The sequence below is a fragment of the Paracoccus seriniphilus genome (genome assembly GCF_028553745.1).
In the GTDB taxonomy this organism is placed as follows: domain Bacteria; phylum Pseudomonadota; class Alphaproteobacteria; order Rhodobacterales; family Rhodobacteraceae; genus Paracoccus; species Paracoccus seriniphilus.
The window spans coordinates 242,936-287,500 of sequence record NZ_CP067129.1 but is presented as its reverse complement, the minus strand read 5'-3'; the positions used below and the strand labels follow the sequence as shown (position 1 = coordinate 287,500).

General features: G+C 61.8%; 35 protein-coding genes and 1 tRNA gene (2 of these 36 only partly in view). 17 read left to right on the top strand and 19 right to left on the bottom strand.

Annotated features, from left to right (window positions below):
* Positions 1–310: the 5' portion of a PaaI family thioesterase gene (locus JHW44_RS01345; RefSeq protein WP_089344909.1), read on the bottom strand. It extends 110 nt beyond the left edge of the window; 310 of the gene's 420 nt are visible here — the first part of the coding sequence; it begins with the start codon at positions 308–310; the stop codon falls past the left edge of the window.
* A gap of 79 nt (positions 311–389) precedes the next feature.
* Positions 390–854 carry an Lrp/AsnC family transcriptional regulator gene (locus JHW44_RS01340; RefSeq protein WP_089344892.1) on the bottom strand — a complete coding sequence of 155 codons (465 nt, stop codon included), beginning with the start codon at positions 852–854 and terminating at the stop codon, positions 390–392.
* A gap of 119 nt (positions 855–973) precedes the next feature.
* On the opposite strand from JHW44_RS01340, the gene putA reads away from it, so the two are divergent.
* Entirely contained in the window at positions 974–4,381 is a 3,408-nt protein-coding gene (putA, locus tag JHW44_RS01335) for a bifunctional proline dehydrogenase/L-glutamate gamma-semialdehyde dehydrogenase PutA (RefSeq protein ID WP_089344891.1), read from the top strand.
* Positions 4,382–4,428: 47 nt separating this feature from the next.
* On the opposite strand, the gene JHW44_RS01330 is transcribed toward putA, so the two are convergent.
* Together JHW44_RS01330 and JHW44_RS01325 are read right to left on the bottom strand one after the other, a co-directional pair.
* Positions 4,429–5,382 (bottom strand): 1-phosphofructokinase family hexose kinase, encoded by a 954-nt coding sequence (locus tag JHW44_RS01330; protein WP_245847217.1) that lies wholly within the window; start codon positions 5,380–5,382, stop codon positions 4,429–4,431.
* Complete coding sequence (locus JHW44_RS01325; RefSeq protein WP_089344889.1) at positions 5,379–5,786, bottom strand: metallopeptidase family protein; 408 nt, start codon at positions 5,784–5,786, stop codon at positions 5,379–5,381. Before JHW44_RS01325 ends, JHW44_RS01330 begins: the two co-directional genes overlap by 4 nt.
* A gap of 80 nt (positions 5,787–5,866) precedes the next feature.
* Here JHW44_RS01325 and gltX point away from each other — a divergent pair, with 80 nt between their 5' ends.
* On the top strand, positions 5,867–7,189 hold the full coding sequence (gene gltX, locus JHW44_RS01320; RefSeq protein ID WP_089344888.1) for a glutamate--tRNA ligase: 1,323 nt from the start codon (positions 5,867–5,869) through the stop codon (positions 7,187–7,189).
* A 47-nt stretch (positions 7,190–7,236) separates the two neighbouring features.
* On the opposite strand, the gene selD is transcribed toward gltX, so the two are convergent.
* Positions 7,237–9,399, bottom strand: coding sequence for a selenide, water dikinase SelD (gene selD, locus JHW44_RS01315; RefSeq protein ID WP_089344887.1), 2,163 nt, complete (start codon positions 9,397–9,399; stop codon positions 7,237–7,239).
* Between the two features lie 103 nt (positions 9,400–9,502).
* Between selD and JHW44_RS01310 the strand changes: the two genes are divergently transcribed.
* The 3 genes from JHW44_RS01310 (at position 9,503) to JHW44_RS01300 (ending at position 14,120) form a co-directional block, all read left to right on the top strand.
* A tRNA-Met gene (locus JHW44_RS01310) sits at positions 9,503–9,579 on the top strand.
* Positions 9,580–9,853: 274 nt separating this feature from the next.
* On the top strand, positions 9,854–11,041 hold the full coding sequence (locus JHW44_RS01305) for an efflux RND transporter periplasmic adaptor subunit (RefSeq protein WP_179217742.1): 1,188 nt from the start codon (positions 9,854–9,856) through the stop codon (positions 11,039–11,041).
* Positions 11,031–14,120: an efflux RND transporter permease subunit gene (locus JHW44_RS01300; RefSeq protein ID WP_089344885.1), complete on the top strand. Its 3,090-nt coding sequence runs from the start codon at positions 11,031–11,033 to the stop codon at positions 14,118–14,120. Before JHW44_RS01305 ends, JHW44_RS01300 begins: the two co-directional genes overlap by 11 nt.
* 45 nt (positions 14,121–14,165) lie before the next feature.
* Here JHW44_RS01300 and JHW44_RS01295 read toward each other — a convergent pair whose 3' ends face one another.
* Both JHW44_RS01295 and JHW44_RS01290 read right to left on the bottom strand, forming a co-directional pair.
* Positions 14,166–15,188 carry an HlyD family secretion protein gene (locus JHW44_RS01295; protein ID WP_089344884.1) on the bottom strand — a complete coding sequence of 341 codons (1,023 nt, stop codon included), beginning with the start codon at positions 15,186–15,188 and terminating at the stop codon, positions 14,166–14,168.
* The gene (locus tag JHW44_RS01290; RefSeq protein WP_089344883.1) at positions 15,188–16,723 is read right to left on the bottom strand and encodes an MFS transporter; all 1,536 of its coding nucleotides are present in this window, start codon (positions 16,721–16,723) and stop codon (positions 15,188–15,190) included. Before JHW44_RS01290 ends, JHW44_RS01295 begins: the two co-directional genes overlap by 1 nt.
* 121 nt (positions 16,724–16,844) lie before the next feature.
* On the opposite strand from JHW44_RS01290, the gene JHW44_RS01285 reads away from it, so the two are divergent.
* Positions 16,845–17,456: a TetR/AcrR family transcriptional regulator gene (locus JHW44_RS01285; protein WP_089344882.1), complete on the top strand. Its 612-nt coding sequence runs from the start codon at positions 16,845–16,847 to the stop codon at positions 17,454–17,456.
* 17 nt (positions 17,457–17,473) lie between these two features.
* Here JHW44_RS01285 and JHW44_RS01280 read toward each other — a convergent pair whose 3' ends face one another.
* The 4 genes from JHW44_RS01280 to JHW44_RS01265 form a co-directional block, all read right to left on the bottom strand.
* Positions 17,474–18,358: a LysR family transcriptional regulator gene (locus tag JHW44_RS01280; RefSeq protein WP_089344881.1), complete on the bottom strand. Its 885-nt coding sequence runs from the start codon at positions 18,356–18,358 to the stop codon at positions 17,474–17,476.
* Between the two features lie 74 nt (positions 18,359–18,432).
* Positions 18,433–19,509, bottom strand: a complete 1,077-nt coding sequence (locus JHW44_RS01275; protein WP_089344880.1) for a capsular polysaccharide export protein, LipB/KpsS family — start codon at positions 19,507–19,509, stop codon at positions 18,433–18,435.
* Between the two features lie 21 nt (positions 19,510–19,530).
* Positions 19,531–23,274, bottom strand: a complete 3,744-nt coding sequence (locus JHW44_RS01270) for a glycosyltransferase (protein ID WP_089344879.1) — start codon at positions 23,272–23,274, stop codon at positions 19,531–19,533.
* Between the two features lie 303 nt (positions 23,275–23,577).
* Complete coding sequence (locus JHW44_RS01265) at positions 23,578–24,252, bottom strand: sulfotransferase family 2 domain-containing protein (protein WP_089344878.1); 675 nt, start codon at positions 24,250–24,252, stop codon at positions 23,578–23,580.
* Between the two features lie 271 nt (positions 24,253–24,523).
* On the opposite strand from JHW44_RS01265, the gene JHW44_RS01260 reads away from it, so the two are divergent.
* The 3 genes from JHW44_RS01260 to JHW44_RS01250 all read left to right on the top strand — a co-directional run bounded on the left by JHW44_RS01260 (position 24,524) and on the right by JHW44_RS01250 (position 26,541).
* Positions 24,524–25,114: a TetR/AcrR family transcriptional regulator gene (locus JHW44_RS01260; protein WP_089344877.1), complete on the top strand. Its 591-nt coding sequence runs from the start codon at positions 24,524–24,526 to the stop codon at positions 25,112–25,114.
* Position 25,115: 1 nt separating this feature from the next.
* On the top strand, positions 25,116–26,063 hold the full coding sequence (locus JHW44_RS01255; RefSeq protein ID WP_089344876.1) for a DMT family transporter: 948 nt from the start codon (positions 25,116–25,118) through the stop codon (positions 26,061–26,063).
* A gap of 139 nt (positions 26,064–26,202) precedes the next feature.
* Complete coding sequence (locus JHW44_RS01250) at positions 26,203–26,541, top strand: RidA family protein (RefSeq protein ID WP_089344875.1); 339 nt, start codon at positions 26,203–26,205, stop codon at positions 26,539–26,541.
* 55 nt (positions 26,542–26,596) lie between these two features.
* On the opposite strand, the gene JHW44_RS01245 is transcribed toward JHW44_RS01250, so the two are convergent.
* Complete coding sequence (locus tag JHW44_RS01245; protein WP_143811463.1) at positions 26,597–27,064, bottom strand: pyridoxamine 5'-phosphate oxidase family protein; 468 nt, start codon at positions 27,062–27,064, stop codon at positions 26,597–26,599.
* A 288-nt stretch (positions 27,065–27,352) separates the two neighbouring features.
* Between JHW44_RS01245 and JHW44_RS01240 the strand changes: the two genes are divergently transcribed.
* The 5 genes from JHW44_RS01240 (at position 27,353) to hspQ (ending at position 31,941) form a co-directional block, all read left to right on the top strand.
* Positions 27,353–28,498 (top strand): phosphoserine transaminase, encoded by a 1,146-nt coding sequence (locus tag JHW44_RS01240; RefSeq protein WP_089344873.1) that lies wholly within the window; start codon positions 27,353–27,355, stop codon positions 28,496–28,498.
* A gap of 118 nt (positions 28,499–28,616) precedes the next feature.
* The gene (serA, locus tag JHW44_RS01235) at positions 28,617–30,206 is read left to right on the top strand and encodes a phosphoglycerate dehydrogenase (RefSeq protein WP_089344872.1); all 1,590 of its coding nucleotides are present in this window, start codon (positions 28,617–28,619) and stop codon (positions 30,204–30,206) included.
* Positions 30,207–30,282: 76 nt separating this feature from the next.
* Positions 30,283–31,011 carry a metallophosphoesterase gene (locus tag JHW44_RS01230; protein ID WP_089344908.1) on the top strand — a complete coding sequence of 243 codons (729 nt, stop codon included), beginning with the start codon at positions 30,283–30,285 and terminating at the stop codon, positions 31,009–31,011.
* Between the two features lies 1 nt (position 31,012).
* Complete coding sequence (locus JHW44_RS01225; protein ID WP_089344871.1) at positions 31,013–31,480, top strand: CreA family protein; 468 nt, start codon at positions 31,013–31,015, stop codon at positions 31,478–31,480.
* Between the two features lie 128 nt (positions 31,481–31,608).
* Complete coding sequence (hspQ, locus tag JHW44_RS01220) at positions 31,609–31,941, top strand: heat shock protein HspQ (RefSeq protein ID WP_089344907.1); 333 nt, start codon at positions 31,609–31,611, stop codon at positions 31,939–31,941.
* Positions 31,942–31,962: 21 nt separating this feature from the next.
* Here the strand turns inward: hspQ and JHW44_RS01215 are convergent, their stop codons facing one another.
* The 4 genes from JHW44_RS01215 to cysD form a co-directional block, all read right to left on the bottom strand.
* Positions 31,963–32,475 carry an ATP-binding protein gene (locus tag JHW44_RS01215; RefSeq protein WP_089344870.1) on the bottom strand — a complete coding sequence of 171 codons (513 nt, stop codon included), beginning with the start codon at positions 32,473–32,475 and terminating at the stop codon, positions 31,963–31,965.
* Positions 32,472–32,804: an STAS domain-containing protein gene (locus JHW44_RS01210; RefSeq protein WP_089344869.1), complete on the bottom strand. Its 333-nt coding sequence runs from the start codon at positions 32,802–32,804 to the stop codon at positions 32,472–32,474. The genes JHW44_RS01215 and JHW44_RS01210 overlap by 4 nt, the downstream gene beginning before the upstream one ends.
* A 167-nt stretch (positions 32,805–32,971) precedes the next feature.
* The gene (gene cysN, locus JHW44_RS01205; protein ID WP_089344868.1) at positions 32,972–34,900 is read right to left on the bottom strand and encodes a sulfate adenylyltransferase subunit CysN; all 1,929 of its coding nucleotides are present in this window, start codon (positions 34,898–34,900) and stop codon (positions 32,972–32,974) included.
* Positions 34,900–35,835 carry a sulfate adenylyltransferase subunit CysD gene (cysD, locus tag JHW44_RS01200; RefSeq protein ID WP_218822580.1) on the bottom strand — a complete coding sequence of 312 codons (936 nt, stop codon included), beginning with the start codon at positions 35,833–35,835 and terminating at the stop codon, positions 34,900–34,902. Before cysD ends, cysN begins: the two co-directional genes overlap by 1 nt.
* A 313-nt stretch (positions 35,836–36,148) precedes the next feature.
* Between cysD and JHW44_RS01195 the strand changes: the two genes are divergently transcribed.
* The gene (locus JHW44_RS01195; RefSeq protein WP_089344865.1) at positions 36,149–38,425 is read left to right on the top strand and encodes an NADP-dependent malic enzyme; all 2,277 of its coding nucleotides are present in this window, start codon (positions 36,149–36,151) and stop codon (positions 38,423–38,425) included.
* A 29-nt stretch (positions 38,426–38,454) separates the two neighbouring features.
* On the opposite strand, the gene ctlX is transcribed toward JHW44_RS01195, so the two are convergent.
* Together ctlX and JHW44_RS01185 are read right to left on the bottom strand one after the other, a co-directional pair.
* Positions 38,455–39,375 (bottom strand): citrulline utilization hydrolase CtlX, encoded by a 921-nt coding sequence (gene ctlX, locus JHW44_RS01190; protein WP_089344864.1) that lies wholly within the window; start codon positions 39,373–39,375, stop codon positions 38,455–38,457.
* Positions 39,372–40,439: an ornithine cyclodeaminase gene (locus tag JHW44_RS01185; protein WP_089344863.1), complete on the bottom strand. Its 1,068-nt coding sequence runs from the start codon at positions 40,437–40,439 to the stop codon at positions 39,372–39,374. Before JHW44_RS01185 ends, ctlX begins: the two co-directional genes overlap by 4 nt.
* A 132-nt stretch (positions 40,440–40,571) precedes the next feature.
* On the opposite strand from JHW44_RS01185, the gene JHW44_RS01180 reads away from it, so the two are divergent.
* Complete coding sequence (locus JHW44_RS01180) at positions 40,572–41,015, top strand: Lrp/AsnC family transcriptional regulator (protein WP_089344862.1); 444 nt, start codon at positions 40,572–40,574, stop codon at positions 41,013–41,015.
* A 30-nt stretch (positions 41,016–41,045) separates the two neighbouring features.
* Here JHW44_RS01180 and JHW44_RS01175 read toward each other — a convergent pair whose 3' ends face one another.
* Positions 41,046–42,431, bottom strand: coding sequence for an FAD-binding oxidoreductase (locus JHW44_RS01175; RefSeq protein WP_089344861.1), 1,386 nt, complete (start codon positions 42,429–42,431; stop codon positions 41,046–41,048).
* Between the two features lie 251 nt (positions 42,432–42,682).
* On the opposite strand from JHW44_RS01175, the gene JHW44_RS01170 reads away from it, so the two are divergent.
* On the top strand, positions 42,683–44,565 hold the 5' portion of the coding sequence (locus tag JHW44_RS01170) for a cache domain-containing protein (protein WP_089344860.1). It continues 460 nt past the right edge of the window; only the first 1,883 of its 2,343 coding nucleotides appear in the window; its start codon is at positions 42,683–42,685; the stop codon falls past the right edge of the window.

Here is a 44,565-nt window from a genome sequence, read left to right as displayed (position 1 = left end):
CCCGGCATTGAGCGATCAGATCACGCCCCGCAGCAGGTTTGCGCATGAAGTCGATCGAGGCATTCGTGGTGACGGCCAGTGCGACGGGGCCGATGCGTGACAGGATCGCGCAATAGATCGCCAGGTCGGCCAGCGCGAACATTGCCGGACCGCTGACCGTGCCGCCCGGGCGCAGATGGGTCTGTTCGACCTTCAGCCGCGCGGTCAATGTGGTTTCATCCACGGTCTCGACCAGATACTGCCCCGCTACCTGCGGAAAATCCGACTCCAGAAATGCGTTCAGCGCATCCGCATCCATCTTCAATGTCATCATTCTCCCCCGTGCCCGTACGACAACCGTCCCCGACAACCGCGCCCGGACGCAAGCGGAAAGCGTGACCGGGTGCCCGTCAGATCGAGGTCCAGCCCTGCTCGACCACGGCTTCCATGGAGACATAGCTGGAGGTGCCGCTGACATATGGCAGGGTCGAGATCTTTTCGGCCATGATATTCCTGAAATCGGCCATGTCACGCGACCGCACCTTGACCAGATAGTCGAAGCCGCCAGCGATCATATAGCATTCCTCGACCTCGGGGATGGCGCGAATGGCGGCATTGAACTGTTCCAGCGCCTTTTGCCGCGTATCCGTCAGCCGCACCTCCATATAGGTGACATGGGTCAGCCCCAGTTTCAGCGGGGACAGCATCGCCCGATATCCCGTGATCAGCCCCATCTCTTCCATCTGCCGGATCCGCAAGGCGACCGGCGTCTTGGACAGCCCGACCCTCTTGGCAAGTTCGGTCACGGGAATGCGCGCATTGGCAACCAGTTCGGCCAGAATCTTGCGATTCGTCGCATCAAGAATGTCTTCCATTTCCAAGTTTCCCGATTTCGACCCCAAATTTAGCCGACTTGCCTATGCTAGATATGTCAGTTGGACACATTACCTTCGTATTATCCGTTATCAAAGGGTATTCCCGCAGGAGGTGCCCCATGACCCATTCAGATTTCTCTGCCTTCACGACCGATTCCAAGTTCCGCGATGAAGCCCGGCTTGTTCAGGACCTGATCTCTCAGGCGAATCTGGATGATGCCGCCCGCGCCCAGATCACCGCCCGCGCGGCCGATCTTGTCCGGCGCATCCGCAATGAGGCCAAGCCCAGCCTGATGGAACATTTCCTGTCGGAATACGGGTTGTCCACGCGGGAAGGCGTTGCCCTGATGTGCCTGGCCGAGGCCATGCTGCGCGTACCGGACAAGATGACCATCGACGCGCTGATCGAAGACAAGATTGCGCCCTCTGACTGGGGCAAGCACATGGGCGAGGCCTCGTCCTCGCTGGTGAACGCATCGACATGGGCGCTGATGCTGACCGGCAAGGTTCTGGAAGACGACCAACCCGGAATCGCAGGCACGCTGCGCGGCGCGATCCGCCGCCTGGGCGAGCCGGTGATCCGCACTGCGGTCGGACGCGCCATGAAGGAAATGGGACGGCAGTTCGTTCTGGGCCAGACCATCGAGGCCGCATTGGACCGCGCCCGCACGCTGGAGAAACAGGGCTACACCTACAGCTATGACATGCTGGGCGAAGCCGCGATGACCGCCGAGGACGCCGCCCGCTACGCGCGCGAATATGCCAGCGCCATCGACGCCATTGCCAAGGCCTGTGACAAGCCCTCGGTTCAGAAGAACCCCGGCATTTCGATCAAGCTGTCCGCCTTGCATCCCCGGTACGAGGTCGCCCAGGAAGAGCGCGTCCTGACGGAACTGGTGCCCATCGTTCTGGAACTTGCCCGCAAGGCAAAGGCCGCCGGAATGGGCATGAATGTCGATGCCGAGGAACAGGATCGCCTGGTCCTTTCGCTGAAGGTGATCGAGGAGGTGCTTTCGGATCCCTCGCTGGCCGGATGGGACGGATTCGGCGTGGTCGTTCAAGCCTATGGCAAACGCGCCGGCGCCGTGATCGACTGGCTGCATGACACCGCCGAGCGATTGGACCGCAAGATCATGGTCCGGCTGGTCAAGGGCGCCTATTGGGATACCGAGATGAAACATGCGCAGGTCGAGGGCCTGCCCGGTTTCCCGCTGTTCACCAACAAGGCGGCCACCGATGTCAGCTATATCGCCAATGCCAAGAAGCTGATCGGCTATGCCGACCGCATCTACCCGCAATTCGCGACCCATAACGCCCAGACCGTCGCCGCCGTTCTTGAAATGGTCGGTGACATCGATTTCGAATTCCAGCGCCTGCACGGCATGGGCGAGCGCCTGCATGACATCGTCATTCGCGAAACCAAGGGCGCATGCCGTATCTATGCGCCGGTCGGTGCGCATCGCGACCTGCTGGCCTATCTGGTCCGCCGCCTGCTGGAAAACGGCGCGAACTCCTCGTTCGTGCATCAGATCGTGGATGAAAGCGTCAGCCCGGAAGAGGTGGCCTCGGACCCCTTCGTCGATGTCGCAACGGCCTCGGCGCCTGCAGGCCTTGTGCCGCCCCATGCGTTGTTTGGTGCCGAGCGTCGCAATTCCACCGGTTTCGACCTGAATGATGCCATGACCCTGTCGCGCATTGATGCGGCGCGCGACACGCAAATCCCTGATGCGGCCCCGATCACTGTCTCGCAACCTTCGGGCACACCCGCCCCGGTCCTGAACCCCGCGACGGGAGAAACCATCGCGCAGATCCTTGAGGCCGATTCCGCCACCGTTGCCCAGGCCATCGCCGATGCCCGCCCCTGGGAGGCCAGCGCCGCCGAGCGCGCAGCCGTATTGCGCCGCGCAGCGGATCTCTACGAACAGAATTTCGGCGTCATCTTTGCCACCCTGGCACGTGAAGCCGGCAAGACGATGACCGACGCCGTGGGCGAGCTGCGCGAAGCCGTGGATTTCCTGCACTACTATGCCAATCAGGGCGAGGCCCGCGACGGCGAGGCACGCGGCATCATTACCGCCATCAGCCCCTGGAACTTCCCGCTGGCCATCTTTACCGGCCAGATCACGGCGGCGCTGGCGGCCGGCAATGCCGTGCTGGCCAAACCGGCCGAGCAGACACCGCTGATTGCCGCCATTGGCGTGCGGCTGTTGCATGAGGCCGGCGTGCCGGTCTCTGCCCTGCAATATCTGCCCGGCGACGGTGCCACGGTGGGCGCTGCGCTGACCTCGGATGCGCGCATCAATGGCGTGGTCTTCACCGGATCGACCGATACGGCCCGCGTCATCGCCCGCGCCATGGCGAAACATATGGCGCCAGGCACCCCGCTGATCGCGGAAACCGGCGGCCTGAACGCCATGATCGTCGATTCCACCGCCCTGCCGGAACAGGCCGTGCGCGACATCGTCGCCTCGTCCTTCCGCTCGGCCGGGCAGCGTTGCTCGGCGCTGCGCTGCCTGTATGTTCAGGAAGACATCGCCCCCAATCTGATCAAGATGATCAAGGGTGCGATGGACGAACTGAGCGTCGGCGATCCATGGCTGCTGTCCACCGATGTCGGCCCGTTGATCGACGCCGAAGCCCAGGACGGCATTGCCGGATATCTCGACGCCAACCGCAGCAAGATCCTGCACCAGACGCCCGCCCCCAAACAGGCGCATTTCCTGTCACCGACCCTGCTGCAGGTTTCCGGCATCGACGATCTGGAACGCGAAATCTTCGGGCCAGTTCTGCATGTTGCGACCTTCCGCAACCGCGATCTGCAAAAGGTCATCAGTGACATCAATGCCCGTGGCTTCGGCCTGACCTTCGGCCTGCACACCCGTATCGACTCGCGCGTGCAGGAGATCACCGATGCGATCCACTGCGGCAACCTCTACGTGAACCGCAACCAGATCGGTGCCGTCGTCGGCAGCCAGCCCTTTGGCGGCGAAGGCCTGTCGGGAACCGGCCCGAAAGCGGGTGGCCCGTTGTATGTCGATCGTTTCTTCCGGCCAAAGGCAGGCGAAGCCACCGGAACCGCATGGGAAAGGACGGCCGATGCCGCGAAACTGCGCCGCGACATTCCTGCTCCGACCGAGACCCTGCTGGACGAACAGATCATGCCCGGACCGACCGGAGAGCTGAACCGCCTGGTCATGGTCACCCGGCCGCCGATCCTCTGCCTTGGTCCGGGTGCCGCCACGGCCCGAGCGCAGGTTCGCGCGGTCGAAGCCCTTGGCGGACAGGCCGTTGCCGTCCCGGGTGCGCTCAGCGCGGAAGAACTGGGCCGGATCGAGGGAATCTCTGCCGCCATCTGGTGGGGCAATCAGGAACAGGCGCACAGCTATGCCGCAGCCCTTGCCGCACAAAGCGGGCCGATCCTGCCGCTGATCACCTCCATGCCCGATCAGGCGCATATTGCCCATGAACGGCATCTCTGCGTCGACACCACGGCAGCGGGCGGCAATGCCGCTCTGCTGGCAGGGTAATCATGACCGCCCTCTTCCGACGTCCGCGCGGAAGAGGGCTTCGCTTCCTAGAGTCGCGTCACCACGCGCTGCGCGTAGAGCCGTTCCACGTCATGGGCATGGCACAGCTCGGTCGCCGGTGTCATCACCGCAGCCGAGGCGGCCGCCGCGCCAAGGGCCAGCGCCTCTTGCACCGGCCAGTCCCGCGCCATGGCCAGAACAAACCCCGCCACGAAACTGTCGCCGGCACCGACCGCGCTGACCACGGGAACGCTGGCGGCCTCGGCATGCCAGGCGCTGTCAGCCTGGGCAATGACCGAACCATCCGCACCACGGGCAACGATCACCGCCTTGGCCGCCCCTTCGCGGACCAGATCGGCGGCGAACTGGGCGCTGTCCCTGCGATCAGGCAGAGGGCGCCCGGCCAGACCCTCGGCTTCGTGACTGTCCATGCGCAGCACATCCACCGGCGTCGATGACCCGGCCAGCGCACGCAACGCGTCGCCCGAAGTATCCACCAGCAATTTCGCCCGCCCGTCCTTCAGCCGCACGGTCAGCATCTGTTCAAAGCCCGGCGCAACCCCCGGCGGGTTCGAACCGGAGACGACGACCCAGCCTCCTGCCCGCGCGGCTTCGGCAATGGCGGACATCATTTCCGAAACATGAGTCATGTGCCATTCCGGTCCGGGCAGCACAAAGCGGTATTGCCCGCCGGTCGAGCGATCCTTGACGGCCAGCGATTGCCGCGTTTCTCCCGGCGCGGTCAGGCGCCGCACGGTCAGCCCGTCAGCCCGCAGCATGTCGTGGATGCGCGCGCCGGTCGCCCCGCCCAGAGCCACCATGGCCGTGGATTCCCCACCCATGACCTTGATCGCGCGGCTGACATTGATGCCACCGCCGCCGGGATCGACGACCGGTTTGTCGCAGCGCAGCTTCAGATCGGGTTTGACCTCATCGGCCCCGGTGGACAGATCCAGCGCCGGATTCAGCGTAACGGTCAGGATCGGTGCATGCATGCTCATTCCCACCACCTGTCAATACGGGCGATATCCTCATCACTCCAACCGAAATGATGCGCCAGTTCATGCGTGACGACATGACCGATCAATTCGCCAAGCGGAACATCCCCGCGCGAGGCCCATTCATCCAGCAGCGGCCGTCGGAACAGCCAGACGATATCCGGCCCCGAGGGCTGATCGGTCACAGATTTCTGCGTCACCGGAATGCCGTCATACAGGCCGGTCAGTTCGAACGGATCGTCGATCTGCAGTTCATCCAGAATGTCTTCGGGCGCAAATTCCGCGACACGAATCGCGACATCCTGTGCATGGCCCGCAAATTCCGCCGGCAGGGTCGCCAGGGCGGCGCGCGCCATGGCCTCGAGTCCTGCCGCATCCGGGGCTTTCATCCCGTCCCAGTCAGTCATTCACGCCTCCTGCGTTACATCCCTGATATGGACAAAAAACGCCTTCTGTGAAAGAGCAGCCAGCAACAGGAGACGTTTCCATGACCATCACCCGCTTTGCACCATCACCCACCGGGCATATCCATGTCGGCAATCTTCGCACCGCGCTGTTCAATTACCTGATCGCGCGCAAGGCCGGCGGCACCTTCATCCTGCGACTGGACGATACCGACCAGGAACGCTCGAAGGAAGAGTATGTCGATGGCATCAAGCGCGACCTGGACTGGCTGGGGCTGCATTGGGACCGGATCGAGCGCCAGTCGCTGCGGCTGGACCGCTATGCCGGCGTCGCCGAGGATCTGCGCAAGTCCGGCCGCCTCTACGAGGTTTTCGAAACCCCGACCGAACTGGACCTCAAGCGCAAGAAGCAGCTGAACATGGGCAAGCCGCCGGTCTATGACCGCACCGGGCTGGGCCTGACGGATGCCGACAAGGAAAAGCTGCGCGCCGAGGGTCGCGAGGGATACTGGCGCTTCCAGCTGGATCACGAACGTATCGAATGGAATGACGGCATTCTGGGCGACATCTCGATCGACGCCGCCTCGGTCAGCGATCCGGTGCTGATCCGTGCCGACGGGCAGGTGCTGTATACATTTGCCAGCAGCGTCGATGACACGGATATGGGCGTGACCGATATCGTGCGCGGTTCGGACCATGTCACCAATACCGCCACCCAGATCCAGATCATCCGCTCGATCGGCGGCACGCCGCCCTCTTTCGCCCATCACAGCCTGCTGACGGGCGCCAAGGGCGAGGAACTGTCCAAGCGGATCGGCGCGCTGTCGCTGAAAGACCTGCGCGAGGCCGGTGTCGCCCCCGAGGCGCTGCTGTCGCTGATGGCGCGGCTGGGATCGGGCCAGCCGGTCAAGCTGGCCAGCCTGGACGAGCTGGCCGAGCAGTTCGACCTGTCCCATTTCGGGGCCTCGCCCACCAAATTCGATGCCGATGATCTGTGGCCGCTGACCCGCGAACGCAATCAGGCCCTGCCCTTCGATGCCGTCAAGGATCGGATCGCCGCGCTTGGCGTGCCCGCAGATCAGGCCGAACGCTTCTGGCGCGTGGCCTCGCAGAACATCACCCGTATCGAGGATCTGGGCGAGTGGTGGAAGATCTTCAGCGAAGGGGCCGAACCCCAGATCGACCCCGAAGACGCCGAATTCATCGCCGAAGCCATGCAGCTGCTGCCGCCCCCGCCCTATGACGACTCGACCTGGTCGGAATGGACCGCCAAGGTCAAGGAAGCGACGGGCCGCAAGGGCAAGGGGCTGTTCATGCCTCTGCGCAAGGCCGTGACCGGTCAGGCCCATGGTCCCGACATGTCCGATGTCATGCCGTTGCTGCATGTCGTCAAGGCGCGCGGCTAACGCCCTGTCCGGGTGCGGTCAGGCCGCACCCGTCCTCCGCCCCGGTTTCAGTCGAAACAGACCCGCACCGGCCCCTGCTCGACCCGGCCGATTTCCCATATATCTTCTCCGGCATCGCGAACGGCCTGCATGATCCCCGCCGCGGCCTCGGCCGGCACTGCGGCCAGCAGACCACCCGAGGTCTGTGGATCAAAGACCAGACGCCCCCGCGCCGTATCCGGAACTGTCACCAGCCCCAGCACCGCAGCCCGATTTGCCGCGTAGATCGAACTGCGCAGTCCCGCCGCCGACAGATCCTCGGCCCCCGGCAGGACCGGCAGCGCCGCCAGATCCACCCGCAATGTCGCGCCAGACGCTTCGGCCATACCAGCCAGATGGCCTGCCAGCCCGAAGCCGGTCAGATCGGTCATCGCCCGCGCTGCCACGCCCTGCCCGCCAGCCAGAATCCGCGCCGCCCCGGCCTGATCCTGCGCCATCACCCGCCACGCGGCCGATACAGCCGGACCGGGCGCGCGTTTCTGCATTTCCGCGGCCATGATGACGCCCGTTCCCACCGGCTTGGTCAGGACAAGGATGTCACCCGGTCGGGCGTTCTGCGCAATCGGGTTCTCAACCAGGCCGGTCAGGGAAAAGCCGATGGTCAGTTCGGCCCCCACGGAACTGTGCCCTCCGATGATCGGAGCCCCTGCTCTGGCCAGCACATCCGATGCCGCCGCCATGATTTCATTCAGCGTACGTTCCTGAAGCCTTTCGGACATGCGCGGCAATGTCACCTGAATCAGGCTGGATTGCGGTCTCGCCCCCATCGCGCGGATATCCCCCAGCGCATGCAACGCCGCAATCCGCGCCATCAGCGCCGGATCCAGCAGGAAGGCGCGCAGATGGTCCGTCGTCAGAACCTGTTTTTGCCCGTTGACCGCAATCACCGCCGCATCATCGCCGGGACCGGTCAGGATATCGGCACGCGGCGTCACGGGCTGACGGGCCAGGACATGCCGCAGGGCGCCTCGGCCCATCTTCGCACCGCAGCCGCCGCAAAGAGGCTTGTCGCCCATGGCATCTCGGGCACCTTCTGCCAGAACCCGCGGAACCTCGGGCTGCTTCATGTCGGGCAGATCATGCAACCTTGCCATGAAGCGCCGGTCTATCCGGTCTTTCCAGCGCCAGACCCAGCCTCCCTGCGCGCCAAAGCCCCATTTGTCCGCCACCGCATCCCCGCCCGCCGCGATCAGGCGCAGCCAGTCGCGTTGGGGGCGAAAGCGGCGCAGATCCGTCCGACCAGTCAGGCTGCGCTTCAGATTGTGAAGCAATACCGGTGTCTGGCGCACGGCAAACACACCGGCCTGAGGGCGGACAGCATCGCGGATCACCGCGCAATCGCCCACGGCGTAGATCGCCGGATCGGATGTCTGCAGCGTCGCCTCGACTGCAACCCGGTCGCCCATCATCTCCAGCCCTGCCTGACCCAGCCATGGCGCGACATTTCCCCCGCCCGCGCCGATTACCAGATCAGCCTGCAGGACCCGCCCATCGGCCAGTTCAACCGTGTTCTTCGTCACGGCAACCACTGCCGCGCCGCAGGTCAGGGTAACCCCGGCCGAAGCCATTCGCGCACGGACCAGTGTTCTTGCGCGCGACGACAATTCGCGCAGCGGCGTCGTGTCGGCCTCGACCACATGAACCGGGGCGTTCGGCAGGTGCCGGCGCGCGGCAAGGGCGATCTCGACACCGGCCAGCCCGGCCCCGATCACCACGATCCGCCCACCGCCATCCTGCAGAAACTCGGTCCATCTCTGCACGAAGCGGTCTGTCGGCTTGACCGGCAGGACATGTGCATCCGCGCCCGAAATCGCGGAAACCGCCGTGCTGACCCCGATGTCGACCGAGGCAAGATCATAGGCCACCGGCCCCCGCCCCGCCAGTTCGATCCGCTGCCCATCGCGGTCGATATGGGTTGCGCGATCCAGTATCAGCCGCGCCCCGGCATGGCGACACAGCCGGACCAGATCGATCGACAGCTCCTCACGCCGGTATATTCCCGCGATGAAGCCAGGCAACATCCCGGAATATTCGGCCACGGGGTTGGGATTTATCAACGTCAGCCGCGCCCCCGGCAAGGGCCGCATCCCCCACATGCGCAGCATCAGGGCGTGGGTGTGACCGCCTCCGATCAACACCAGATCGCGCGAGGCCGGAATATCGGGTGTCATCTGTTTTCCTTCATCAATCACGCTGTCCTAACGCGTGGCGGCAAAAAGGCAAGAAAACCGCTTGACGAGCCATGCGCCACGCCTTACATCGCCCCTCACCTGTGGCGGAGTAGCTCAGTTGGTTAGAGCAGCGGAATCATAATCCGCGTGTCGGGGGTTCAAGTCCCTCCTCCGCTACCATTTCCCCTCGATATGTATCGCGAAGAATTCCGGTCTGCGGTGGCTTCCCTGTATCGAGGTTGCGCTGTCTCCTTGCGCATTTGCCGCGCAAGCCGCGGAAAATGACCTCCTTTGGCGCCCATATGCGCCCGATCTGCACCCAGGTCGGCGGATCAGTCCTTTCATTTGGGTTTGGTTGGGATTGTTTTCGCCATAGCGGGAGATGGAATGGTCCGATTCTGGTGCCACGATTGCGATCGGGATTACACTTTTTGCAGGCAAGGATGATACAATAATGCTGAAGAGCGCTTCTCATATCCTGCTGGCGGCCGCGCTTGTCGCCGGGGCCTATTACGCCACATTCGTGCATCAGCCCGCAGAAGTGACCGAGGCGCAGACGGCCCTGTCGGGCCAAGGGGGCGGCGCGGGGCCGGCGCGCGGTGGTGCACCCCGCCCGGCCATCGTCACAACCCAGCCGGTCAGTGTCGTGCCTTATCAGGATGTCTTTCAGGCCATTGGAACCGTGCGCTCCACCAGCCGGGTAAGAGTGCAGAACGAGGTCGCGGGCAAGGTCGTTTCGTCAGAGTTGCGCGCCAATGCCGAGGTGGTCAAAGGCGACACGCTGATCCGGCTGGAGGATCGCGCCGCAACCCTGGCGCTGCGAACCGCGCAGGCCGAACTGGCCGAGGCGGAAGACGCGCTGAAGCGGCTGGAAACGCTGGATGCCCAGGGCAGCGCCGCCGTGTCGCCGGTGCAGATATCCGAGGCGCGCACCGCGGTCGAAATTGCCCGCACCAATGTCGAGACCGCGCAATACCAGCTTGATCAACGCAACATCACCGCGCCCATTTCCGGAAGCCTTGGCCTGTCCGATATCGAGGTCGGCACCTATCTGGCCGTGGGCACGGAAATCGTGACCATCACCAACCTCGACAAGCTTCGCGTCGATTTCAGCCTGCCCGACCGTGCGCTTGATTTTCTGGCTGCCGGACTGGAGGTCGACCTGCGCGTGCCGACCCGTCCGGGCACGGTCTACAAGGCCGTGGTGACCGGCGTGGACACCGAGATCGACCCCGAAACCCGCCAGATCGATGTCGAAGCCCGTATCGACAGTTCGGACATTCCGGTACTGCCCGGTTCGGTCGTCACCGTTTTCGCCTCGCGTCCCAGCGTCCCGGCCCCAAGCGTGCCCTCGCTGGCCGTCACATGGAGCAACGAGGGGGCAAGCGTCTGGGCGGTGCGCGAAGGGCTTGCGACCCGCGTTCCCGTCCAGATCCTGCATCGCGACGGCGATACGGTCTGGCTGGATGCCGCGCTGGAGAACGGCAGCGAGGTGGTCGTCGAAGGTACGCAGAAGCTGCGCGAGGGCAGCCCCGTCATGACCCCCGCCGACGCGCGTGAACGCAGCCAGCCGGCACGGGATCAGACCACATCCGCCAAGGCGCGCAAGATGGATATCGCGGGGCTGAACGATGGCGAGTGATCCCCTGACCCGCGCAGGCAGCGCGGGGCTGTTCGTTGCCCGCCCGATTCTGGCCGTTGTGCTGAACCTGCTGATTCTGGTGGCCGGGCTGGCTGCGCTCATGGGGGTCGAGGTCCGCGAAATGCCCGATGTCGACCAACCGGTCATCTCGGTCCGGGCCAGCTATGACGGCGCCTCTCCCGAAACCATGGATACCGAGATCACCTCGGTTCTGGAGGATGCTTTGACCGCGCTGGACGGCGTGGAGAATATCTCTTCAAGGTCCAGCTATGAAACCTCGCGGATCACCATCGAACTGGCCTCGAATGTCGATATCGACACCGCAGCAAACGAGGCCCGCGAAATCATCGCCCAGCAGGAACGCGACCTGCCCGACGATATCGATTCCCCGACCGTGGCCAAAAGCGATGCCGATTCCGATCCGATCATGCGCCTTGCCCTGTCGGGCAACGCCACGCTGGAAGATCTGTCGCGCATTGCCGAGGACGACATTGCCGACGAACTGACGACCATCGAAGGTGTGTCCGAAATCGAGATCGCGGGCGAGCAGGAAAGCGAATTCCTTGTCCGCGTGAACATGAGCGCATTGAACGCACGCGGCCTTAGCATCTCGGACCTGGAACGCGCGCTGTCCAGACTGCGCAATGATGCGCCGCTGGGACAGATCGAAAGCGAGAACCAGGCCATCACCATGCGCACGACCCTACCCGAGGTCACGGCCGAGGAAATCGCCAATCTGCGCGTCGGCGATACGGCGCGCGTGCGCGACATCGCCTTTGTCCAGCTTTCGGCAAAAGAGCGGACCGTGTTTTCACGGGTGAACGGTCAAAGCGCGATCGGGCTGAACGTGATGCGCCAGTCCGAGGGAAACACGCTGACCATTTCGCGCGATGTCCGCGCCGAAGTGGACAAGATCTCGCAGAGACTGCCCGAAGGCGTGTCCCTCGCCATCACTTCGGATGACGGGGTCTATATCGAACAGTCGATCACCGAAGTTGCCTTGTCCATCGCGCTGGCAGTGCTGATCGTGGTTGCGGTGATCTTTGTCTTCCTGCGTGCATGGCGGGCGACGATCATTCCAGCATTGGCCATTCCCGTCTCTCTGGTGGGAACGATTGCCGCGATCTGGCTGGTGGGCTTTTCGGTCAACACGATCACCTTGCTGGCGCTGGTGCTGGCCACCGGCATGGTGGTCGATGACGCAATCGTCGTGGTCGAGAACATCGTGCGCCATCGCCGGATGGGGCTGGGACGGCGCGCCGCTGCCATTCGAGGCACGCGCGAGGTGTTCTTTGCCGTCATCTCGACCACGGTCACGCTGGCGGCAGTCTTCATCCCGATTTCCTTCCTCCCCGGTCAGGCCGGGGGGATCTTTTCAGAGTTCGGATTCGTGCTGGCCTTTGCGGTGATGCTGTCATCCTTTGTCGCGCTGACGCTGGTGCCGATGCTGGGCGCGACATTCGATCCAGGTCAGGCAGACGACGCGGAAACGGCCAGACATTCCCTGTTTGCCCGCGCTTATCTGGGCTTCATGGACCATGCCCTGAAGATGCCCTCGCTCGTCATCGGCGCGGCCCTGGCCTTTGCGGTGGTCGCCGCGGGCATGTTCACGTCGCTCAGTTCCAGTCTGACACCCACCGAGGATCGCGGATTCTTCTTTGTCGTCCTGCGCGCACCGGCTGGCGCCAGCAGTGACTATACCGACAGCCAGATCCGGCAGGTCGAAGCCATTGCCCAAAGCTATCAGGGCGAAGGCGGGGTGGATATCGTGCAGTCGATCTCGGGCTTTGGCGGCTCGGCCTCGGGCTTCGTGATCGTGCGGCTGAAGGACTGGTCCGAACGCGACGTGACGCAACAGGAGATCCTGACACGTCTCAATCGGGAACTTCAGCGCGTTCCCGGCGTCACCGGAATCGCCAGATCAGGCAATTCGCTTGGCATTCGCGGGGCTGGCAGAGGGGTGCAGCTGGCCGTGACCGGCAGCGATTACGAAACATTGGCGCGTGAGGCGCAAAAGCTTGTCGCCGCCATGTCGGAACGCCCGGATGTGTTTTCCAATCCGCAGATCGATTATGACACCACACAGCCGCTGGTCGAAGTGCATATCGATGTCGCCATGGCCGAGGAACTGGGGGTCGAGCCGACCGATGTCTCGGCATTGATCAACGTCATGTCCAGCGGATCGAACCCGGTATCGGTCTTCATCGATGGTGAGGAAACCGATGTGACAGTCGAGCCGGGCGGACGACCGCTGAACGATCCCGGCGATCTGGAGCGCGCCTTCGTCCAAAGCAGCAGCGGTGCCAATGTGCCCCTCTCGGCGGTCACGGAATTCCGGCAATCGGCCAGCGCCTCGCAATTGTCGCGTGAGGATGGCGACCGTGCGGTGCCGGTCACGGCCAATCTCGCCGCCGGGGTCGATCTGGGCACGGCGGCCGCGCTGGCACTCGATCTGGGGGGCGAAGTGCTTTCTCCGGGCACCGGAGTCACCCTGCTGGGCGAGGCGGCCACGCTGGAAGAGGGTCAGGCCGGCACAATCGCGGTCTTTGCTGTGGCCTTCCTGGTCGTGCTGCTGGTGCTGTCGGCCCAGTTCGAAAGCCTCGCCTCGGCCCTGGTGATCATGCTGACCGTGCCATTCGGCCTGGGCGCGGCGATCATTGCCATTGCCCTGTCGGGCGGATCGTTGAACTATTACAGCCAGATCGGCCTTGTCATGCTGATCGGGATCATGGCCAAGAATGGCATCCTGATCGTCGAATTCGCCAACCAGTTGCGCGAACAGGGGCGCGACATCGACAGCGCGATCCGCGATGCCGTGGCACTGCGCCTTCGCCCGGTGATGATGACCATGATCTCGACGGTCCTGGGTGGGCTGCCGCTGATCCTCTCCAGCGGAGCCGGGGCCGAGGCCCGTCAGGCCGTGGGCTGGGTGGTTGTCGGCGGGCTGGGTTTTGCCACTGTCTTCACCCTGATCCTGACGCCGGTCTTCTATCGGCTGATCGCGCCCTTCGGAGCGGTGCCGGGTCACGCGGCCGCGGCGGCGCGCAAGGAGTTGACCGCCCTGTCCGACCCGGCCTGATGCCGGCAGGCCGCGTGAAAGGCGCGGCCCGCCAGATGACAGCAGTCAGGAATCGACATGGATTTCGGAAATGACCGACATGCCGACACGCATGGCATCGGCCTCGGGCTGATCGGGCTCCAGCGCGATGCGCACCGGCAGTCGCTGGGTGATCTTGGTGAAGTTCCCGGTCGCATTCTGCGCCGGCAGGGCGGTAAAGCTGGCTCCGCTGGCCGGACCGATGGAATCGACCCTGCCCTGAAACTGACGGTCGGGAATAGCATCCACGGTGATCGTGACGGGCTGCCCCGGTCGGACGCGGGCCAGCTGGGTCTCGCGAAACATCGCCTCGATATAGATGTCCTGCAACGGAACGATGGCCGCCAGGGTCGTTCCCGCCGGCACGAATGCCCCCTTGCGCAGGTTCAGCTGGCCGATGGTGCCCGAGATCGGCGCCTCAATCGTCATGTAGGACAGGCGCAGCCGGGCATCGGCCAGGGTCGCCTCGGCCTGTGCAACGGCGGCGCGGGCAGCCTCTTTCCGGGCGTCATAGACATCCAGCTGCCGGCGCGCGGCATCGCGCGAGGCGGTGTCGCTGTGCAGCTTGGCCTCGGCACTCGCCAGCGTCGAGATCGCCTCATCCAGCATGCTTTGCGGCCCTGACTTGCGCGCCAGCAATTCGCGGGCGCGCCGTTCCTGCGTCTGCGCAAGGGTCAGCGCCGCCTTGTCGGCATCAAGCGCCGCCTCGGCCTGTTCGATCACCGAAGCCTGAATTCCGGCCTGGCTTTCCAGCATGTCCAGATTGGCCCTGGCCGCCTGCAGGGCAGCTTCGGCGGTCTGCACGGCAATCCGCTGGTCGCGGTCATCCATGCGGGCCATGATCTGGCCCTTTTCGACAAACTGGTTTTCACGAACCAGAACCTCGGCCACGGTGGCGCTGAGCCGCGGCGCGACATTGGTATAATCGGCGCGAAGATAGGCATTATTGGTCGATTGCACCGGGCGCATGGCCTCGGGACGGTTCAGGTAGAAGGCGCTGCCCGCAATGGCCGCGGCAAGCGCCAGAAGGATCATCATTTTCTTACGCATCAGGAAAGTTCTGCCTTGTCAGAGGGTAACGAGGGGGCTGGCACATGCTTGAACAGCAATCCGGTGGGCACCGAGATCAGGGCCAGCCATCCCAGAGCGCGGTAGATATCGGCCGAGGTCAGCGCATTGATCTGGGCGTCCATCGCGAAACCCGCCGCCTTGACCTGCGAGGGCAACAGATCAAATGCGCGGCCGATCTGATCGAACAGATGGGTCTGATGGGCATGTGTGCGCAGATCGTCAAACCATCCCACGAAGGCCACGCCAGCCAGCGATCCCATGGATCGCAGCATGTTCACAAGCCCCGACACGAAGGGACCTTCGGATGGCTGCACGCTGCTGGTGGTCAGAAACAGCATAGAGATGATGGCAAGTGGTTGCCCCAAGGCCTGCATCACCTGGACCGGCACGAATTCCCGCCAGCTCCATTCACCCGTCAGATGCGCGGCATACAGGCAGGATAGCCCGATCAGCAGCAGGCCTGCGGAAAACAGCACCCGCGCATCCACCCATTTCTGATACAGCAGCAACGCGACGCAGGACCCCAGCACCAGTTGCGGCACGCCTGTGATCAACCCGATGGGGGCGCTTTGTTCCACGCGATAACCCTGCGCGGCGGCAAGAAACTGCATCGGCAATGCGGCGGCGGAATACAGCATCACCAGCATCAGCACAAAGACCGTGAATCCGACCAGCAGATTGCGCCGCAGCAATAGCTGAAAGCGGATAAAGGGTGCCGGATGGGTCCATTCGCTGCAGACGAAAACGGCAATGCACAGACCGGCTGTCACCAGGCAGAAGGTGATCAGAGGCGAATTGAACCAGTCAAGCCGGTTTCCCTGTGCCAGGCCGATCCCCAGGGCCAGCATCCCGACCATGCCGGTCAACAGGCCCAGCCAGTCCATCGTTGCAAAGCGCTGCCAGTTGATCGGCTCTTTGGGCAGGCCCCAGCCGACCAGCAGGCTGCACAATACCGCCGGGGGCAGGAATTGCCAGGCCACCCAATGCAGGTCATGGGTACCATTGCTCCAGATGCCGACGATCCAGATGGCGAGATTCGGCGTGAAGGTCGCGGTCAGCGCATAGAGCGCCAAGCCGTGCAATCTGATCGCGGGCGGCAGGAATTTCATCGCCATCATCATCAGCAAGGGGATCAGCGCCCCGCCCGACATCCCTTGCAGCAGACGTAACCCCATCGCCAGTTGCGGGTTGACGATCAGGGGGACGACCAGCGCAATCAACGCCGTCGTCCAGAGCATCGTCAGGAAGAACCGGCGGATGCTGAAGGTGATCGCGAACCATCCGGCAAAGGGCATCACCATAAGCTCTCCGGTGGAAAACAGCGCTGACAACCATGAGCCGTCATCCAGCCCGATGCCCAGTTCGCCGCGAATATCCACCAATGCCAGGCTGCCGCTGCGGCTGTTCAACCCCGAGGCCATGGCCCCAATGAAAACGCCCGAAAGCGCCGCAATGATTCGCGGCGAGAGCATCGCGGAACGGGAATCGGAGCGGGCAGATTCAACATCCCCCATGACACACCTCGAAATTCTGCGGTTTCGGACAAGATCACCTCGGTAATTTGCATTACCGACTTGCACCGCATATGGTAATATCAATTACCTAGTCAAGTGCCCCTACTGCGAGGATCGAAGATTGACCCATTCCACCAGTGACAACGATCCCCGCCGTGAGGCGATCCTCAAGGCGGCTGCCGATCTGTTCTTTGAACGCGGCTATGCCGAAACCAGCATCGATGCCATTATCGAACGGGTCGGAGGTTCAAAGCGCACCCTCTACCGATTGTTCGGCAACAAGCCCGGGCTTTTCGAGGCGATCATCCGCGAGAATGGCAAAAGTCTTTTTGCCGAAACCACAGATGCCGCCCCCGGCCCGCTGCCCTTTGAAACCGCGCTCGAGCAATTCGCCACAAGATTGCTGGAACTGACAGTGCAACCGCGCACCGTGGCGATCTATCGCGTGGTGGTCAGCGAGGCGCCACGCTTTCCCGACCTGGGACGGATCTTCTTTGAGCACGGCCCTCTGCGTGGCAAGGAATGGCTGATCCAGACGCTGGCCCGGGCTGCATCGGAAGGGATTGTCACCCTGCCTGACCCCGAAGCGGCGGCCGGGATATTCATGGGGATGGTCCGCAACGACCTGCAACAGCAGATGATTCTGGGACTGCGCCAGACGCCCTCTTCCGCAGAGATCCGGCAGATCGCGCGGGCCGCCACCACGGTCTTTCTGGATGGAATCCGAAACTAGCTTCACTTCCCGCGAAGTCAGGCCTCGGGTTTCTCGGTCAGGAAATCCAGCAGTCGGCGGGTCAGCTTCTTCTGTGGCCCGATCTCGGGCCATACCGCATAGATACCCAACTCCGGCAGGCTCCAGTCCGGCAAGACCTGGATCAGGGCGCCCGAGGCCAATTCGTCCAGGACCTCATCATGGGGCAGATGCTGCACGCCCAGACCGGCCAGAACCGCGGATTTGGCCGTGCCGATGGTATCGACCTCCAGCCGCGTATTCTCGGTCGAGATCGTCGCGCTTTGCCCTTGCCGCCACAGCGTCAATGTATCGGGCAGCATGGCAATCGAAACGAATTCGCAATCCTGCAGATCTTCCACCGTCCGGATCGGTGCACGCGTCGCCAGATAGTCCGGCGAAGCCACCAGAACCCGGCGAAATGTTCCGATCTTGCGGCTTTTCAGGCTGCTGTCCCTCAGGGTGCCAAGGCGGATGGCCAGATCGAAGCCCCCCTTGACCAGATCGTCGCGCTTGTCACTGCTGTGCAGCGAAATCGCCACCATCGGGTGCCTTTGGGAAAACTCCCACAAGCGCTGGCGCAGGCGGGTGCGTTCTCCGAAGGCAGGCATGGTGATCTTCAACGAGCCGACCGGTTCTTCGCTGGTATCCCCCAGAAGATCCAACGCCTCTTCGCCCGCCGCCACCATCCGCCGCGCCGGACCCAGCGCCGCCTGCCCTTCCGGAGTGAGCGACATCGAACGGGTCGAGCGGAAAAACAGCGTCACCCCCATCTTGGCCTCAAGCCGCGAGAGATGGTGACTGACGACCGAGGTTGACAACTTCAGTCGTCGACCGGCCTCGCTGAAGCTGCCCGCTTCAACGATCGCAACGAATACGGCAAGACCACGATAGTCGTCGATCATCTTTGCCTAACTTTATAGACTGGAGGGTTCAGAATCCGGATAAGTGAGCACAACGCCAATGTCCAGCCTGCGCCCTAGAAGAACCGCCGCTTGAGGCGGTTGATCAGGGAATGCCGATACAATGCGCGGACATACCGGCGCCTTGCCTGCCTGCCCGGTGCCGTCGGCGTGCCAAGGCCATCCAGGAACGCTTCGAGCTTGTCGCGTATGGCCGCGACATCATCGGCGCGGACACAGTAGCGGGTCAGATACCAGAACAGGAACCTGTCGCGCCATTCACCATCGGGCGGGGACGGCGCGGCCACGGCGGCGGCCAGTTCGGCGCAGCTTCTGACCTGTTGCGTTGCCAGCCCGAAATCCGAGGCTCCGTGGCTGATGACCGGCTTTCCCTGCACCAGCGCCTCGAAGAGAACTCCGGAATTCGCGCCGACCACCAGGTCCGCCCCGGAAATCAGCGACAGAACCGACCCGTCGGACATGCTGACGCCAGGCATTCCCGACAACTCTGCCAGCAAGCGCGACACCCCGCGACCGCGACAGCGGGGATGACGTTTTATGACCACCTCCTGCCCGCGCGCGCGGGCAGCGGTGACAATGGTCTCCAGCGCCTCTTGCGTTCTCAGCCATGCACCTTTGGCCACCGTATCATTCCCGACCTGCAGGGGGACGAATACATATCCCCGGGCGTCATTCCTGCCATGCTCGGGCTGTGTGTATTTGGATCGATTGGCCTGTTTCAGCTCTTGCGCAAGCCGCTGAACGAAACTTCGCGCCGTCGCGCCGTCCTGCGACTCGATGGCCTCCCGATAGCATTCGGGATGCATCGCCAGATGCGAGAAACAGGCATATCCCATGCTGTCCATGCTGTAATAGGGCGGAATATAGGATTCCTTGCAGCGAAGAATATCGCCATCGCCGCTGCCATAGGAATGAAAGCTGATCGTGCCCTGACCCTTGGGCCGCGGCGCGGTTTCCGCGCCGCGCGGCAGACGAACCGGATCGACCAGCACATGCAATTCGGACAATGCAGACAGGATCGACCCATAGAACAGCCGATGCCGGTCTCCGTCCACGGGGTCAGAGAACCACGCGGCGGGGATCTCCAGCGTCACCACCGGATGCACGATGTCACGTCGGGTCTTATGTGACATCCGCTGCACCACCCGGACCGGTCAGCACTTTTCGCCCATGGGAAACAGGACCCGCCCAATCAGCCGCGCCAGCGGATTGCGCAGATTGCGCACGAACAACACCGGGTTGTTGTCCAGCTGCGCAACGGCAGCCTCTCCACCGCGCTGGCGGACCAGCGGTTTCAGCATCGGCACCCAGAAACGCAGTGCCTTCCTTGGCCCCATGGTGCTGCCCTTGGAATAGGCCAGCCAGCGCAGCTTGGGGTGCCGCCCGGACCAGTTGTTGCGCGCGAATTCGGCCGGGTTGGACAGCAGTTCCTCGGCCAGATCGGGACGACCCCGATGGCGATAGACCGCGGCCAGCAAGGGTACGCTGGACCACAGACGCCAACCAAAGATGCCATAATTCACCAGTGGACGGCCGGTCGCAGACGGTTTGCTCTTTTTTCTGAAGCTGTCATAGCATTGCTCGACAATATCGAATTCTTCCAGATACAGCGGGCATTCCGGTGGCGGGGCGGCGCGCGGCGGGAAAAGATCGACCTCCTCCACCCCGAAATAGTCGCGCGCAATCCGGGCATTGCCCGCCGAGGCCGCAGCCATGATCTGCTCGGCGGTGTCTTCCTTCAGGAACCACGGCGCCGACATGTCCAACCCGCGATCACGACGCCATTGCATCAGCCGCGTTCCGGCGCTTTCGATGAACCCGAGATAGGCCCCCTTGCTGGGGAAGGGCCGCTTGTTGAACTGGCGGATCAATTCGACATGCGTGGCGGAAAGACGCGCCTCATTGGTCTTTTCCGGCGAGGGTGCCGGCAAGTCGCGGATCTCCGGCAGGCCGGTCACCTGCGCAAAATCCTCGATGATGTCCCAAGGCACGTCTCGTTGACGCAGATAGCGGCGGATATGCAGCGACGACCGGGGCAGGTGCTGTTCCCAACTGCGGATCATGCGGTCATAGTCGAGACAGGTGACGATCTGTTTCGTGGCCAGCCATTGCGAAAAGCTGAGCGAGGTCGAACTGATCGCCCCCCCGGCCACCAGTTCGGCATATTGCGAATTGGCCCATTCATCCTGACGGCGCAGATAGACGACCATCTCGACGTCGAAATCCCTGAAGTAGCTTGCCAATTGCGCCGATTCCGCGTTCAGGAAGAACGCTTCGGACGACAGTATGATCGTGTGGACCTGATCGCCAAGCTGCGCCAGCCCGTTCACCAGATGCTGATGCAGCGATTGATCGTCCCTTAGCGCGTAACTGACGAAACGCGCATGGCCCGCCTGCTTGTGCGGACGCTCGGCCTGCCAGAACAGCCCCACTTCGGGATACCAGATCCCCTTGCGCAGCAGTTCGGGACGGTTGTCTTCCAACAAATGCTGCAGGACGGTGCTGCCCGTCTTGGTCGCGCCCATGTGGATGATCAGACGTGGGCGGGGGCCCTTCAGCGGTTGGGCTTGCGCAGGCGTGACGCGATCATTGCGGGCATATCCGTTCAGCCCCTGCTGCAGATCGCGCTGCGTCCGGTTTTCGGGCTGATGCAGGTATTCCCCATACAATTGCGCGGCGGGAATCGGCTCCAGCGCAAGGGCGGCGCGGATCAGATCGAGACGCCGGGCCCGCGTTGCCGCCAGCAACAGACCATAGGCCCCGGCCCGCAGATGCGCGCCCGACAATTGCGACGGATCCGCGATCAGATCTTCGGGCTTCATGCCGGTCCGCTCCAGCGTCGCGGCAAGCGTATCGACGAATTCCGTGGCCGCACCGGCGGCATCGGCGGTTTTCCAGGCAAACCCGAAATAGAGATAGTGCAGGAATTGCGAAACCTGGAAGCGGGCCAGCCACCAATGCGGCGAATCTGGCGACAGCGCGTCATTCTGCTGCAACTGCCGGACGACCTGGTCGAAATTCTGCAGTTGGTCGTTCACATCCGTCATGGACTGGGCACGGCGCACGGCGGAATCCCTGCGGATCCGATAGACGACGCCATTGCTGTCCGAGATCGAGACAACCGGATCGGCCATATAGGCCTGCAACAGAAAGGCGCGCTCTTCCCGATAGGTCGTCAGAAAGCGGATCTTGTGCCTGTTCAGAAAATCACGGCGATAGAGCCAGTTCCAGAAATGTCTCGAATGCGCAATCTGGGGCGTCCGGGCAATCGAACTGGCCCGAACCTCGTCGCGGAAATAGGTCTCGACCCTGTCTTTCCGAAGCTTCTCGATATTGCCGTGCTCATCCTCGATCTGTTCGTGGCGCTTGCGATAGCGAACCATGTCGGCGCCATCCTCCTGCGCCATCGTCACCACCCGCGCAAGATGCTCTTTCTCGGGCATGTAGTCATCGGGATCGATGAACAGCACATATTTGCCGCGCGCCAGATCCATGCCCTGATTGCGCGCAAAACCCGGCCCGATATTCTCCTTGCGACGGATCAGCCGGAATCGCGCATCGCGGGCACAGAATTGCTCGGCGATCTGCGCGGACCGGTCGGGGCTGACGTCGTCGATCAGGATCACCTCGAAATCCTGCAGGGTCTGGCGCTGGATCGACCCCAGACATTCGGCCAGGTATTTCTCGACGCCATGCACGGGAATGATGATCGAGACCATCGGCTCGGCCGAGACCCTGGACGGGATCGGGCGCACCGGGCGGTGTTCCTCGATAAAGTCCAGAACATCCTCGATCTGCGCAGGCACCTCGCCCTCGGGCAGATGATAAATCGTATACCAGATGTAGAAGGCGTGGAACAATTCGGCCAGGTCGCGCTTGCGGCGCCGATGGGGCACGGTCACCCGATCATCCGTCAGCCCCCAGCCCGCATAGCAGGGCGCACCGAAACAGACGACCTGCTTGCCCGCCAGCAATGCCTCCAGCCCCATGCCGCTGGTGCCGACATAGACCTTGTCGACCAGATCGAAGATCTCGAACGGATTGACGCTGTCGCGCATGATCCGCACCCGGCCTTCCGAGGTCATCTGATCGAAATAGCCGCGCCGCTTGCCCCCCTTGACCCAGTTCAGATCGGGATGGGTCTTGACCAGGATTTCCGCATCGGGATTTTCCGCGATCGCCGCCTTCAGCATGGCGCGGAATTCCTTTTCCGAGGCCCGCCCGTAGTAGGTCGAGGCATCCGAGAAATTCTGATCCACGACCAGCACACGGCGCGCATAATCGGGCGAGACATCCGGGCGGAAGAACGGCTGCGAATTGTATTTCGAGATCTTCGCTTCGACGATCCGGCGCATCACCCGCTCCGCCCGCGCGCGTTCAGCATCGGTCAGTTCGAAATCGCCGTTCAGCTTCTCATCGAGGCGGGTTTCGTAATCGGACATGTAATATTGGGCGCGGTCGTCAAAGACATACCCCAGGCAGGCCTGCTTGGGGTCGCGCGATGCCAGGGCCTCGGACCAGCTGGTGGTCGAGGCCAGAAACCCCATCTCGAAGAAGGTCACCGTATCGCCGGGCCGCACGTGGGGCAGCAACGCCTTGGTGCTTTCATGCGATTTGGTCAGATCGTCCAGAACCGCGCCATACATCAACACCGGCGCATCGCCATCAATGCCCTCTTCATCCACGGCAATCAGATCGGGAAACAACCGCGTCAGATTTGCCGAAAATGCGGTCTTCAGATTGCGCCGCTGAAAGCCGATGCGATGGGGCTTTGCGGCCTGGGCCAGAAAATGCTCGCGAAAATCGCCGACATCCTTCCGGTCGGGCCGATCGACAAGGTCCAGGAATTTGCGCTGCAGATCGGGGACTGTCACATGCTCGCCGGTTGTCTTGCTCATCACCCTGTTCGACTCTCGATCTTGCCGTGCCGAAACGCAGCGGCCATCATGTTCTGAATGTCACCCACATCCGCCCGTGAGTGCTGTTGTTTATAGGTTTCTATAGGCGAAAACCAAAGCCAGCGGTAGCACCGGCCCACCCGATAGGAAAAACTCAGCCGTCCACCTCTGCAAGCACGCCAATCAGCCCACCGCCAACAGCGCCGCGGGGCAGTTTTGCCTGACAGGCTCTCTCCCGGCGACCATCAAATCTGTCGACCGACGGATAGACAGCCCCGCCGAAAGTCGCCAGCGCCCGGAATGTCAGTCCTTCATGATCTGATAGCCGAAATTCTTGAAATCGTAGCTGAAAGCCTCTTCAACGACCTTACGCGTCTCGGGGTCGTAATAGTTCTCAAAATCAACGTCCTTATGACCACGGGCTGCTGTCTTCCATTGCGGCATGGCTGTGGTGTCCAGGTCGAAGCCCAGCTTGTCAGCAAGCGCTTGCAGATCCTCGTTCATGCTCTCGTAGCGGATTTGATATGCTTTGAAACGTCCCGCAGGCGTGCGATAGAATTTCAGGTCCGTAGGAAGTGTCGGCCGCATGAGAAGCCAGTTTCTGAAAAACTTGCGCGCCTCCGAAAAATCTTCTTTCAGTTCGACACGCAGGTCTTTCGGCATGACATGCCAATACCAGGAAACCACCTTGTCATAGGGATTCCGGACTGCATATACCTTCAAATATTGCTTGAACTTCCTCGCCCCGATCACACGCCTGATGGCGGCAGCCGGCGAATGTGCTGTCAGGGGATCTTCCGGCCTTTCCCCTCCATTGCGACCGGCGACAATTCCGTCGGATGTCGTGATATAGGGGCGCCGGTGCTTTGCCGCATCATCGGAAAGCACACAAGCGGCCTCCAAAATTCCCTCGATGCTGGTGCTCGCCGTCTTATGGGTCTTGATGTAAATGAACTTGTGCCGATGAGAGATAAGCAAGGTATGTCTTTCTGACTTTTGTTGCGGCCTGACTGGTTGCCAGATTACGGTGAAGCGCCCAACCTATACAGAGTTGAGGTCCATTCATCAATTTTATTCCCGGCAGCGCGACCTCTGGGCAACGCCCTGGGCGGGCCGGCGATGTGCCACGCGTATCGCAAAACCTGCCGCGATCCCGCGACGAAACGTGACCTTGTTGCGGGACCGGCGGGAACGCATTGACAAATCCCGAAATAGGTATACCGGTCTACCTACATATTAGGAGACATGAATGGCGCAGCCAGACACATCTGCCAGGGAACCCGCACGCGACCGCCTTTTGCAGGCGGCTTCCGTGCTGTTTTACAATCACGGCATCGCCGGAACCGGAATCGATGCCATCGTCGCCCGGGCCGGGGTGGCCAAGAAAAGCCTCTACAACAACTTTGCCTCGAAAGCGGATCTGGTGAACCAGTATCTCGAGGCGCGCCACGCCGAATGGCTGGAACTCTACGAACGCCGACTTGCGCGGGCGCCTGACCCGAAACAGCGTATTCTGGCCGTATTCGATGCCTATCAGGATCATGCCGAACATGCCTATGAGCGCGGCTTCCGCGGCTGCGGTCTGCTGAATGCCGCTGCCGAGCTGGATGCCGGTGATGACGGTCGCCAGGCCGTGCGCCGGCACAAGGAACAGGTCGAGGATATTCTGGCCCGGCATCTGGCGGAATTGCTGCCGCAAGACCCGGCGCGGGCCAGAAAGATGGCCGCCCATATCGCCTTTCTGCTGGAAGGAGCCATGGCGCGCGCAGGACTGGAAGGCAACAGCGCACGGGTGGCTGCGGCGCGAGGCATGGTCGATGACATGCTGAAGGCGTTTTGACATGACACAGGGCTATCTGCTGGGCGTCGCCGGCATCCTCTTTGCGGCCTTCGTCTGGGGCACCACCGGCACGGCGGCGACATTCGCGCCCGAGGTCAGCGCAGCGGCAATCGGTGCGGCGGCCATGGGCTTGGGCGGCATCGCCCAGGCGCTGGTCGCATTCCGGGGCATCTGGCGCGCGCGCGCCCTGCTGACGCAGCAGCGGCGGCTGCTGGTGATCGGCGCGGTGGCCGTCGCCATCTATCCGCTGGCCTTTTATGGGTCGATGCGCCTGGCTGGCGTGACCGTGGGCACCGTGGTCACGATCGGCTCGGCCCCCTTGCTGGCGGCGGTGATCGAATATCTGCTGGACCGGACGGGGCTGACCTGGCGATGGGGAATCGGCGCGCTGATCGGCGCGACCGGGATGACCCTGATCTGCCTTGCCGAGACCGCCCCGGAAGGGTTGCAGGTGGGTGGCACCTCGGTCCCGCTTGGCGTGGCGCTGGGGCTGATCGGCGGTCTGACCTATGCCCTTTATTCATGGTCGGCACGCAGGATGATGCTGCGCGGCACAAGATCCTCGGTGGCGATGGGCGCGACCTTCGGGCTGGGCGGGCTGTTGCTGATGCCGGTGCTGATCGCGACCGGAGCGCCCTTTCTCGCCTCGTGGAACAATGCCGCGGTGGGACTCTACATGGCGGGGGTGCCGATGTTCCTGGGCTATCTGTGCTTTGGTTACGGGCTGGCCCGCGTTCAGGCCAGCATGGCAACAACCCTGACCCTGCTGGAACCGGTTGTCGCGGCCGTCCTCGCGGTCATCCTGATCGGGGAAAGATTGCCTGCCATTGGCTGGTCCGGGGTCGCGCTGGTCGTCGCCTGTCTGGCGATCCTGACCATGCCCTGTCCGCGCGCAGGCAGACCTGCCCCAAAATCTGCGGCGACGCCGCCCCAGCCCGACCTGACCTGACCTGACCTGACCTGACCAGTGATCTCCGAATTGCCACCATGCGCCATCGAAAGGTCCCGGCCATTCGGCTCTGCCCCTTGGCGAAGCCGCGCCGATGCGCGACAAGCGCAGTGACGCGGAGAGATGAAAGGAATTCCCCATGATCGAGCGCATGCATACCGGCACGCGAATGAGCAAGATCGTCAAACATAACGGCGTGGTCTACCTGTGTGGCCAGGTCGGCGCGGGCGAAACCGTTGCCGAACAGACCCGCGACTGCCTGTCGCGCGTGGATGCCCTGCTGCAAGAAGCCGGCTCTTCGCGCGAAAAGATCCTGCAGGCCATCATCTGGCTGGCCGATATGGATGATTTCGCCGAAATGAACGAGGTCTGGGACGCATGGGTGCCCGAGGGCCACGCCCCCGCCCGCGCCTGCGGCGAAGCCCGGCTGGCACGCGACACCCTGCGCGTCGAGATCATCGTGACCGCTGCGATCTGAGCCTGGCACAACACGATTGGCGGGGCGCCTGTCGCCCCGCCGCATGGTTGGTTGCTCAATCTTCCGGGGGCCATGCCAGTTGCGGCCCGCTGCGAGCATATGAGACGTTATTCGTAAAGATCGTCTGCGGCCGCAGCTTGATCATGCGCCCGTCCGGGTCGTCGATCGCCGCCACGTTCCGAATGAACCACGGATTCCAGCGCGCCTCCTCCGGCCCAAGATATTTCGAAAGCAGCCTTCTGAACCTGGCGCCATCCATCACCTGGATGCTGGCACGGCCCCGCAGGCCAAGATGCAACAGGATTCCGGCCTCATTGTCGAAACGGGTAACCTCGACCGCGCATCTTGGATCTGCCTGCAACCGGCGCACCGAACTGTTGCTTCCGGACGCCGGCATCCAGATCGCGCCACCTTCCCAGAGAAACCAGGCCGGCGCGTTTCGCGGCCCCTCATCGCCAAGCGTCGCCAGATTCGCCATCAACGCTTCTGACAGCAATACCTGCGGATCGAATGCCTGTCCCATGACCCATCCTATGAAACAGGCTGCCACGATGTCCATCCTGGCGGCGAGGGAAGATATGACGGATTGATACCCGTGTTTCGTGGTGCATTTCTTCCTTGACGGCGAAGGACTTGCCGTACTTCCGCTTGCCCGCGGGTTTGCGAAATGAGCAAGCATCCTGCGCGGGATCTGGCAGCAGCAGGAAGGGCGGGATTCTTTTTTTGTTGCAGTAGGACCGATGGAAGCGTATGCCCTGCGGCGGGACACCCCTCCCCAACGAGGGGCTTTTAGCTGGAAGGCTGAGTCAAAATGACTGATCCGAAGATCCCGGCCACGCGGCCGGCCAATCCGCGTTTTTCCTCGGGCCCTTGTGCCAAATTCCCCGGTTACAATCTGAATCTGCTGGCTGACGCGCCCCTGGGCCGTTCGCATCGTGCAGCGGTTGGCAAGGCCAAACTGGCCGAAGCCATCGACCTGACTCGCGAAGTGCTGGGCGTTCCCGCAGACTATCGTATCGGCATCGTGCCCGCATCCGACACCGGTGCCGTCGAAATGGCGATGTGGTCGATGCTGGGTGAGCGCCCGGTTGAGATGCTGGCCTGGGAAAGCTTTGGCGAAGGCTGGGTCACCGACGCGGTCAAACAGCTGAAGCTGGACGCCACCGTGCGCAAGGCCGATTACGGCCAGATCGTTGACTTCAACGACGTCGATTTCAACAAGGACGTGGTGTTCACCTGGAACGGCACGACCAGCGGCGTCCGCGTTCCCAATGGCGACGCAATCCCCGCCGACCGCGAAGGCCTGACCATCTGTGACGCAACCAGCGCCGCATTCGCCATGGAACTGCCTTTTGACAAGCTGGATGTGGTTACCTTCAGCTGGCAAAAGGTGCTGGGCGGTGAAGCTGCGCATGGCATGCTGATCCTGTCGCCGCGCGCGGTTGCCCGCCTGGAAAACTATACCCCCGACCGCCCGCTGCCCAAGATCTTTCGCATGACCAAGGGCGGCAAGTTGAACGAGGGCATTTTCCGGGGCGAGACGATCAATACCCCCTCGATGCTGGCTGTCGAAGACTATCTGGCCGCCCTGAAATGGGCGCAGGGCATTGGCGGTCTGCAAGGGCTGATCGCGCGTGCCGATGCCAATGCCAAGGCCGTGCGCGACTTTATTGCCGACAAGGACTGGATCGCGGATCTGGCCGAAGATCCGGCAACGGCCTCGACCACCAGTGTCTGCCTGAAATTCACCGATCCGGCCATCAAGGACGGCGCAGCCTTTGCAAAGGCCGTTGCCAAACGGCTGGAAAAGGAAGGCGTGGCATTGGACGCCGGCGCCTATCGCGACGCCCCCGCAGGTTTGCGGATCTGGTGCGGTTCGACCGTAGAAGCCAGCGATGTCACGGCTTTGATGCCCTGGATCGAATACGCCTATCGTGCGGAACTCTCGGCACAGTGAATGTGATCCGGCTGCGTCCGGGGGCCAGCCCCCGGACCCCCGGGGTATTTCTGCGAAGAAGAAGATGAAACACGCATCCGCGAGGCCTGGCCCGGATGCTGTCACAAGGAAAAATCAAATGCCGAAGGTACTTGTATCAGACAAACTGTCGGAAACCGCCGTCCAGATTTTCCGCGATCGCGGTGTCGAGGTCGATTACATGCCCGATCTGGGCAAGGACAAGGAAAAGCTGGCCGAGGTCATCGGGCAATATGATGGTCTGGCCATTCGCTCGGCCACCAAGGTGACCGAGAAGCTGCTGGAAAGCGCGACCAATCTAAAGGTCGTGGGACGCGCGGGAATCGGCGTGGACAATGTCGACATTCCGGCTGCCTCGAAGAAAGGTGTGATCGTGATGAACACGCCTTTCGGGAACTCGATCACGACGGCCGAGCATGCGATTGCGATGATGTTTGCCGTTGCGCGACAACTGCCCGAAGCCAGCGCCAGCACCCATGCCGGGAAGTGGGAAAAAAGCCGCTTCATGGGTGTCGAACTGTTCAACAAGACGCTCGGCGTGATCGGCGCAGGCAATATCGGCAGCATCGTAATCGACCGCGCCCTGGGCCTGCACATGAAGGTTCTGGCCTATGATCCCTTCCTGTCGGAAGAGCGCGCCAAGGAAATGGGCGTAACCAAGGTCGAGCTGGACGATCTGTTGGCCAAGGCTGATTTCATCACCTTCCATGTGCCGCTGACCGAGAAGACCAAGAACATCCTGTCGCGCGAGAATATCGCCAAGCTGAAAAAGGGCGTTCGCATCATCAATTGTGCCCGTGGCGGTCTGGTTGACGAGGAAGCCCTGGCCGAGGCACTGAAGGAAGGCCGCGTTGCCGGTGCCGCCTTTGACGTGTTCGCCGTCGAGCCCGCCACGGACAGCCCGCTGTTCAACCTGCCCAATGTTGTCGTGACGCCGCATCTGGGGGCATCGACAACCGAAGCGCAGGAAAACGTGGCGCTGCAGGTGGCAGAACAGATGTCGGACTACCTGCTGACCGGTGCCGTGCAGAACGCGCTGAACATGCCTTCGGTCACGGCCGAGGAAGCCGCTGTCATGGGCCCGTGGATCAAGCTGGCCGGATATCTGGGTGCATTTGTCGGGCAGATGACCGACGAGCCGATCAAGGCCATCAACATCCTGTATGATGGCGTTGCCTCGACAATGAACCTGAACGCGCTGAATGCCTCGGTGATTGCCGGCGTGATGAAGGCGACCAATCCCGATGTGAACATGGTGTCCGCCCCTGTCATGGCGAAAGAGCGCGGCGTTCAGGTTGCGACCACCACCCAGGACAAGGGGGGTGTCTATGAGGGCTATATCAAGCTGACCGTGGTCACCGAGAAGCGCGAACGTTCCATCGGCGGCACCGTCTTCAGCGATGGCAAACCCCGATTCATCCAGATTCGCGGCATCAATGTGGACGCCGAGATTGGCGAGCACATGCTGTACACGCGCAACAAGGATGTTCCCGGCGTCATCGGGGCGCTTGGCGCAACGCTTGGCGATCTGGGCGTGAACATCGCGAACTTTACCCTTGGCCGTTCGGCAACGGGCGACGACGCGATTGCCATCCTTTACCTGGACGAAGCCATCAGCGACGAGGCTCTGGACGCCCTGCGCAGCACGGGAAAATTCCTGCAAGCCCGTCGCCTGCAGTTCGAGCTTTAAGCTCAATTCGCGCGCTGCCTTTCAGGTGGCGCGCCTCTGCCCCGCCCGGGTCAGGCAAGACATGGAAAGGCAGCTCATGCGGCTATATGCGATCGGTGATGTTCACGGACAGCTAGATCTGTTGAAGGCCGCGCATGAGCGGATCCTGCGGGATGGTGGCGAAGAGGCCGTCATTGCCCATGTCGGAGATCTGATTGATCGCGGTCCGGATTCGCGCGGTGTGGTTGACTACCTGATGTCAGGACAGGCCGAGGGGCGTCCCTGGGTCGTCACCCGCGGAAACCACGACCGTTTCCTGGCCAAGTTCCTTTCAGACCCAGACTGGATCGACCCCGGACTGAGTTCGAGGCGGCATTGGATCGAGCATCAGGGGTTGGGTGCGGCCGCCACCCTGGAATCCTATGGTGTCGATCCGACGCTGCCGCGCGACGAAATTCTTGCACAGGCACGCAAGGCCGTACCGGACAGTCACGCGAAATTTCTGGCGACCCTGCCATTGTGGTATCTGCATCCGCTGGCCTTGGTCGTGCATGCCGGTATCCGCCCTGGCGTCGACCTGCATGATCAGGCCGAGGATGACCTGGTCTGGATCCGCAAGGGATTCCTGGAGAGCAATGTGGATTACGGGCCGCTGGTCGTTCACGGCCATACGGCGATCGATACCGCGACACATTACGGCAATCGCCTGAACATCGATGGTGGGGCTGCCTATGGACGGCCACTTTGTGTGGTTGTGATCGAACCCGAAGGGGTGCATCTTGTGACGGATGAGGGGCGAGAGCCGCTGACACCACCCGGGGCCTGAGATGCGCAAGCTACTGCTCTTTCTTTCCGTGATGCCGTTTGGCGCCTTTGCCGAGACGGTGGGGGAAATTGGCGTCGACTGGGTCGGCAACGACATCATCATCGAATCCTTCGAAGACACTGCTGTCGGTGGTGTCACCTGCCATCTTGCCTATTTCAAACGCTCGGTCATCGACAGGTTGAGCAAGGGTAACTGGTTCGAGGATCCCTCCAACAGTGCCATCGAATGCGCACAGACGGGACCGATCGACATCGATGACATTTCACGGGCACCCGATGGAGAAAATGTCTTCAGCGAAAGCCGGTCCCTGATCTTCAAATCGCTGCGGGTGAAACGGGTTCTGGACGAGAAGAACCAGGTCCTGATCTATCTGGCCCATGCCAATGAGGTCACCGAAGGCTCGGCCAAGATGGCCATTGCCACTGTTCCGCTGTTCAATGCAGCGCCCCCTGCGCCCGGGCAGCCTTGACCGGGGGCGACAGAAGTCGGCTTGAAAAACAGACAAATTCTTGTGCTTTGGTAGACAGAATCGTCTTTCGGCGCTAAAAAGCCCGGCAGTCCGGCGTCAAACCGGACCGAGGAGTGAGGTTGTCGCAGATGCAAACACATAATCGCGTTGCGAAATACAGCCTGGGTCAGGTTGTACGCCACCGGAATCGTCCGTTCCGGGGGGTGATCTTTGATGTCGATCCTGAATTTGCCAACACTCAGGAATGGTACGAATCGATCCCCGAAGACGTTCGTCCGGAAAAGGATCAGCCCTTCTACCATCTTTATGCCGAAACCGAGGCGACATATTATGTTGCCTATGTTTCCGAGCAGAACCTGGTTCCCGATGCCTCGGGGGAACCGCTGGAACATCCTGACGTTCTGGACATGTTTGGCGATTTCGAAGAAGGTCGTTATCCTCTGGTCGGACATCTGAACTGATCCTGCAACGGTCAGGTCAGGTCAGGTCGAAGCTTCCTTTCCGCTGTCGTCAAAGGGAATGCTGAAGGCCAGGAAATTGCGCTGTTCTTCACGGTAATAGCACAGCGCCTGGGTCAGATCCTGAATCAGATACCAGCCGAAACCTCCTTCCGGAAGTTCCGCCCCATCTATCAAGGGCAGGCCACGCGGGCGCAGGCATTCATCCGGCAATGTCACGCCGTCATCGGAAATGGCACAGGACAGGCCACTGTCCTGCATGACGACGCTGAGATGGATCAGCGGCACCTGCCCCGGCGTACCGTTCTGGGATATTCTGACGGCATGTTCGGCGACATTGTTCATCACCTCGGCCAGAACCAGTTCCAGCCGGCCCATGGTGTCTTCACCGATCTCGCTGCGAAAACGACTGCGAATATCCGTCAGGGTGCGGCGCACCGTATCGGGGCGCGCCGAAAGCACCCGGTGAAACATTGGCCTGGCACGCGCGATTGCATGCCCGCTCAGCCCGGCCTTCTGCCGTCCTGCGGAAGTCATTCCCTCTGCTCCTCATTCGTGTTGGCGGTGCGAATATCGAAAACAGAATCCATCCTTGTCAGGCGGAACACCCGCTCGACATTCGGGGTCAGCCCGACGAGGATCATCGGCAACTCGGCAGGCATGGCCTTGCGCAGGGCGATCATCGCCCCCAATCCCGAACTATCCATGAAGTCGACCGCCGACATATGCATTTCGACCGGCTTGTGATGACGCAGGATAACCTCGCGCAGCTTGTCCTTGAACCTTGTCGCTATGGCAGCGTCGATCCTGTTCTCACCGATCGAGATGACCAGTGCTGGCTCGGTGTCGGTAACGTTGAACTGCATATGGAACCCTTGCCTGATCCTGACGAATCCAGACTTAGACGGGAAAGGTTACGATCCGGTAAGTGTGCCTCGGGAAATCCCGCCCGGATTCAGCGGCGCAAAAGAAATCAGCGCATGAAGCCCGGGGCCTCATGCGCTGACAAAGCTTGCTTGGCCGGATCGGCCTGTTAGCTGCGGTCGCTGCCGCTCAGAAGATACTGCACGACCTGTTCAGCCGCCTCTTCTGCCGACAGTTCCACCGTGTTCACGGTCAGTTCCGCCAATTCAGGCGCCTCATAGGGGCTGTCGATGCCGGTGAAGTTCTTCAACTCGCCAGCGCGGGCCTTCTTGTACAGACCCTTGACGTCGCGCGCTTCCGCGACCTCAAGCGGGGTATCGACATGGACCTCGATGAACTCGCCCTCGGGCATCAGGTCGCGGACCATCCGCCGCTCCGAACGGAAGGGCGAGATGAAGGCCGTCAGAACGATCAGCCCGGCATCGGTCATCAGCCGCGCAACTTCGCCCACGCGGCGGATGTTTTCCACCCGGTCGGCATCGGTAAAGCCCAGATCGCGGTTCAGCCCGTGGCGCACATTGTCCCCATCCAGAAGGAAGGTGTGCTTGCCCAGAGCATGCAGCTTCTTCTCGACGATATTGGCAATCGTCGACTTGCCCGAGCCCGAAAGGCCGGTAAACCAGACCACGGCGGGTTTCTGGTTCTTCAGCGCGGCATGCGCATCGCGGTCCACATCCACGGCCTGCCAGTGAATGTTCTGGCTGCGGCGCAGCGCAAAATGGATCATCCCGGCCGCGACCGTGGCATTGGTCATCCGGTCGATCAGGATGAACCCACCCAGATCGGGGTTCTGCTCATAGGCTTCGAAGGGAATTGCCCGGTCGGTCGAGATATTCACCACACCGATCGCATTCAGACCCAATGTCTTTGAAGCGACATGTTCGATCGTGTTGACGTTCACCTCGTATTTGGGCTCGGTCACGGTGGCGGTGACGGTCTGCGTGCCGATCTTGAGCGTATAGGGGCGCCCCGGCAGCATGGCGTCTTCGGCCATCCAGACCAGTGTGGCCTCGAACTGGTCGGCAACCTCGCAGGGCTGGTCCGACTGCACGATCACATCGCCGCGCGAACAGTCGATTTCATCCTCGAAGGTCAGGGTCACGGATTGCCCGGCGACGGCGTGATCCAGGTTGCCATCAAAGGTGACAATGGATTTGACCTTCGTTGTCTTGCCCGAGGGCAGGACGCGAATGGCATCGCCCGGCCGGATCACACCCGCACCGATCTGGCCCGCAAAGCCACGGAAGTCCAGATTCGGACGGTTGACCCATTGCACCGCCATGCGGAAGGGATGCCCCTGCATTTCGGTATCGCTGACCGGCGCCTCTTCCAGATGGCCCAGCAACGTTGGCCCCTGGTACCAGGGCATGTTCTCGCTGGGTGTGACGATATTGTCGCCCTTGAGGCCCGAAATCGGAATCGGCAGGAAGCTGTCCATGCCGATCTGTTTGGCGAAATGCGAATAATCGGACACGATCTCATAGAAGCGTTCGGCCGAATAATCGACAAGGTCCATCTTGTTGACGGCCAGCACCACATTCTTGATGCCCAGCAGGTTCACCAGATAGCTGTGCCGCCGCGTCTGCGTCAGCACGCCCTGACGGGCGTCGATCAGGATCACGGCCAGATCGGCGGTCGAGGCACCGGTCACCATGTTCCGGGTGTATTGTTCATGGCCCGGGGTGTCGGCGACGATGAACTTGCGCTTGTCGGTGGCAAAGAAGCGATAGGCGACATCAATGGTAATGCCCTGCTCACGCTCGGCCGCCAGACCGTCGACCAGCAGCGCGAAATCGATTTCCTGCCCCTGGGTGCCCAGGGATTTCGAATCGTTTTCCAGACTGGCCAGCTGATCCTCGAAGATCATCTTGCTGTCATAGAGCAGCCGCCCGATCAGCGTGGATTTGCCATCATCGACCGAACCGCAGGTGATGAAGCGCAGCATGGTCTTGTGCTGGTGCTTCAGCAGATAGGCGTCGATATCGTCGGCGATCAGCTGGTCGGTGACGTAGACGGGGTCTTTCACGTCCTGGTCCATCAGAAATACCCCTCTTGCTTTTTCTTTTCCATCGAGGCGGATTGATCATGGTCGATCGCGCGGCCCTGCCGTTCCGAAGTGGTGGTCAGCAGCATTTCCTGGATCACTTCGGGCAGGGTGCTGGCTTCGGACTCCACGGCGCCGGTCAGGGGATAGCATCCCAGGGTCCGGAAACGAACGGATTTCATCTGCGGCTCTTCGCCCTCACGCAGCGGGAAGCGATCGTCATCGACCATGATCAGCAGGCCGTCACGCTCGACCACCGGGCGCGGTTTCGAGAAATACAGCGGCACGATATCGATGCCTTCAAGGTGGATATATTGCCAGATATCCAGTTCGGTCCAGTTCGACAGCGGGAAGACCCGGATCGATTCCCCCCTGGATTTGCGGGTGTTATACAGGCGCCACAGCTCCGGGCGCTGGTTCTTCGGATCCCAGCGGTGGTTGGCCGAGCGGAACGAGAAGATACGTTCCTTGGCACGGGATTTCTCCTCGTCCCGACGCGCACCGCCAAAGGCCACGTCAAAATTGTATTTGGTCAGCGCCTGTTTCAGACCGTCGGTCTTCCACATGTCGGTATGCAGGCTGCCATGATCAAAGGGATTGATGCCCTTTTCCATGGCCTCGGGATTGTGATGAACCAGCAGCTTCATCCCGGCCTCTTCCGCGGCACGGTCGCGCAGCTCATACATGGCCTGGAACTTCCAGGTCGTATCGACATGCAGCAACGGGAACGGCGGCGGCGCCGGGTAAAATGCCTTTTTCGCAAGATGCAGCATGCATGCCGAATCCTTGCCGACAGAGTACAGCATCACGGGATTGTCGGCATTTGCCACAACCTCCCGCATGATATGGATGCTCTCTGCTTCCAGGCGCTGCAGATGGGTCAGCGTTTCTTGGCTGATGCTGGGATCAGTATCGGTTTGAGATGACATGGCCATGGGTTCTTATGTTTATGCAGCCTTCGATTTGGCAGATTTGCGCAACAAGTCCAAGCGCGGGACGTATATTTTCCGGAAATTGTGCAGATGCCCCACAGTCCCGCGAAACCCCGGAACAGGCCGAAAAGGTGGCCCAGGTCTGTCAATCGCATGAAATCTCGGGAAACTTTCTTGCCATGCCGGTAATGTGACGGATTTCAGACAGGTCGGCGCTGCCTGCGGCTTGCAGAACTCTGCCCAAGTCTTCGACATTGAGGCAATGCCGAAACCACGTTAATCAGGGCGCAAGGCTCCCCCGGAGGAAAATATGGCAGACAAAACCCATCGCGCCCGCATCACACCCGAAGAGGCGCTGGCCTATCACATGGACCCGCATCCCGGAAAATACGACATCGTGGCCTCGACCCCGATGACGACGCAGCGCGATCTGTCGCTGGCCTACAGCCCGGGCGTCGCCGTGCCGGTTCAGGCGATCGCCGACCAGCCGGAAACAGCTTATGACTATACGACCAAGGGCAATATGGTCGCGGTGATCTCGAATGGCACCGCCATCCTTGGCATGGGCAATCTGGGCGCTTTGGCCAGCAAACCGGTGATGGAAGGCAAGGCCGTTCTGTTCAAGCGCTTTGCCGATGTGAACGCCATCGACATCGAACTGGACACCGAAGATGCCGAGGAAATCATCAATGCCGTGCGGCTGATGGGACCGACCTTCGGGGGTATCAATCTGGAAGACATCAAGGCGCCCGAATGTTTCATCATCGAGCAGCGCCTGAAAGAGTTGATGGATATTCCAGTCTTTCACGATGACCAGCACGGGACCGCGGTGATCTGCGCGGCCGGCCTGCTCAATGCGCTGGAACTGTCGGGCAAGAAGATCGAGGATGTCCGCATTGTGCTGAACGGTGCCGGGGCGGCCGGAATCGCCTGCCTTGAACTGTTGAAATCCATGGGCGCGCGGCATGAAAACTGCATCATGTGCGACACCAAGGGCGTGATCTATCAGGGCCGCACCGAAGGCATGAACCAGTGGAAATCGGCCCATGCCGCCGTCACCGATGCCCGCAGTCTTGAAGAGGCTATGAAGGGTGCCGATGTCTTTCTGGGCGTCAGTGCCAAGGGCGCGGTCACCCAGGAGATGGTGCAATCCATGGCCGAGAACCCGGTGATCTTCGCCATGGCCAATCCCGACCCGGAGATCACCCCCGAGGACGCCCATGCGGTGCGCCCCGATGCCATCGTCGCGACGGGCCGCAGCGACTATCCCAATCAGGTCAACAATGTTCTGGGCTTTCCCTATCTGTTCCGTGGTGCGCTGGACATCCATGCCCGCGCCATCAACGACGACATGAAGATCGCCTGCGCCCGTGCCCTGGCCGAACTTGCCCGCGAGGATGTGCCCGACGAGGTCGCGGTGGCCTATGGTCGCAAGCTGCAATTCGGACGCGACTATATCATCCCGACACCCTTTGACCCGCGACTTATCCATGTCGTGCCGCCCGCCGTGGCTCAGGCCGGGATGGATACCGGCGTCGCGCGCCGCCCGATCATCGACATGGAGGGCTATGTCCAGACGCTGCGCGCCCGCATGGATCCGACGGCCACCATCCTGCAGGGCATCCATGCCCGCGCCCGCCAGAAACAGGCCCGCATGATCTTTGCCGAGGGCGACGACCCGCGGGTCCTGCGCGCCGCCGTGGCGTGGCAGCGCCGTGGCATGGGGCAGGCCTTGGTGGTCGGACGCGAAAGCGACGTCAAGGACAAGCTGGCCGCCGAAGGGCTGGCCGATGCCGCACGCGAAATCACCGTGGTCAATGCCGGCAATTCGCGCCATCTCGATGCCTATCACGAGTTTCTCTATGCCCGCCTTCAGCGCAAGGGCGTTGATCGTGAAGACGCACAGAAGATGGCCAATCGCGACCGCCATATCTTTGGCGCGCTGATGCTGGCCCATGGTCATGGCGACGGGCTGGTGACCGGAGCCACCCGCAAGAACGCGCCGGTTCTGGCCCAGATCGGCCATGTTTTCGACCTGCGCCCGCAGGACGGTGCCGTCGGCATCACCGGGGTGTTGCATAATGGCCGGATCGTTCTGATCGGGGACACCTTGGTGCATGAATGGCCCGAGGCCGAGGATCTGGCCGATATTGCAACGCGCGGCGCGGCCGTTGCCCGTGGGCTGGGGCTGGAGCCACGGGTGGCCTTCCTGTCATTTTCGAATTTCGGCTATCCGGTCAGCGAACGGGCGATCAAGATGGCCGAGGCCCCGAAGGTGCTGGACCAGCGCGGAGTCGATTTCGAATACGAGGGAGAAATGACCGTGGACGTCGCGCTGAACCCGGAATCGGCGGCGCGCTATCCCTTCAGCCGCCTGACCGGACCGGCCAATGTGCTGGTTGTGCCGGCCCGGCATTCGGCTTCGATCTCGGTCAAGCTGCTGCAGGAAATGGCGGGTGCGACCGTCATCGGCCCGATCCTGACCGGTGCGCCCCACCCCATCCAGATCTGTTCCACGACCTCGACGGTCAATGACATTCTGAACATGGCCGCCATTTCCGCCGGCGGGCTGGGCATGATCAAGTAGCCCGGCCTGAATGGCTTGCTCTCTGCCCGTCAGCGGGCAGAGAGATGGATCCCGGCAATCGTGCAACGCACCGAACCGCCCGCCATTTCGATGGTGGGAATATTCAGCGGCACCAAGGTGGTGCTCTGCTGGATGGTGGCAATCTGATCGGGCTGCAATGCGTCGAAAGCGGTTTGCGACAGTGCCAGAATACGCCCTGTGGCCCCCTGCAATTCAATCGCATTCCCGGCAAAACGGGCGATCTGCTCCTCGCTCAGCGAGATGATCTCGCGGCCCGATTGCCGCAAACGGGACAGGATCTCACCGCGCCGCGCGGCATCGGTGATCATGCCATCTCCGATCATGGCGAAATCGGTGCCGATGCACATCATCACATTGGTATGATAGACCGGCGCACCCGCGCTGTCGGCGGCCGGAAAGACCATCGGCTCGAAATTGAAATGCGTGCAAAAGCGTTCCAGCGCGACGGGATTTGTCCGGTCCGACTGCGCGGCATAGGCCACGCGGCCTATGTGATCCAGGACCATCGCGCCGGTGCCTTCCAGATACAGCCCGTCCGCCTCCAGCCCGGAATAGTCGATCACATCCTGCACCCGATAGCGGGTTTTCAGCATCTCGATCACATCCGGGCGACGTTCCAGCCGCCGGTTGGGTGCCTTCATCGGAAAGATGGCGACATGGCCGCCGGCATGGGTCGAAAACCAGTTGTTGGGAAAGACGCAGTCCGGCGTATCGGGGTCGGTCCCCTCGAAGACATGAACGGTGACGCCCGCCTGCTGAAGCTGCCGCACGGCCTCACTGTGTTCGCGATAGGCACGTCCGGCCAGATCGCCACCGGCAGCCTGACGCGCCTGAAAGCTGTTGTCTGCGGCCGTCTGCGTGTTCACCGTGAAATGATGCGGCCGCACCATGACGACCGCCGCCGGAGCCTGAACCGATGGCCGGCTCATGCCGCGCCCTCTGACAGGGTGGCGCGCTGAAGCATGCCGAACAGGTCGCGCGGATCATCAGGGTCGGCGACAAGATCAAGCTGCTGGCACAGACCGGTTGCCGCCAGCTTGTCGCGCACGAAACGCAGCGCCGAGAAATCCTCGGTCGCAAAGCCGACTCCGTCGAACAGGGTGATCTGGCGGGCATCGCGACGCCCCTGGGCTGCACCTGTGATCACCTGCCACATCTCGGTGACGGGGAAATCCTCGGGCATCTGCTGGATTTCACCCTCGACCCGGGTCTGGGGCGGATATTCGACAAAGACAGTCGCGCGTTTCAGAATATCGCTGTGCAGCTCGGTCTTGCCGGGGCAATCGCCACCGATGGCGTTGATATGGACACCTGCGCCGACCATGTTGTCGGTCAGGATCGTTGCGTATTGCTTGTCCGCGGTGCAGGTGGTGATGATCTGCGCCCCCTCGATTGCCTCTTGCGGGCTGGAACAGGCGGTCAGGTCAAATCCCAGTCCCGACAGATTCCCGATCAGCTTGTCGGTGGCCTTGCGATCGATATCGTACAGCCGCAAACGCGACACGCCGCACAGAGCCCGCATCGCCAACGCCTGGAACTCGGATTGTGCGCCATTGCCGATCATCGCCATCGTATCGGCAGCTTCCGGAGCCAGGTAGCGCGCCACAAGCGCCGAAGTCGCCGCCGTGCGCAGCGCCGTCAGCAGGGTCATTTCCGACAACAGCACCGGATAGCCGGTATCCACATCCGCCAGCAAACCGAAGGCCGTCACGGTTTGCAGGCCGGATTTCGTGTTCTTGGGGTGGCCGTTCACATATTTGAAACCATAAACCTCGCCATCCGAGGTCGGCATCAGCTCGATCACGCCCTCTGCCGAATGCGATGCAATGCGCGGAGTCTTGTCAAAGGATTCCCAGCGGCGGAAATCATCCTCGATATAGCCTGCAATGCCTTTCAGCATCTCTTCAATGCCGATGCGATGGATCAGCCGCATCATGTTTTCAACGCTGACGAATGGCACAAAAGCCAGTTCCGAAGGGGCAACAGCAGCCATGACGAACCTCATTCATTTCCGTTGCATGGAAATATGAACACCGCAAATTGCATAAGAAATACCAATTTTGCTGGATATTTCTTCAAGAATTATGCAATTTATACAGGTTGATCATACAAATTGACTGAACACATGACGAATGAACCCGGCAAGCATGTCTTTGACGATCACGACCGGATGCTGATCAGCCTGCTGCGCAAGGACGGGCGCGCTCCGGTGTCAAAACTGGCGCAGATCATGGGAGTTTCGCGGGGCACCGTGCAGACCCGGCTGGACCGCCTGCTGGCCTCGGGGGCCTTGCTGGGCTTCACCGCAAGGGTGCGCGAAGATTACGACAGCAGCCGCATCCGCGCGATCATGATGATCGAGGTGGTCGGGCGCAACACATCCCATGTCATCCGCAAACTGCGCGGCCTGCCCGAACTGGCAATGATGCATACCACCAGCGGGAAATGGGATCTGATCGCGGAAATCATCGTCGACGATCTGGCCCAGTTCGACCGCGTGCTGCGCGATGTGCGCATGGTGGATGGGGTGCTGAACAGCGAGACCAGCATCCTGCTGTCCAGCATCTGACCCCTTCGCGCTGCGGAAGGGGCCAAAGGCTCAGTTCCGCGCGGGCAATGTCTTGCCGGGATTGAGGATGCCCAGGGGATCGAATGCCTGTTTGACCGCCCGCATCATCTCCAGCGCGACCGGATCCTTGAAGCGGGCCATGGGTGCCAGCTTGGACAGACCCACCCCATGCTCAGCCGAGAAGGTGCCGCCCATCTCTATCGCCAATTGGTCTATCTGTGCCCGCAGCGCGGATTTCAGCTGGCGATCGTCACGGCTGGGAAAACAGGTGTAGTGGATGTTCCCATCCCCCAGATGCGCGACCGACAGTCCGCTGCAATCGGGATCAATGGCACGCAGCAATGGCTCGATATCACGCAGGTAATCGGCCACGCGATTCAGCGGCACGGCGATATCGGTGTCGATGAAGGGCTTGCGGTGAAAGGCGATCTCGGCCGCCGCCTCACGCCTTGCCCACATCTCGCGGCGCTGTGCCTCGTTCTGGGCAATTACGGCGTCCGTGACCTCTTCGCGTTCCATCCAGTCCGACAACACCTGCTCCATGACGTCGCTCAGCCCGCTGTCGCGGGTGGCCGCCATCTCGACCAGCAGATTGACGGGATGGGGTGCGTCAAAGGGTTCGCGCGCATCGGGAATCACCGCCAGATGCCCCTCGATAAAGCTGCGCGGCATGAACTCAAAGGCGACCACCGCCCCGCCCGAGGCATCCTGCAGCGCGTTGAGCAGGTCGGGCGCCCTGTCAAGTGACGACATGGCCACCATTGCCGTGGCCTGCTGCACCGGTCGCGGGTGCAGCTTCATCACCGCCGCCGTGATGATGCCCAGTTGCCCTTCGGCGCCGATCATCAGGTTGCGCAGATCCAGACCCGAGTTATTCTTGTGCAGGGCCGTCATCAGATCCAGCACGCGTCCATCAGCCAGCACGACCTCCAGCCCCAGACACAAATCGCGTGTATTGCCATAGCGCAGCACATTCGCCCCGCCGGCATTGGTGGACAGCACCCCGCCGATCATCGCCGAACCGGCCGCGCCGAAGGACAGCGGGAAGGTCAGCCCATGCTCTTCTGCCGCAGCATCCAGCGCGGCGACCACCACCCCGGCCTCGACCGTGGCGATCCGCGCATCGGGACGAATGTCGCGAATGCGGTTCATCCGCTCCACCGACAGCATCACCGCGCCATCCGCCAGCCCCCCGCCCACAAGGCCGGTATTTCCTGACACGGGCACGACCGGCAAACGATGTTGCGAGGCCAGGCGCAGAATGGCGGAAACCTCGTCACGGCTGGCGGGACGGACCACCGCAAGTGGCTGGGCCTGATAGCCCCCCGTCCAGTCGCTGGCCCATCTGGCGCAATCAGCTCCGGTCAGGACATGGGACGGTCCGACGATTTCGCTGAGGGATTGGACAATGGACATGGCGGACTCCGGTTTCAGCCCGGCGCATCGGCACACGGACCGCGACAATGATATTGTGTTCGGGAACCGCAGGAACGGGCCCGTCGGTTCGGGCGGCACCATGGGGCGAATCTGTCGCATTCGCAATCCGTTCCCGCTGTGGCTGGCTTGTCGCAAATCTGAATGAGCAGCCAGGTATCCGGTCACGAATGGCTTGCCTCGTGGTCAGGTTTCACGCCATCTTGCAGCGACCTGTCTCGGATAATGGTGACATGAGATTTTCGCTTTCTGCCCTCCTGGCTATCGGTCTTGCCGGACTTCAGCTTCTGGCGGTGCTGGCAGTCGTGTTCTCATCCTATGTCACCTCGGAACGCGTGCTGCTTGACCATGCGCGCAGCCTTCTCAGCGATGTCGGCACGAATACGGCCGAACATTCAAAGGGCTTTCTGGACCCCGCTCGCGGGGCCGCCGAACTTGCAGCACGCCTGGCCCAGCACAAGGTCGTCGCCAGCGATGATCCCAACCAGCTGGAATTGTTCCTGTTCCAGCAGTTGCAGATCACCCCGCAATTCTCGGGGCTGTATTTCGGCGGCGAGGACGGAAGCTTCGTCTATGTCATGCGCAGCGACGGTCCCGGACCCTATCGATCGAAGCTGATCACCTTTCCCAATGGCCAGCGCAGGGTCGAATTCGTCTGGCGCAACGAGGATTTCAGCCGCGTTCGCGATGAACTGGACCCGACAGACACATTCGATCCGCGCAGCAGGCCATGGTATGACCGTGCCAAGAAGAGCCTGACGACCATCTGGACCGATCCCTATATCTTCTTTTCGTCCCAGCAGCCCGGCATCACGCTGGCCGCGCCGGTTCTGGAAGGCAGTTCGAACATCAAGGGCGTCGTCGGCGTAGATATCGAGATCAGCAATATTTCGGAGTTCCTGGCACGTCTCAAGATCGGCAAGAGCGGAAAGGCGCTGATCATCAACCGCAATGGCGACGTCATCGCCCATCCGGACCAGTCGCTGATCAAGATCCGTGACAACCAAGGCACATTGCGCTTTGTCAGCATCGATGAATTCGGCGATCCCATTGCCCGTGCGGCCTTTTCCGAACCAGACAAGAGCATCGGTTTTCCCGTGAAGGAAGAGCTCTTTTCCGAGTTCACCATCGGCCATCGTGACTATATCGCCGATGTTATGCCGGTCATCAGCGAACAGCTGCCCTGGACCATCGCCGTCTATGCCCAGCAGGACGATTTCATTGGCGAGATCAAGCGCAACAGGGCCAAGAACGTCTGGATCGCTGTCATGGTCGCCGCCATCACCGGTGTCGCCGGCCTGATCCTGGCAAATTACATCTATCAGCCCGTGCGCGCCTTCGCGGTCAGGTCAGCCCTCATCTCTCAGGGCGAAGCCGATCCGTCCGAACCGCTGCCCCGCACCTACAAGGAATTGTCGCAGGCCAATGAATCACTGGTTCAGCAGATCGTCGCGCGCAAGAAGGCCGAACGCGAATATGGCCAGACCTTCAACCTGTCCTCGCGTGCGATGGCGCAGATTTCCTCGCGCACGGGACGGTTCATCCGGGTGAATGCGAAGCTGTGCCAGGTTACCGGCTACAGCAGCGAAGAACTGTTGTCGATGCGCTATACCGATCTGATCGCGCCGCAGGACAAGGGCAAGCTGACCCCGCTTTCGGAACTGTCCGACGATACCTTTGCCATCAACAATGACATGCGAATCCTGCGCAAGGACGGTGCGCTGATCAATCTTTCGGTCAATGCCATCCTCATTCGCGATCAGGCCGGAAACCCGCTGCATGCCGTCGTGACGATGGATGACATCACCATGGTGAAGGCGCGCGAGCAGGAGATCGTCCGCCTGAACCGCGATCTGTCCCATCTGGCGCGCGGCAATACCATGGGCGAGATGGCGGCAGGGCTGGCCCATGAATTGAACCAGCCATTGGCGTCGATTGCCCAGAATGCCGATACCGGTCTGCTGGTCGTCGGAAATGCCGGCAACAGCGCCCCCGAACTGCGCGAGATACTAGAAGAGATCGAACAGCAATCCCTGCGCGCCGGTGAGATCATTCGCGCGCTGCGCGGCTTTATCAGCAAGGACGAAATCCACATATCCGAATTCGATCTGGCCGA

Bases quoted from the DNA above. Each gene is read 5' to 3' on its own strand.
- JHW44_RS01340 (WP_089344892.1), bottom strand. From the start codon at position 854: ATGGAAGACATTCTTGATGCGACGAATCGCAAGATTCTGGCCGAACTG.
- putA (WP_089344891.1), top strand. From the start codon at position 974: ATGACCCATTCAGATTTCTCTGCCTTCACGACCGATTCCAAGTTCCGC.
- JHW44_RS01330 (WP_245847217.1), bottom strand. From the start codon at position 5,382: ATGAGCATGCATGCACCGATCCTGACCGTTACGCTGAATCCGGCGCTG.
- JHW44_RS01325 (WP_089344889.1), bottom strand. From the start codon at position 5,786: ATGACTGACTGGGACGGGATGAAAGCCCCGGATGCGGCAGGACTCGAG.
- gltX (WP_089344888.1), top strand. From the start codon at position 5,867: ATGACCATCACCCGCTTTGCACCATCACCCACCGGGCATATCCATGTC.
- selD (WP_089344887.1), bottom strand. From the start codon at position 9,399: ATGACACCCGATATTCCGGCCTCGCGCGATCTGGTGTTGATCGGAGGC.
- JHW44_RS01305 (WP_179217742.1), top strand. From the start codon at position 9,854: ATGCTGAAGAGCGCTTCTCATATCCTGCTGGCGGCCGCGCTTGTCGCC.
- JHW44_RS01300 (WP_089344885.1), top strand. From the start codon at position 11,031: ATGGCGAGTGATCCCCTGACCCGCGCAGGCAGCGCGGGGCTGTTCGTT.
- JHW44_RS01295 (WP_089344884.1), bottom strand. From the start codon at position 15,188: ATGCGTAAGAAAATGATGATCCTTCTGGCGCTTGCCGCGGCCATTGCG.
- JHW44_RS01290 (WP_089344883.1), bottom strand. From the start codon at position 16,723: ATGGGGGATGTTGAATCTGCCCGCTCCGATTCCCGTTCCGCGATGCTC.
- JHW44_RS01280 (WP_089344881.1), bottom strand. From the start codon at position 18,358: ATGATCGACGACTATCGTGGTCTTGCCGTATTCGTTGCGATCGTTGAA.
- JHW44_RS01275 (WP_089344880.1), bottom strand. From the start codon at position 19,509: ATGTCACATAAGACCCGACGTGACATCGTGCATCCGGTGGTGACGCTG.
- JHW44_RS01270 (WP_089344879.1), bottom strand. From the start codon at position 23,274: ATGAGCAAGACAACCGGCGAGCATGTGACAGTCCCCGATCTGCAGCGC.
- JHW44_RS01260 (WP_089344877.1), top strand. From the start codon at position 24,524: ATGGCGCAGCCAGACACATCTGCCAGGGAACCCGCACGCGACCGCCTT.
- JHW44_RS01255 (WP_089344876.1), top strand. From the start codon at position 25,116: ATGACACAGGGCTATCTGCTGGGCGTCGCCGGCATCCTCTTTGCGGCC.
- JHW44_RS01250 (WP_089344875.1), top strand. From the start codon at position 26,203: ATGATCGAGCGCATGCATACCGGCACGCGAATGAGCAAGATCGTCAAA.
- JHW44_RS01245 (WP_143811463.1), bottom strand. From the start codon at position 27,064: ATGGGACAGGCATTCGATCCGCAGGTATTGCTGTCAGAAGCGTTGATG.
- JHW44_RS01240 (WP_089344873.1), top strand. From the start codon at position 27,353: ATGACTGATCCGAAGATCCCGGCCACGCGGCCGGCCAATCCGCGTTTT.
- serA (WP_089344872.1), top strand. From the start codon at position 28,617: ATGCCGAAGGTACTTGTATCAGACAAACTGTCGGAAACCGCCGTCCAG.
- JHW44_RS01230 (WP_089344908.1), top strand. From the start codon at position 30,283: ATGCGGCTATATGCGATCGGTGATGTTCACGGACAGCTAGATCTGTTG.
- JHW44_RS01225 (WP_089344871.1), top strand. From the start codon at position 31,013: ATGCGCAAGCTACTGCTCTTTCTTTCCGTGATGCCGTTTGGCGCCTTT.
- hspQ (WP_089344907.1), top strand. From the start codon at position 31,609: ATGCAAACACATAATCGCGTTGCGAAATACAGCCTGGGTCAGGTTGTA.
- JHW44_RS01215 (WP_089344870.1), bottom strand. From the start codon at position 32,475: ATGACTTCCGCAGGACGGCAGAAGGCCGGGCTGAGCGGGCATGCAATC.
- JHW44_RS01210 (WP_089344869.1), bottom strand. From the start codon at position 32,804: ATGCAGTTCAACGTTACCGACACCGAGCCAGCACTGGTCATCTCGATC.
- cysN (WP_089344868.1), bottom strand. From the start codon at position 34,900: ATGGACCAGGACGTGAAAGACCCCGTCTACGTCACCGACCAGCTGATC.
- cysD (WP_218822580.1), bottom strand. From the start codon at position 35,835: ATGTCATCTCAAACCGATACTGATCCCAGCATCAGCCAAGAAACGCTG.
- JHW44_RS01195 (WP_089344865.1), top strand. From the start codon at position 36,149: ATGGCAGACAAAACCCATCGCGCCCGCATCACACCCGAAGAGGCGCTG.
- ctlX (WP_089344864.1), bottom strand. From the start codon at position 39,375: ATGAGCCGGCCATCGGTTCAGGCTCCGGCGGCGGTCGTCATGGTGCGG.
- JHW44_RS01185 (WP_089344863.1), bottom strand. From the start codon at position 40,439: ATGGCTGCTGTTGCCCCTTCGGAACTGGCTTTTGTGCCATTCGTCAGC.
- JHW44_RS01180 (WP_089344862.1), top strand. From the start codon at position 40,572: ATGACGAATGAACCCGGCAAGCATGTCTTTGACGATCACGACCGGATG.
- JHW44_RS01175 (WP_089344861.1), bottom strand. From the start codon at position 42,431: ATGTCCATTGTCCAATCCCTCAGCGAAATCGTCGGACCGTCCCATGTC.